The 57,369-nt window shown below is 65.8% G+C and carries 47 protein-coding genes (1 of these 47 only partly in view); 29 read left to right on the top strand and 18 right to left on the bottom strand.

Features of this window, described 5'->3' with window-relative positions:
- Positions 1-535 precede the first annotated feature (535 nt).
- Together ssb and GTZ97_RS06890 are read right to left on the bottom strand one after the other, a co-directional pair.
- Entirely contained in the window at positions 536-1,048 is a 513-nt protein-coding gene (ssb, locus tag GTZ97_RS06885; protein ID WP_161649856.1) for a single-stranded DNA-binding protein, read from the bottom strand.
- A 123-nt stretch (positions 1,049-1,171) separates the two neighbouring features.
- Positions 1,172-3,175: a methyl-accepting chemotaxis protein gene (locus tag GTZ97_RS06890; protein WP_161649857.1), complete on the bottom strand. Its 2,004-nt coding sequence runs from the start codon at positions 3,173-3,175 to the stop codon at positions 1,172-1,174.
- 215 nt (positions 3,176-3,390) lie between these two features.
- On the opposite strand from GTZ97_RS06890, the gene GTZ97_RS06895 reads away from it, so the two are divergent.
- The 12 genes from GTZ97_RS06895 to GTZ97_RS06950 are packed head-to-tail and all read left to right on the top strand — an operon-like array spanning position 3,391 to position 17,732.
- Complete coding sequence (locus GTZ97_RS06895; protein WP_161649858.1) at positions 3,391-4,521, top strand: methyl-accepting chemotaxis protein; 1,131 nt, start codon at positions 3,391-3,393, stop codon at positions 4,519-4,521.
- A 10-nt stretch (positions 4,522-4,531) separates the two neighbouring features.
- Positions 4,532-4,897, top strand: a complete 366-nt coding sequence (locus GTZ97_RS06900; protein WP_161649859.1) for a response regulator — start codon at positions 4,532-4,534, stop codon at positions 4,895-4,897.
- 32 nt (positions 4,898-4,929) lie between these two features.
- Positions 4,930-5,211 (top strand): STAS domain-containing protein, encoded by a 282-nt coding sequence (locus GTZ97_RS06905; protein ID WP_161649860.1) that lies wholly within the window; start codon positions 4,930-4,932, stop codon positions 5,209-5,211.
- 5 nt (positions 5,212-5,216) lie between these two features.
- Positions 5,217-7,364, top strand: coding sequence for a chemotaxis protein CheA (locus GTZ97_RS06910; RefSeq protein WP_330863568.1), 2,148 nt, complete (start codon positions 5,217-5,219; stop codon positions 7,362-7,364).
- A 24-nt stretch (positions 7,365-7,388) separates the two neighbouring features.
- Entirely contained in the window at positions 7,389-10,025 is a 2,637-nt protein-coding gene (locus tag GTZ97_RS17100) for a methyl-accepting chemotaxis protein (RefSeq protein ID WP_161649861.1), read from the top strand.
- A gap of 15 nt (positions 10,026-10,040) precedes the next feature.
- On the top strand, positions 10,041-10,589 hold the full coding sequence (locus GTZ97_RS06920; protein ID WP_236651069.1) for a chemotaxis protein CheW: 549 nt from the start codon (positions 10,041-10,043) through the stop codon (positions 10,587-10,589).
- A gap of 11 nt (positions 10,590-10,600) precedes the next feature.
- Positions 10,601-11,398, top strand: a complete 798-nt coding sequence (locus GTZ97_RS06925; protein WP_161649862.1) for a CheR family methyltransferase — start codon at positions 10,601-10,603, stop codon at positions 11,396-11,398.
- 43 nt (positions 11,399-11,441) lie between these two features.
- Entirely contained in the window at positions 11,442-11,915 is a 474-nt protein-coding gene (locus GTZ97_RS06930) for a chemotaxis protein CheD (RefSeq protein ID WP_330863569.1), read from the top strand.
- Entirely contained in the window at positions 11,912-12,994 is a 1,083-nt protein-coding gene (locus GTZ97_RS06935) for a protein-glutamate methylesterase/protein-glutamine glutaminase (protein WP_161649864.1), read from the top strand. The genes GTZ97_RS06930 and GTZ97_RS06935 overlap by 4 nt, the downstream gene beginning before the upstream one ends.
- Positions 12,991-15,408, top strand: coding sequence for a methyl-accepting chemotaxis protein (locus GTZ97_RS06940; protein ID WP_161649865.1), 2,418 nt, complete (start codon positions 12,991-12,993; stop codon positions 15,406-15,408). The genes GTZ97_RS06935 and GTZ97_RS06940 overlap by 4 nt, the downstream gene beginning before the upstream one ends.
- Positions 15,405-16,931: a methyl-accepting chemotaxis protein gene (locus GTZ97_RS06945; RefSeq protein WP_161649866.1), complete on the top strand. Its 1,527-nt coding sequence runs from the start codon at positions 15,405-15,407 to the stop codon at positions 16,929-16,931. Before GTZ97_RS06940 ends, GTZ97_RS06945 begins: the two co-directional genes overlap by 4 nt.
- Positions 16,932-16,976: 45 nt before the next feature.
- Positions 16,977-17,732, top strand: coding sequence for a class II glutamine amidotransferase (locus GTZ97_RS06950; RefSeq protein ID WP_161649867.1), 756 nt, complete (start codon positions 16,977-16,979; stop codon positions 17,730-17,732).
- On the opposite strand, the gene GTZ97_RS06955 is transcribed toward GTZ97_RS06950, so the two are convergent.
- Positions 17,693-18,364: a TetR/AcrR family transcriptional regulator gene (locus GTZ97_RS06955; protein WP_201748195.1), complete on the bottom strand. Its 672-nt coding sequence runs from the start codon at positions 18,362-18,364 to the stop codon at positions 17,693-17,695. The genes GTZ97_RS06950 and GTZ97_RS06955 overlap by 40 nt on opposite strands.
- Positions 18,365-18,443: 79 nt before the next feature.
- On the opposite strand from GTZ97_RS06955, the gene GTZ97_RS06960 reads away from it, so the two are divergent.
- Entirely contained in the window at positions 18,444-19,835 is a 1,392-nt protein-coding gene (locus tag GTZ97_RS06960) for a carotenoid oxygenase family protein (protein WP_161649869.1), read from the top strand.
- 50 nt (positions 19,836-19,885) lie between these two features.
- Here the strand turns inward: GTZ97_RS06960 and GTZ97_RS06965 are convergent, their stop codons facing one another.
- The 8 genes from GTZ97_RS06965 to GTZ97_RS07000 form a co-directional block, all read right to left on the bottom strand.
- Positions 19,886-20,767, bottom strand: coding sequence for a metal-dependent hydrolase (locus GTZ97_RS06965; protein ID WP_161649870.1), 882 nt, complete (start codon positions 20,765-20,767; stop codon positions 19,886-19,888).
- 114 nt (positions 20,768-20,881) lie between these two features.
- Complete coding sequence (locus tag GTZ97_RS06970; RefSeq protein WP_161649871.1) at positions 20,882-22,060, bottom strand: isovaleryl-CoA dehydrogenase; 1,179 nt, start codon at positions 22,058-22,060, stop codon at positions 20,882-20,884.
- A gap of 51 nt (positions 22,061-22,111) precedes the next feature.
- Entirely contained in the window at positions 22,112-23,029 is a 918-nt protein-coding gene (locus tag GTZ97_RS06975) for a hydroxymethylglutaryl-CoA lyase (RefSeq protein ID WP_161649872.1), read from the bottom strand.
- 10 nt (positions 23,030-23,039) lie between these two features.
- Positions 23,040-25,094 (bottom strand): acetyl/propionyl/methylcrotonyl-CoA carboxylase subunit alpha, encoded by a 2,055-nt coding sequence (locus tag GTZ97_RS06980; RefSeq protein ID WP_161649873.1) that lies wholly within the window; start codon positions 25,092-25,094, stop codon positions 23,040-23,042.
- A gap of 8 nt (positions 25,095-25,102) precedes the next feature.
- Positions 25,103-25,927, bottom strand: a complete 825-nt coding sequence (locus GTZ97_RS06985; protein WP_161649874.1) for an enoyl-CoA hydratase/isomerase family protein — start codon at positions 25,925-25,927, stop codon at positions 25,103-25,105.
- A gap of 10 nt (positions 25,928-25,937) precedes the next feature.
- Entirely contained in the window at positions 25,938-27,560 is a 1,623-nt protein-coding gene (locus GTZ97_RS06990; RefSeq protein ID WP_161649875.1) for a carboxyl transferase domain-containing protein, read from the bottom strand.
- A 27-nt stretch (positions 27,561-27,587) separates the two neighbouring features.
- Entirely contained in the window at positions 27,588-28,292 is a 705-nt protein-coding gene (locus GTZ97_RS06995; protein WP_161649876.1) for a TetR/AcrR family transcriptional regulator, read from the bottom strand.
- 160 nt (positions 28,293-28,452) lie between these two features.
- Positions 28,453-29,244, bottom strand: coding sequence for an SDR family NAD(P)-dependent oxidoreductase (locus tag GTZ97_RS07000; protein ID WP_161649877.1), 792 nt, complete (start codon positions 29,242-29,244; stop codon positions 28,453-28,455).
- Positions 29,245-29,342: 98 nt separating this feature from the next.
- Between GTZ97_RS07000 and GTZ97_RS07005 the strand changes: the two genes are divergently transcribed.
- The 5 genes from GTZ97_RS07005 (at position 29,343) to GTZ97_RS07025 (ending at position 35,632) form a co-directional block, all read left to right on the top strand.
- Positions 29,343-29,810: an acyl-CoA thioesterase gene (locus GTZ97_RS07005; RefSeq protein WP_161649878.1), complete on the top strand. Its 468-nt coding sequence runs from the start codon at positions 29,343-29,345 to the stop codon at positions 29,808-29,810.
- A 42-nt stretch (positions 29,811-29,852) separates the two neighbouring features.
- Positions 29,853-31,757: a DNA helicase RecQ gene (gene recQ / locus GTZ97_RS07010; protein WP_161649879.1), complete on the top strand. Its 1,905-nt coding sequence runs from the start codon at positions 29,853-29,855 to the stop codon at positions 31,755-31,757.
- A 207-nt stretch (positions 31,758-31,964) separates the two neighbouring features.
- A complete protein-coding gene (locus tag GTZ97_RS07015; protein ID WP_161649880.1) occupies positions 31,965-32,972 on the top strand; it encodes a porin in 1,008 nt (335 codons plus the stop codon).
- A 260-nt stretch (positions 32,973-33,232) separates the two neighbouring features.
- The gene (locus GTZ97_RS07020) at positions 33,233-34,315 is read left to right on the top strand and encodes a porin (protein WP_161649881.1); all 1,083 of its coding nucleotides are present in this window, start codon (positions 33,233-33,235) and stop codon (positions 34,313-34,315) included.
- 246 nt (positions 34,316-34,561) lie between these two features.
- Positions 34,562-35,632: a porin gene (locus tag GTZ97_RS07025; RefSeq protein WP_161649882.1), complete on the top strand. Its 1,071-nt coding sequence runs from the start codon at positions 34,562-34,564 to the stop codon at positions 35,630-35,632.
- A 16-nt stretch (positions 35,633-35,648) separates the two neighbouring features.
- Here GTZ97_RS07025 and metW read toward each other — a convergent pair whose 3' ends face one another.
- Both metW and metX read right to left on the bottom strand, forming a co-directional pair.
- Positions 35,649-36,233 (bottom strand): methionine biosynthesis protein MetW, encoded by a 585-nt coding sequence (gene metW / locus GTZ97_RS07030; RefSeq protein WP_161649883.1) that lies wholly within the window; start codon positions 36,231-36,233, stop codon positions 35,649-35,651.
- Positions 36,230-37,390, bottom strand: a complete 1,161-nt coding sequence (gene metX / locus GTZ97_RS07035) for a homoserine O-succinyltransferase MetX (RefSeq protein ID WP_161649884.1) — start codon at positions 37,388-37,390, stop codon at positions 36,230-36,232. Before metX ends, metW begins: the two co-directional genes overlap by 4 nt.
- 255 nt (positions 37,391-37,645) lie before the next feature.
- On the opposite strand from metX, the gene GTZ97_RS07040 reads away from it, so the two are divergent.
- Positions 37,646-39,301: an FMN-binding glutamate synthase family protein gene (locus tag GTZ97_RS07040; RefSeq protein ID WP_161649885.1), complete on the top strand. Its 1,656-nt coding sequence runs from the start codon at positions 37,646-37,648 to the stop codon at positions 39,299-39,301.
- Between the two features lie 19 nt (positions 39,302-39,320).
- Here GTZ97_RS07040 and GTZ97_RS07045 read toward each other — a convergent pair whose 3' ends face one another.
- The gene (locus tag GTZ97_RS07045) at positions 39,321-39,941 is read right to left on the bottom strand and encodes a glutathione S-transferase (RefSeq protein WP_161649886.1); all 621 of its coding nucleotides are present in this window, start codon (positions 39,939-39,941) and stop codon (positions 39,321-39,323) included.
- Between the two features lie 283 nt (positions 39,942-40,224).
- Here GTZ97_RS07045 and GTZ97_RS07050 point away from each other — a divergent pair, with 283 nt between their 5' ends.
- From GTZ97_RS07050 to GTZ97_RS07085, 8 genes are read left to right on the top strand one after another with little or no spacing between them, the layout of a single operon-like run.
- Positions 40,225-41,388 carry a DUF898 family protein gene (locus tag GTZ97_RS07050; RefSeq protein ID WP_161649887.1) on the top strand — a complete coding sequence of 388 codons (1,164 nt, stop codon included), beginning with the start codon at positions 40,225-40,227 and terminating at the stop codon, positions 41,386-41,388.
- 41 nt (positions 41,389-41,429) lie between these two features.
- Positions 41,430-42,803, top strand: coding sequence for an adenylosuccinate lyase (gene purB, locus GTZ97_RS07055; RefSeq protein WP_161649888.1), 1,374 nt, complete (start codon positions 41,430-41,432; stop codon positions 42,801-42,803).
- An 18-nt stretch (positions 42,804-42,821) separates the two neighbouring features.
- Complete coding sequence (gene pyrF / locus GTZ97_RS07060; RefSeq protein WP_161649889.1) at positions 42,822-43,661, top strand: orotidine-5'-phosphate decarboxylase; 840 nt, start codon at positions 42,822-42,824, stop codon at positions 43,659-43,661.
- Between the two features lie 46 nt (positions 43,662-43,707).
- Entirely contained in the window at positions 43,708-44,958 is a 1,251-nt protein-coding gene (locus tag GTZ97_RS07065; RefSeq protein WP_161649890.1) for an efflux RND transporter periplasmic adaptor subunit, read from the top strand.
- 23 nt (positions 44,959-44,981) lie between these two features.
- The gene (locus tag GTZ97_RS07070) at positions 44,982-45,683 is read left to right on the top strand and encodes an ABC transporter ATP-binding protein (protein ID WP_161649891.1); all 702 of its coding nucleotides are present in this window, start codon (positions 44,982-44,984) and stop codon (positions 45,681-45,683) included.
- Between the two features lie 9 nt (positions 45,684-45,692).
- Positions 45,693-46,853: an ABC transporter permease gene (locus tag GTZ97_RS07075; RefSeq protein ID WP_161649892.1), complete on the top strand. Its 1,161-nt coding sequence runs from the start codon at positions 45,693-45,695 to the stop codon at positions 46,851-46,853.
- A 21-nt stretch (positions 46,854-46,874) separates the two neighbouring features.
- The gene (locus tag GTZ97_RS07080; RefSeq protein ID WP_161649893.1) at positions 46,875-48,050 is read left to right on the top strand and encodes an ABC transporter permease; all 1,176 of its coding nucleotides are present in this window, start codon (positions 46,875-46,877) and stop codon (positions 48,048-48,050) included.
- 11 nt (positions 48,051-48,061) lie between these two features.
- The gene (locus GTZ97_RS07085) at positions 48,062-48,955 is read left to right on the top strand and encodes a fumarylacetoacetate hydrolase family protein (protein ID WP_161649894.1); all 894 of its coding nucleotides are present in this window, start codon (positions 48,062-48,064) and stop codon (positions 48,953-48,955) included.
- Positions 48,956-48,979: 24 nt separating this feature from the next.
- Here GTZ97_RS07085 and GTZ97_RS07090 read toward each other — a convergent pair whose 3' ends face one another.
- The gene (locus GTZ97_RS07090) at positions 48,980-49,591 is read right to left on the bottom strand and encodes a TetR/AcrR family transcriptional regulator (RefSeq protein ID WP_161649895.1); all 612 of its coding nucleotides are present in this window, start codon (positions 49,589-49,591) and stop codon (positions 48,980-48,982) included.
- A 143-nt stretch (positions 49,592-49,734) separates the two neighbouring features.
- Between GTZ97_RS07090 and GTZ97_RS07095 the strand changes: the two genes are divergently transcribed.
- Positions 49,735-50,742, top strand: a complete 1,008-nt coding sequence (locus tag GTZ97_RS07095; protein WP_161649896.1) for an alpha/beta hydrolase — start codon at positions 49,735-49,737, stop codon at positions 50,740-50,742.
- 62 nt (positions 50,743-50,804) lie between these two features.
- Positions 50,805-53,705, top strand: coding sequence for an excinuclease ABC subunit UvrA (gene uvrA, locus GTZ97_RS07100; RefSeq protein ID WP_161649897.1), 2,901 nt, complete (start codon positions 50,805-50,807; stop codon positions 53,703-53,705).
- A gap of 17 nt (positions 53,706-53,722) precedes the next feature.
- On the opposite strand, the gene GTZ97_RS07105 is transcribed toward uvrA, so the two are convergent.
- The 3 genes from GTZ97_RS07105 to metH all read right to left on the bottom strand — a co-directional run.
- The gene (locus GTZ97_RS07105) at positions 53,723-55,330 is read right to left on the bottom strand and encodes a DUF1501 domain-containing protein (protein WP_161649898.1); all 1,608 of its coding nucleotides are present in this window, start codon (positions 55,328-55,330) and stop codon (positions 53,723-53,725) included.
- 6 nt (positions 55,331-55,336) lie between these two features.
- Positions 55,337-57,127, bottom strand: coding sequence for a DUF1800 domain-containing protein (locus GTZ97_RS07110; protein ID WP_161649899.1), 1,791 nt, complete (start codon positions 57,125-57,127; stop codon positions 55,337-55,339).
- A gap of 165 nt (positions 57,128-57,292) precedes the next feature.
- A protein-coding gene (gene metH, locus GTZ97_RS07115; protein WP_161649900.1) for a methionine synthase crosses the window boundary here: on the bottom strand, positions 57,293-57,369 show its 3' portion. 2,719 nt of this gene lie beyond the right edge of the window; 77 of the gene's 2,796 nt are visible here — the last part of the coding sequence; its start codon lies beyond the right edge, outside the window; the stop codon is at positions 57,293-57,295.

The raw sequence follows: 57,369 nt of genomic DNA on the forward strand, positions 1-57,369 counted from the left end.
AACGCCGTGCGGCCTCACAGCAGCCTGGGCTACTTGACGCCTCACGAGTTCAAACTGCAGTATCTGTCCCTTCCACAACCCGCCGTCTTCCAGGAATGATTGGCGTGAAAAAGCCGAGCAGGTCAGCTTGGCTGAGTACGTTTTGTGATTGGGCTGATACAAAGGTTAACCCATCCGCTTAGCGGGGGGACCCGATGATTTGCCCAGTCCCGTGTTCGATGGGTGTTCGTTGGCTCAAGCCAGACGGGTGCGATTTGATGCCTGTGCACCCACTTCGAGCGGTCACGCTTCTATAGCTAGATCTTGGATTCGACACAGCGCATGAGCGTAGGAGCGAAAGCCCTTTCGTCCTGAACGCTGAGCCCCGTAGCTGGTTGTCCAGTTGACGCTGTGAGGGTCGGTTTGTTTACATGTCTTGAAAAGTAGCTTGTAGCCCGGAGATCACCCCAAACCCCAAGAACCACGTCAACAAGAAAAAAGCCCCAAGTGACAAGCACTTAGGGCCTCTTGTTTACCATCTAGGCAAAGGTAAATCCTAGAAGGGGATGTCGTCATCCATGTCGTCAAACCCGGTTGACGACTTCGGCGCGGGTGCCGGGGCCGGACGCGGCGCGGCAGCCGGGCGAGCGGCCTGGCGAGCGGGTGCGGCCGGGGCGTCAAAGTCGTCGCCGCCGGCGGGCGCGCCGCCGTAGCTGCCACCACCGCCGCCACCTTCACGGCCGCCCAGCAGTTGCATCTGCTCGGCGACGATCTCGGTGGTGTAGGTATCCTTGCCGTCCTTGTCCTGCCACTTGCGGGTCTTCAGGCGGCCCTCGACATAGACGGGACGGCCCTTCTTCAAGTACTCACCGGCGATTTCGGCCAGGCGGTCATAAAACACGACGCGGTGCCATTCCGTTTCCTCGACCTTGTCGCCCGAGGACTTGTCTTTCCAGTTGCGGGTGGTGGCCACGGACACATTGCAGACAGCCGCGCCGTTGGGCGTGTAGCGCACTTCGGGGTCGCGACCGAGGTTGCCGATGAGGATGACTTTGTTGACGGAGGCCATGGCCAGTTCCTGAAACGATGAGGTTGGTTGAAATGAGCGAACGTGTGTTAGCGCGGCTCATTATCGCTTCAAGTGGCCTGCCCGCCACCCCCTCCGAGGCGTGCACCGAGAGGGGGGAAGGGATCACCCCAGGCGGAACTTCGAGGCCTGTTCGGCCAGTTTCAGGCTCTGGTGGCGCAGTTCGTGCGCAGCTTCGCTGACCTGCTCCACCAGTCGGCCGGTGCGGTCGTCGTTGCGCACCACATCTTCCAGTGTGCGGTTCATGCGCTCTGCCGTCTCCTGGCCAGCCAGGGTAACGGCGGCAAGCTGGCTCATCAACTCGCCGAGGGCGTCGGCATGGCGCTGGGTGGCGTGCACGGCGTCCAGGGTGGCCTGGGCCGTGGCCAGACCTTCTCGAATCTCGTGGGTCGAGCGCCCCACGACCGCGTTGATCTGCTGGGCGGCGTCCCCCACCCGCAATGCCAGGTTGCGCACCTCGCTTGCCACCACGGCGAAGCCCTTGCCCGCTGTGCCGGCCTTGGCGGCCTCCACCGAGGCGTTGAGGGCCAGCAGGTTGGTCTGGAAGGCGATGCCATCGATGATGCTGACGATCTTGCCGATTTCATGGCCCCGGTGTTGGAGCTGGCTCATGACGTCGGCCAGGTGCCCCATGGCGCGTCGGCTGCGCTGGGCGTCGTGCGTGACGTCGCGAGCGCGCTCGACCGCCTGCACGACATGGTGCTGGTGGTGATCGAGATGGGCCACGGTGGCTTTGACGCCATCGTGCAGTTCGTGCATGGCCACACCGGCGCGTTGGATCTCGTCGGCCAGAGTCGCGCTTGCCTGAGAGATGTCGCCCGAGGCATGAGACACCGACGAGACGCCACGCCGCACCACGGTGAACAGCTCGGCGAGGCGGCGCAGCGAGTCGCGCAGGCCCAGCAGGGTGTGGGCGATCTCGTCATCGCCGTGTGGCATGGCCTTGCCGCTGAGGTCACCGCGGGCCATGCGCCCGACTTCGGATTGCAGCAGCTGCATGCCGCCTTGCATGACGCGCGAGAACGCCAGCGTCGCATACAGGCCAGCGCCCGCACCGAGCAGCACGATTACGCACAGGCCCAGAAAGGCGTGGCGCTGAGCTGCCTGAACCGACTCCAGCGCCGTCGTGAGGTCTGCGAGGCAGCTCGATTGCGTCTCGTTGAGCTGCGTCAGCAAGGTCCGGCTTCGGGCGCTCAGGGCCGGCGCGTCCCCGGGGGGGGGCCCTTGCAGTGCGCTTGCCCACACGGCCTCGTGAAGCGCGGCGGCGTTGTGATGGAAGGTGGTGGCCGCGCGCAGGCAAGCCAGCGTGGTGGTCGACGTGTCCTGCGCGTGCTGGATCTGAGCGGAGGCCGCTTTCAGTTGCGTGGCGGCCGCCACGAGCATGGCGTGTGACGCTGACGCGGTCGGGTGCGCTGGCTGATCCAGGGCGTGGACCAGCTGGCTGAGCGCCAGCTGGCTCAAGGGAAGTGCGTGGCTGGCGTTTTCGGCGATGCGATGCAGGTCGTCGGCTCCGACATGGTCGATCCGGGTGTGAATGGCCATGCGCTCACGCAGGGTCTGGAGCTGCGTCAGCGCCACCAGACTGGTGGTGTCGTGATCGGTACCGTGTGCGCCATGCAAACGAACCATGATGGCGTTGAAGGCCGGCCAGTCTTTACGGGTCCCAAGGTGCTCGCCCAGCCGGTCCTCCACTGCGGACAGGGCGGCAAAGCCCCGTTCGAGCTGGGTGTGTGCGGGGCTGCGTGGTTCCCCGGGCGGGTGGGTGGGGGTCAAGGCGGCGGCCAGCCTGTGGCTGGCCTGAAGGAAGACCGCAGCGTCCACATGGTGCTGGGTCGCGCGCCAGTCCTGCCATTGCTGCACCACCTGCAGCGTCACCACGTGGGCCGCCGGCACGCCGAACGCAGCCGCCACCAGCAGCACCTTGTACCGGAACCGCAACTGGCGCATCAGGCGGACGGCGGGTGCGAGCGCGCCGTGATAGCGAAAGTAATCCCGCAGGGCCTGCCAGATGCGGCCAGCGGGCCCGTCAGGGGTGTGGCGCGATGTGCGCATCCGGAGCCACGCGGGATAGGACATGAGATCGGTCGGGTCGAGGTCTTGTCGTCCCATATCGGTGCAGTCTCTTTTCACTTGAGCGCAGCTCGGGTTCCAGGCTTGAGGCGCATCAAGTACTCGCGGCAGACGTGAAAAGTGTCCGATTTTGCTTGCCTTATCGCACTTACCCCCGCCGCTGCCGGGGTCAATATCCGTTTCGATTCGGTCGAAATGGCAGTACCGATCTTTCGATCGATGTGCAGTTGTTCTTGCCCTTCACGTACTTGTCCATGTCGCCATCTGCCTCTTCAACTGCTGCGATCGAAAGGCCATCCGTGCGGACGGTGGTGGTCTTGGCCGCCGTGGCAGGTGCGGTGGCGGGGTGGTTGCTACACGATCTGGGCCTGCATGGATGGCTGGATGCGGCGCTGTGTGGCGGCCTGTGCGCCGCGCTGGTGCTGTGGGCGGCACGGCTGTCGCCGCAGGCTTGTGCCCCTTCTTCGGCGTCATCTGCCCCGCTGGTGCAGGAGGTGCTGCCCGTCTGGCAGCGACACATTGATAACGCGCGCCGCCACTCTGAAGACAGCATGGGCGGCTTGTTGGCGTCCTTTGGCAGCATTTCAGAGCGCCTGGACGAGGCCGTGCGTGTGACGCAGGGCCAGTCAGGCCTTTCGCGTAGTCAGTCCGTCGATGAGTTGCTGCGCAATCACGATGGTGCGGTCCAGGCCATGCTGGCGCCGATGCGTGAGACATTGCGCACGCGTGACGAGGTGCTTCAGCGCATGCACGAGATCGGCGCGGCCATGGGCGAGCTTCGCCAGGCCGCAATGCAGATCAAGCAGTTGGCGCGCCGCACCACGATGGTGGCGCTCAACGCGTCGGTCGAGGCCAGTCGCGCCGGCGAGCGGGGCAGCGGTTTCGCTGTGGTGGCCAGTGAGGTTCAACAACTGGCCACGCAGTCCGGGCAGGTGGCCCAGACCATGATGTCGCGTACCACCGCCGTGGAAGATGAGCTGGCCGCGCTGCGAGTGCGCCATGCGGCGATGGACAGTGGCGATGATGCGCTGCAGGCCGACGCCGAGGCCGCCGCGCGGGTGGTGGTCAGCGAGCTGCTGGGCGACTTGACGCAACTCAGCCGCACCTCGCGCGAGTTGCAGGCCGCTGGCGTCGCGGTACAGGACGAGGTAGAGCGGGTGCTGATGAACTTCCAGTCTCAGGACCGCTTGAGTCAGATGCTGAACTGCGTGACGGATGACATGTCACGCATGCATGACTGGATGGCACAACAAGGTGATCTGGGGCCGGCCCAGATCGACGGGTGGCTCGAGCGTCTGGACGCCAGCTACACGATGGAGGAGCAGCGCTCCGAACACCACGGCAACACCGCCATTCAGCGCGAAACCGCCGTCGAATTTTTCTGAGGTGAGACACATGGCCAAAACCATTCTGATCGTGGACGACTCGGGCAGCTTCCGCCAGGTTGTCAAGATGGCCTTGCAGAAAGCCAGCTATGAGGTTGTGGAAGCCGTGGACGGGCAGGATGCCTGCGCCAAGCTCGATGGCCGCAAGATCAACCTGATCGTCTGCGACGTGAACATGCCGCGCATGGACGGGCTGACGTTCGTGCGCCATCTGAAGACGACGAACTACAAGTTCACGCCGGTGATCATGCTGACCACCGAGTCGCAGGAAGCCAAGAAGGCCGAGGGCCGCGCCGCAGGCGTGCGTGCCTGGGTGACCAAGCCCTTCCAGCCGTCGCAGCTGGTGGATGCGGTGGCCAAGCTCTGCGCGGCCTGAGCCGGACACAACAAGGCAAGAGGGAGGCCGGCATGAGTGACACCATCGAGCACCTGTCAGGCGAGTGGACCATTCACCAGATCGTTGAGCACCACCGTGGGCTGTTGTCAGCCATCCAGGCTGGCGCCTCGACGCTGGATGCCAGTGGCATCACCGAGGTCGACAGTGCGGGTCTGCAACTGCTGGTGGCGGCACGCCAGTCACTGCTGCGGCAAGGCCGTGAACTCCATCTGATTGCGACATCGCCCTGCGTGCGGGATGCGTTGGCCGCTTACGGACTGGATGCCAACCTGCATCCGGTTCACCAGGAGTGACAGCCGTGAGCAACAGCCATCCCAGTGACGACGAAATCCTTGCGGCCGCCCGTGAGGGCTTTCTCGATGAGGCCCGCGACATGCTGCGGCAGTTCGAGGCGGCGCTGCTGACGCTCGACGACGCACCGGACGACGCCGAGGCGCTGAACTGTGCCTTCCGGGCGGCCCACACCATCAAAGGAACGGCAGGCCTGTTTGGCTGCGAGCGGGTCGTCGCGTTCACCCATAACGTGGAAACGCTGCTGGAAGAGCTGCGTTCTGGCGCGTTCGCGCTCAACGACGAAGCCATGGCGCTGCTGCTGCAGGGGCGCGACCAGATGGAGGCCTTGCTGGACGACGTGGCCTCACCGGAAGGGGACCCCGATCTGGCGGCCCAGAGCCAGGCGCTGTCGGCCAACATCGTGGCCTTGCTCGGTGGGGCGTCGGGCGGTGGTGTCGAACGGCATGCCGCCATGCCCGCAGTGGCCGAGGCGGCCAACGGTGGCGAGGGTGCGGGCGTGTGGCGGGTGCGTGCCCGCTTCGGGCAGGACGCTTTGCGCAGCGGTCTGGATCCCTTGTCTTTCCTGCGTTACATGAATGGGCAGGGGCGCATCGTTTGGGTGCGCCCGCTGACCGAGGCCATGCCGCTGCTGGAGGATCTGGACCCGGAGTCGTGCTTCATGGGCTTCGAGTTGGCCTACGAGACCGCGGGTGATCGCGCGAGCATCGAGGCGATCTTCGAGTTTGCGGTCGATGACTGCGAGCTGGAGATCGAGGCGCCATCAGCCGGCCTGCCGGCACAGGTGAGCGAGACCCGGTCGGATGAAGCGGGCGCGCTGGTGGCTGCTGTGACGGCCGAGGCGGCCGTGGCGCAGCCGGTGGAGCGGCGAGGGGCGCAAGGCGACCGGCGCAAGGGGCAGCCCGACCGCCGAGGCGAGGAGACCCGATTCGTGCGGGTTCAGGCCGACAAGCTTGATCACCTGATCGACTTGGTAGGGGAACTCGTCATCGCCAGCTCCGGTGCCTTGCTGGTCGCCCATCAGGAGGGCTCTGCGTCTTTTGCCGAGGCGGCCCAGCGCATTCAGTCGCTGGTCGAATCGGCGCGTGATGGCGCCCTGGCCTTGCGCATGGTCCCGATTGGTGAGACTTTCGCGCGTTTCCATCGGGTGGTGCGCGATGTCAGCAAAACGCTGGGCAAGCAGGTGGAGCTGCAGATCACCGGGGCCGACACGGAGCTCGACAAGTCGATGGTCGAGGTGATCGCCGATCCGCTGATGCACCTGGTGCGCAACAGTCTGGATCATGGGCTCGAATCGACCGAGGAGCGACGGGCTGCCGGCAAGGCCGAACGGGGTACGCTGGCGCTGCACGCCTACCATGAGGGCGGACAGGTGGTGATCGAGGTCAGCGATGATGGTCGCGGGCTGAACCGCGAACGCATCCTGCGCAAGGCACGTGAGCGTGGTCTGGTGACAGCGGATCAGGTGCTCAGCGACCACGAGGTCGACCAGCTCATCTGCGCGCCAGGCTTCTCGACCGCCGATCAGGTCACCGACATCTCGGGCCGGGGCGTAGGCATGGACGTGGTCAAGCGCAGCATCGAATCGCTGCGGGGGCAGATGCAGCTTGTCAGCGAATGGGGGCGCGGCACGACCACCCAGATCCGTCTGCCCTTGACACTGGCCATCATCGACGGCTTCCTCACAAGCGTGGGCGGAACCTACTATGTGCTGCCCATGGAGATCGTGGCCGAGTGCATCGATGTGCCGCCGGAGTGCAGGGCCAATCCGCAGGCTGGGGTGGGTTACTTCAATCTGCGTGGCGAGGTTTTGCCTTACTTCGACGTGGCCTTGCTGCACAAGGTCAAGCCGGCCGCTTGCGGGCGGCGCAGCCTGGTGGTGGTGCGCGACGCGCAGACCACCGTGGGCCTGATCGTGGACCGCCTGCATGGCGAGCACCAGACCGTCATCAAACCGCTGAGCAGCCTCTTTCGCCATCTGCGCGCCATTGCCGGGTCCACGATCCTGGGCTCGGGCGATGTCGCGCTGGTGGTCGATGTGCCCGCGCTGGTCAGTTACGCGGTCGAGGCCACGCGCCCCGGTCGTGCCGGGCACAACCCCAGGCCGCTGGCGGGCGCCGGCGACATCTCTCCTTCCCTTCCAACGGCCAGCTGAGCCTCTTCTCTCAGGGACACCACCATGCGCACCAACCTTCCCGTTACCCAGCAGGAATATGTGCTCCCCGACGGGGCGACCATTGTGTCGCGCACCGATCTCAAGGGGCGCATCACCTACGTCAACGACGACTTCATCGTGGCCAGTGGCTACACCGAGTCGGAGCTGATTGGCCAACCCCATAACATCCTGCGCCATCCCGACATGCCAGAGGAGGCCTTCGCCGACATGTGGCGTACGCTGCAGGCCGGACGCCCCTGGACGGGCATGGTCAAGAATCGGCGCAAGAGTGGTGACCATTACTGGGTGGTGGCCAACGCGACACCGCTTCGCGAAGGCAACTCGGTGGTGGGCTACATGTCCGTTCGCACACGTGCTTCGCGCGAGCAGGTCGAGGCGGCCGAGACGCTGTACCGCCGTTTCCGTGAAGGCCGGGCTGACGGCTGGCGCATCGTCGAAGGGCAGGGGGTTCGCCTCGGTTTGGCGGCGCGAGCCAACGTGCTGGGTCCGGTGTGGTCGCGCATGTCGATTCCTGCGAAGTTTGCCGGCTTGGGCGGGCTGGCCGCGCTGACGGCGGTGGGCAGTGCCGTGGCGGCACTCGAAGGCGGCGGCGCGTGGCTGGCCTGGCCGGCTGTGGCCGGCCTGCTGACGGTCACGGCCGGCATGCAGTTGGCGCGTCGCGTGGGCGGCAGCCTGCGGGCAGCCGAATCCCATCTGGAACGTTATGGCCAGGGCAGTTTCGACGGCGTTGTCGCGGCCAAGGGCCATGACGAACTGGCGGGCATGCTGTTGGCACTCAAGCGTGTGCAGACCCGGCTGGGCTTCGAGTTTGCTGACACCCGCAAGCGCGCCGATGCCGCCAGCCGCATCCGACAGGCGCTGGACGTGGCGGCCACCAACATGATGGTGGCTGATGCCGACTACAACATTGTCTACATGAATGACTCGCTGGCAGCCATGCTGCGCTCTGCCGAGTCCGATATCCGCAAGGACCTGCCGCAGTTCGAGGCGGCCAAGGTACTGGGCTCGAACATCGATGTCTTCCACAAGAGCCCGGCACACCAACGCGGTGTGCTCGATCGGCTGCATGGCGAGCACAAGACACGCCTGAACGTTGGCGGCCGCAAGTTCGACCTCATCCTCAACCCCATCCGCAACGACGATGGCAAACGCCTGGGCATTGTGGTGGAGTGGAAGGACATGACGGCCGAGTTGGCAGCGCAGGAGCGCGAAGCGAAGCTTGCCGCTGAGAACGCCCGCGTCAAGCAGGCGCTGGACAGTTGCTCGACCAATGTGATGATTGCTGACGCAGATGGCAACATCGTCTACGCCAATGAGTCGGTGGTGGCCATGCTGCGCCGCAACGAATACGAGTTGCGCAAGTCGCTGCCGCAGTTCGACGCCAGCCGCGTGGTGGGCGCCAACTTCGACATGTTCCACAAGAACCCCGCCCACCAGCGCAACCTGCTGGGGGCGCTGCAAGGCGAGCACAAGGCACAGATTCGAGTGGGCATCCTGCACTTCTCGCTGACGGCCAACCCGATCACCGATGAGCAGGGCCGCCGTCTGGGCACGGTGGTCGAGTGGAAGGATCGCACCGCCGAAGTGGCGGCCGAGGCGGAGATCTCGGCACTGGTGGATGGCGCCACACAGGGTGACTTCTCGCGCCGCATGGAACTGGAAGGCAAGGAGCCTTTCTTCCAGATGATGGGCGGCAAGTTCAACGACCTGATCGACACCGTCAGCAAGACGATTGTCGAAGTGCGTGTGGCGGCCGAGCAGTTGACCTCCGCCGCAGCCCAGGTGTCCGACACCTCGCAATCGTTGTCGCAGGCTGCGGCTTCGCAGGCAGCCAGCGTTGAGCAGACGACCGCATCGCTGCAGGAGATGGCCGCCTCGGTGCGCCAGAATGCCGACAACGCCAATGTGACGGATGGCATGGCGACCAAGGCAGCGCAAGAGGCCATGGAGGGCGGTGAGGCCGTCAACCGTACGGTCGAAGCCATGCAGTCGATCGCCCAGAAGATTTCGATCATCGATGACATCGCTTATCAGACCAACCTGTTGGCGCTGAATGCGGCCATTGAGGCGGCGCGTGCCGGCGAGCATGGCCGTGGCTTTGCCGTCGTGGCGGCCGAGGTGCGCAAGCTGGCCGAGCGCAGCCAGGTGGCGGCTCAGGAGATTGGACAGGTCGCCAGCTCGAGCGTGGTGCTGGCCGAGAAGGCCGGCCATGTGCTCAAGCAGATGGTGCCTTCTATCCACAAGACCAGCGAGCTGGTTCAGGAGATTGCAGCGGCCTCGGGCGAGCAATCTGATGGCGTCGTGCAGATCAACGGTGCGATGGAACACCTCAACAGCGTGACGCAGCAGAACGCATCGGCTGCCGAGGAGCTGTCCGCCACGTCGGAAGAACTGTCTGCTCAGGCGACCCAGTTGCAGGGGCTGATGGCGTACTTCCAGCTCAAGGATGACGACCGCAACCAGGCAGGATCGGCCATGAACGCATCGACTCGGCCTGCGGCACCGCGCACAGCGCCAGCCCGTGCTGCAGCCGCTGCGGCTCGCCCCACGCCGCGCGGCATGCCGCATCGGCAGACCACCGCCATGGCACAGCCGCTGCCCAACGGCGAAGTGGACGAGTCGCATTTCGCTCATTTTTGATCGGGGTGGCGCAGCATGAGCACCATGGTGGCCACATCCCCTGCACTGCAGGGGCACGTCAGCCCGGACGATGGCACATCGGGCATGGCCCCACGTCAGCACCTGTGCCTGACGGTGGCCCGTGACACCTACGCCGTGCCGATCGATGCGGTGCGCGAGATCCTGGAGGTGGGGCGTCTGACGCCTCTTCCGCTCACGCCGGACTTCGTGACGGGTGTCATGAACCTGCGCGGTGCAGTGGTGCCGGTGATCGACCTGCAGGCAAGGTGTTTCGGGCAAGTCGCCACGATCGCTCGCCGCAGCAGCATCGTCATCGTCGAGGTTGCCCGAGGTGACCCGGACGGCGCGCTGGTGGTCGGCGTGCTGGTCGACGGTGTGTCGGAGGTGCTGGAGATTGCCGACGACGACATCGATCCGCCGCCGTTGCTGGGTACCCGGATCGCACGCGAGTTCCTGGCTGGCATGGCCAAGGTACGCGACACACTGGTTCCGGTGCTCGATCTGGACCGTGTGCTCTCGCGCGAAGCGCTGGCCAGCCTGATGGCTGCCCATCTGACGCATTGACGGAGCGCTGCATGCGATTGTCCGAGCCTGCGTTCGATGCGGTGGTTGACATGTTCCACCGAGTTTCGGGCATTCGTCTGGCGCCCAGCAAGCGCCAGCTGGTGATCGGGCGGTTGCAGAAGCTGGCCACGGAGAAGGGCTATGCCAGCCTGGATGACTACGTGGCTGGGGTGGTGCGTGGCAGCGGCGATCGCGAAGAGCTCATCAAGGTGGTAGACCGCCTGACCACCAACGAAACCTACTTCTTCCGCGAGCCACAACATTTCGATTTCCTGTCGGAATGGTTGGGCAGCCGGCCTGCCGGTCGGAATCTTCGTATCTGGAGCGCTGCAAGTTCTTCCGGCGAGGAGGCCTACAGCATTGCGATGCTGCTGGCCGATCACCTGGGCTTGCAGGGATGGGAGGTGGTGGGTACGGATCTGTCGACCGCCATGGTGGATGCCGCGCGCCGAGCCCTCTATCCCTTGGAGCGGGCCCGCCAGATGCCCAAAGACTACCTTCGCCGGTTCTGTCTCAAGGGGCAGGGCCCTTATGAGGGCCAACTGCTGGTGTCGCGCGCGTTGCGCGAGCACGTGCGCTTTCTGTCTGGGAACCTGATGCAGCCTTTGCCAGAGATCGGGCAGTTCGATGTCGTGTTTCTGCGCAACGTGCTGATCTACTTTGATCCACCGGCCAAGCGCGAGATCGTGCAGCGCGTGAGCGCCCTCATCAAGCCGGGTGGTTACTTGTTCACTGGTCACTCCGAGTCGCTCAGCAACCTGCAGGTCGGCCTGACGGCTGTGCGCCCCGCCATCTATGCTCGAGCTTGACTCTCCCGCCCGCCAGATACCGCGTCCGCATGTGCGGGAGCGCGTGTTCCTGTTGCCCGGGCAGTGGTACTTCGGCCGGCAGAGCGCAGTCATCAAGACCTTGCTCGGCTCGTGTGTGGCCATTACCTTGTGGCACCCGACGCGCCGCATGGGCGGCATGTGTCATTTTCTTTTGCCGGCCAGGGCCAGGGGCGCGGCCCATGCCTTCGATGGTCGCTTTGGCGAAGAGGCTGTGCACCTCTTGCTTCGTGAGATCGACAAGACCGGCACAGTGCCCTCCGAGTACGAGGCCCAGCTCTATGGCGGGGCCGACACCATGCCCGACCAGGCGCGCATCAAGTTCAACATCGGTGAGCGCAATGTCGAGAAGGCCTGGGAACTGATCGACCGCAACGGCTTTCAGCTGCAGGCCGTGGACGTCGGGGGCAACGATCCCCGCAGCATCTCGCTGGATCTCTATTGCGGCAGCGTCGTGCTCAGGCGCGGCCCGCCCGTTGCGGGAAGGGGGGCGTCATGAGCGCCATCAAGGTCATGCTGGTCGATGACTCGGCCATTGTTCGCAAGCATCTCACCGAACTGCTGACAGCGGGGGGCATCGAGGTGATCGGGGCGGCCGCCGATCCTGTGTTCGCCATGCAGCGTATGAAGGTGCAATGGCCCGACGTGCTGGTGCTGGATGTGGAGATGCCCCGGATGGATGGCATCACCTTCCTCAAGCAGATCATGGCCGAGCGTCCGACGCCGGTTGTCATGTGCTCGACGCTGACCGAGAAGGGTGGGCAAACGACGATGCAGGCCCTCGCAGCCGGGGCAGTCGGCTTCATCACCAAGCCCAAGCTGGGGCTGCGCAGTTTTCTCGAGGATGGCAGCAATGGCATCGTGGCGGCGGTGAAGGCTGCCGCGCGGGCCAACCTGAACGCCTTGCGACGCACCCTGCCTGGTGGCGCGGCACCGCGTCCGCTGCAGGTTCAGGCAGCGCCTGTGGCTTCAGGCGCGATGACCGAGACGACTGACCGTGTCGTCGCGGTGGGCATCTCAACTGGAGGCGTGCAGACGATCGAGTCGGTGCTCACGCGACTGCCGCGTACAGCGCCAGGCATGGTGATCGTGCAGCACATGCCGCCCAACTTCACTGCGAGCCTGGCTGCGCGTCTCAACGGCCTGTGCGCGCTGGAAGTGCTGGAGGCAAAGGATGGCGACCGCGTGATCAACGGACGCGTTTTGTTTGCGCCAGGCGGGCGTCACATGCGGCTCAAGCGCAGCGGCGCCCAGTACGTGGTCGAGGTGTTCGACGGACCCTTGGTCAACCACCACCGGCCCTGTGTGGACGTGCTTTTCAAGTCGGTGGCAGCCTGCGCGGGGCGAAATGCCATCGGCGTGGTCATGACCGGCATGGGCGATGACGGTGCGCGTGGCTTGCGCGAGATGCGTGAGGCTGGCGGCCGCACGGCGGCGCAGGACGAGGCGAGCTGTGTGGTGTATGGCATGCCAAAGGAGGCCGTTCGGCAGGGCGGTGCGCAAGAGGTCGTGTCGCTGGACGATCTGCCCGGGTGGCTATTGGCTGCGGCAGGCGAACGTGTGAAGGAACAAGGATGACGTCGTCTCGTGCGCTACTTCGTCGCGTGCTGGCACCTGGCATGCGACTGATGCGGCATTGGCGCCTGTCAACAAAGTTCATGACGCTCAGCGTGCTCGCCTTCCTGACCACGCTCATCATCGCCATGCACGGTGCAGCAGTGCTGTTGGATCAGTGGCAGCGCACTGCGCAGGAGCGCGCCGGTGTGGACGCCGCCCGCGTGGTGTTGCACATGGCAAGGGAGGTGAAGATCCACCGTGATCTTTTGCTGGCCGCGAACGGCGATTCAAGCCAGGCATCGACGCTGGCCGATCACCGACGGGCGATGCGCGAGACGGCGCAACAGCTCTCGGTCGTTTTGTCTGCGTTGCCGGATCCGTATCGTGCACGTGCCTGGCCGAATCGGGAAGCGTCGCTGAATGCGATGGTCGGTGCACTTCCGGCCACGGCGGATCAGCTGCAGGTGCAGCGGTTGCACGCTGAGTCGCTTGCTGCGTTGCGACAAGCGGGGCTGCTTGTGGGGGAGTCCTCCACGCTCTTGCTGGATCCTGAGGCGTCGAGCTACTTTCTCATGAGCCTGGCGCTTGATCGACTGCCCATGTTGCTGGAGCTGGCATCGCAGTGGCGTGTTCAGGCCTGGCACGCAGTGGTGCGGGGCGACGAGGTGGATCCTGCGCTGGCGGCACGAGGAGAGGCGGTCATGCAGCAGGTCGCCGAGGTTCACTTTCAGTTTGAGGCGCTCTCTCGTGCGGGAGGGCGAGTGCCGTCCACGTGGGAGACCGTGCGTGCCACTGTGCGTGGGGACGTGCAGGAGGCTTTATTCCGCGCCGGATCCCAAGCGGCCTTGCTGGAGCAGGGCATGAGGCTGCACCACGTCAGCGCTGCGCTGCACGACAGCCTGCTGGATCAGCTCGACGAGCGTCTGCTTCATCGCAGCCGCGCGCTGTTGGGCGCCATCACGCTGTCCATGCTTGTTCTGGCGTTGAATCTGACCGTGCTGGGCTACTTCGTGACCGCGCTGCATTCCGCCTTGATGGGCACGATGAAGGTGATCACACGCACGATGGACGACATGGGGGAGGGCGATCTGACGCGGCGTCGCCCGGTGGCGGGTGACGACGAGCTGGCCGGTGTGGCGCGGGGCCTGCAGGCCGTGGGCGACCGTCTGTCTCGCATCGTGGCCAGCATTCGCAGCAATGCCGTGCTGCTTGCCATGTCCGGCAAAGACATGGGCGAAAGCACGATGGCGCTGGCGACGCGCACAGAACAGCAGTCCGGACGGCTCAAGGAGCTGGCCGAGCGCGTGCGTCAGGTGCATGTGGCGGCGGATGAAGGCGCCCGGCAGGCCCAGGTGCTGATGTCGCACGTCCAGACCGTGCGCAGCTCGGCACAATCTGGTCAGGCCTTGATGCCTGCGGCCACCGGCACCATGCACGCCATCGAACAGGGCGCCCGCCGCATGACGGAGATTGTCGGATTGATCGAGGACATCGCCTTCCAGACCAACATGCTGGCGTTGAACGCGGCCGTCGAAGCCGCGCGGGCTGGTGAAGCCGGCAGCGGCTTTGCGGTGGTCGCGGCTCAAGTACGGCAGCTGGCGACGCGCTGCGCGCAGGCTGTCGGTGAGATTTCCGAACTCATTGCTGCATCCACGTTGCAGGTGGGCGACGGCGTGCGACACATGGCCGCCATGCACACAGCTTTCGACGAGCTGGCAGCGGGTCTGGAGCAGATTGGCGCGGGGGTAGCCGATGTGGCGCAGACGGTTTCCCAGCAGAACGCCAGCCTCAGCGAGATGAGCGAGTCGTTGGACAGCCTCGACAACATCACGCGAGAGAACTCGGCGGCCGTGAGCCGCTCGTATGCGGCCAGCGAGCAGCTCATCGCCCGTGCCAGTAGCCTGGCGCAGGCCGTGCGCGGCATTCGCCTGGCTCAGGGCAGCCCTGACGAGGCGCAGGCGCTGGCCGAACGTGCTGCTGCCCTGATCCGAGAGCGGGGCCTCGAAGCGGCGCTGCCCGTGTTGCACGCGGAAGGCAACGCGTTCACCGACCGAGACCTGTGTGTGTTCGGTGTCGATCGCCAAGGCCACTTCCGCTTCATGACACTCGACCCGGGGCGCACGGGGGACCCCATCCCGATGTTGACGTCCACTGATGGCCATCTGCTGCAAGAGGCGCTGTGGCGCGCTGCGGAAACCGGCCAGCCCTGGGTGGAGTATGAATCCTGTGACCCGGAAACCCTCCAAATGTCCATCAAGATGGCTCATGTGATCCCGATTGACGACGATCTGATCGTTGTCTCACCTGTCTACAAGGATCCGATGGGATCGGCTGTGCCGCGAGCGCATGCGGACGCGTCGCCCTTGCCTTCGACGCGCCGCAGCATGGCCGCGAAGCAGCCTGCGGGTGATGTGGCGGTATGGGAGGCCGTATGAGTTTGTCACCCAGTGCACCCGACACGTTGCCGCCCTCGGCGCGCGCGCGCCAGATCGATCGCGTCTTATTGGCTGTGGTGGGTGTCAACGCCCTGTTGCTCGTCGGGCTGGAGCGCGCGTTGAGCCCCGGAGGCCTGTGGTGGACGGCCGCTGTGGCCGCCGTCGGGCTCTCCGCTGTGCTGTACAGCCAGTGTCGCGAGGCGGCGTGGGCGCGCTGGCTGACGACGTTGATGGTGGTGGGGCTGGTGGTCTTGCAGATGCGCGCGGCTCAAGGCCGCCCTGAAGTTGCCTTGAGTGCCCTTGTCAATCTGTCGCTGCTGCCGCAATGCCGCCAGTGGCGACTGGTGCTCACTGCAGGCGTCGTGCTTCTGGCGGCAGTCAGCGTCGAGTGGGCTGTGCAGGCCGACGACCGCATGCGCTGGGCGCTGTTGATTGCACTGATGGGGCAGACTGGCTACCTGACGTGGGTCACCCACCGGCAGCAGCGCCTGGACAACGAGCGATTCGAGGTCGACTTTCTGATTCGTGCCATGGGCATGGACGGTCCGATTCGCCTGAATCTCGATGTGTTGCGCGCCGATTCCGGCGTGGGCAGGCGCCTCAAGCTTGTGCAGCAGCGCATGGCCGATGTGCTCAACGAAATGGGCTCGTCTATTCATGGGGTGAAGGAGGCATCAGATGTGCTGCGCGCAGGCAGCGACGAGCTGCGCCAACGGACGGACTCGACCGCCGCGGGACTGCGTGACGCAGCCATGTGCCTGGAGCAGATCAACCTGATCGTTCAAACCAGCGCGCAGGCCTCCCAGGAGGCTCGCAGCCTCGCCGGGCAGGCCACCGAGCTGGCCAACCGGGGCGGTGAGCAGGTTCGCGAGGTGGTTCAGACCATGCACGGCATCAACCAGTCAGCGCGGCAGATCACCGACATCATCAGCGTGATCGATGGCATTGCATTCCAGACCAACATCCTGGCCCTGAACGCGGCCGTGGAGGCTGCGCGGGCGGGCGACCAGGGGCGCGGGTTCGCCGTGGTGGCCGCGGAGGTCCGGCAGCTCGCGCTGCGCTCGTCCGAGGCGGCGCGGGAGATCAAATCGCTCATCACCGCCTCGGTTCAGACGATCGAAGGCGGCGTGAACCAGGTGGAACAGACAGGCGCCACGATGGAACACATCGTGGTGGCCGTGCGCCGGGTCGGCGAGGTGTTCGAGCAGCTGTCGGCAGATTCGCACGAGCACGCGGGGGGCATCGGCGTGGTCACACAATCGGTCAAGGAACTCGACGCGGTGACGCAGCAGAACATCTGCGTGGCGCAGCGCTCCACCCACATTGCGGCCGAGCTGCAGGCGCACGCCGAGCGCATGGCGGAGGTGTTATCCGGATTCCGACTACAAGCGACGGCGCCCGCACAGACCCGTGCCGAGGCGGCTCTGGGCACCAAGGCGGCCCAGCCTGATCGTGCGGGCGAGGCTGCCATGGCTGCCAACGCCACCAGGGGGGCGCGGGCGATCGGAGTGGAGTTCTTCTGACGGAGAGCGGTGCCGTAATACGATGCGGTTTTCGGGAGTCTCACCATGTGCCAGCTGCTGGGCATGAACGGCCACACGCCGACCGACATCGTCTTCAGCTTTTCCGGTTTCGCCACGCGCGCCTGCGAGCATGCGGACGGCTTCGGCATCGCCTTCTTCGAGGGGCCGGGTGTGCGCCTGTTTGTCGACCATCAGGCCGCCAGCGCCTCGCCCGTGGCCGAGCTGGTCAAGCGTTACCCGATCAAGAGCCGTCACGTCATCGCCCACATCCGCAAGGCCACACAGGGCCGTGTGGCGCTCGAGAACTGCCACCCTTTCGTGCGCGAGCTATGGGGCCGCTACTGGGTGTTTGCCCATAACGGCAACCTGGTCGACTTTCATCCCAAGCTTCACGCCGGCTTTCGCCCAGTGGGCGACACCGACAGCGAGCGGGCCTTCTGCTGGCTGATGCAGGAGCTGGCCAAGTCCCATGCCTGCATGCCCGATCTCGACGAGCTCACGCTGACGCTCAAGGAGCTGGTGCCGCCGATTGCGGCGCACGGGACCTTCAACTTCATGCTCAGTCAGGGCGATGCCTTGTGGGCCCACTGCAGCACCAAGCTGCACTACCTGGTGCGTCAGCACCCGTTTGGCGAGGCGCGGCTGCAGGATCAGGACATGTCGGTGAACTTTGCCGAGCTGACCCAGCCCGATGACCGGGTGGCCGTGATTGCCACCGAACCATTGACGGTCAACGAAGCCTGGGTGCCGATGCAGCCGGGTCAGCTCTTGACCTTTCGCGGCGGCTTGCCTCGGGCCTGATCGTCTGCCTGCGGGCCTGACGCGACACCAGACGCCACACCGGACGCCATCAACACCGCCTGCACCAGCGCCTCGGGCCGGGCGCCGAACAGCCCTAACTGCCCCTCCAGCAGCAGGTGGCTCAGCCCGTGCACCAGACTCCACTTGGACAGCGCCCGCATCAGCGTGGCTTCATCAGGCGGGTCAGCCCGGCTGCCTGCCGGGCGACTCTGTGCCAACAACTGCTGAAACGCCCCCATCGCCGCGGCCTGCAACTCGGGGTCCTGGCTGGCATGCAGGAATCGGCCGAACATCAGCCGGAACAAGCCCGGGTGGCGTTGGGCGAACTGCACGTAGCGTAAGCCCGATGCCAGCTCGTTACCCGGTGCGTCGACACAGCCGGCAGCGTTCTGGGCCTGCTCCTGCTCGGCCGCGAAGCGTCGAAACCCCTCGGCAGCCAGCGCGCTGAGCAGCGCATCCTTGTCAGCGAAGTGCCGGTACACCGCGTTGGCCGAGACACCCAACGCACGAGCCAGCGAGCGCATGCTCAAGTCCGCCGCGTCTTGTGTCGCCAGGGCGGCCAGGCCGGCTTCGATGAGGGCATTGCGCAAATCGCCGTGGTGATAGCTGCGCTCGGTTCTGGGGATCGCCATGACGTTGACATTGTCCACATTCCGTGGTGTCATGCGCATGTTCACGCTGTCAACATGTCGACCGACCAAGGAGCCTGCCATGTCTCTGACCCTGCCCTGGGCGACCGCCCGCGCAGCAAGCCCTGCGATGCCCACGTTCCTGGATGACGTGTTTGCGCCGGTGGCCAGCGAAACCGAAACCACGGCGCTGCGGGTGGAGGGGGCATTGCCGCCTGACCTCAGCGGCCTGTATGCCCGCATCGGCCCCAATCCGCTCAAGCCTCAGCCGTCGCGCTACCACTGGTTCATCGGCGACGGCATGGTGCACGGCCTTCGCCTGCACGCAGGGCAGGCCCAGTGGTACCGCAGCCGCTACATCGGCAGCAACTCGGTTCACAAGGCGCTGGGGCGCCCTGTGTTGCCGGGGCCACGCCACGGCGTGGGCGACGTGGTGAACACCAATGTGTACGCGCACGCAGGGCGCGTGTGGGCCTCGGTCGAGGCCGGCATGCTGCCCGTGCAGCTCGACGCCCGGCTGGCGAGCGTGCGCCACGGCACGTTTGACAGTCCGCACAAGCAGCCTTTCAGCGCCCACCCGCATCGCGACCCGCACACGGGCGCGCTGCATGCCATCTGCTACAACGCGCTGGTGCGCCACAAGGTGCAGTATGTGCGGGTGTCGCCGCAAGGCCAGGTCGATCGCGTGGTCGACATCCCGGTGCAGCACGGCCCCATGATCCATGACTGCGCGATCACGCGCCGCTACGTGGTGGTCCTGGATCTGCCGGTGACCTTTTCCTTCCGTCGCCTGCTGGGTCGTGCGCCCTTCCCGTATGCGTGGAACCCGCGTCATCCGGCCCGCGTGGGCTTGTTGCCCAAGGAGGGCGATGCGCGCGACATCCGCTGGTTCGATGTCGATCCCTGTTTTGTCTTCCACCCATGCAACGCATTCGAGCGCGAGGATGGCAGCGTGGTGCTGGATGTGGTGGCCCACCGGCGCATGTTCGACCGTGCCCGTCACGGCCCGGAGCTGGATTCTGGCGCGCGCTTCGAGCGCTGGGTGCTGCCGGCCGACGGCGGTCGGGTGGTGCGCACCGTGCTGCACGATGCACCGCAAGAGTTTCCCCGCCTGGACGAGCGCCTGACGGGCGAGCCCTATCGCTACGCCTATGCGGTGGGCTTCCAGCCCGATCAACCGGGGGGCCAGCCGCTGTACCGGCATGACCTGCAGATGAGCAGCACCGTGGTCCACGGTTTCGGGCCGCACGCTGTGCCCGGCGAGTTCGTGTTCGTGCCGCGCCAGCCCACGGGTGCGGAAGATGACGGCTGGCTGGTCGGCCTGGTGCACAACCGTCAGAGCGGGTGTGCTGAGTTTCACGTGCTCAATGCGGACGACTTCACCGGCCCGCCGCAGGCCGTGGTCCACATCCCGGTGCGCATTCCGGCGGGCTTCCATGGCAACTGGATGGCCGAGGCCGACCTGCAGGCATGAAAAAAGCGCCCCGAGGGGCGCTTGCGCGTGGCGTCTGCCCGACGCCGTTTTCAATAAGCCGCGCGGTACAGCGCGTCGCCCGCGGCAATGGGGTCACCTGTGCGCTCATAGGTCTGCAGCCAGGCGTCGTAATTGTGGATGGCGGCCTGCTGCCAGGGGTGGAAGCCGGGCTTGAAGTAAGAAAACAGCGAGCCAAAGCGGCTGGAGATGATGCCCTTGGGGCCATACAGCCACCACTGGCACTTCACCGTCATCCACATGCGCTGGCCGAACGAGAAGCCGTCGCCCTTGAGCAGGGTGTTGGTAAAGCGCAGGCTCAGGTAGGTCAGGAACAGGATGACGTGCACCATGGCCGCGTTGCGCTTGAAGTAGCCGACCTTGGCCACTTTCTGCATCACGTCATAGGCCACGGCCTTGTGCTCCATCTCCTCGACCGCATGCCAGGCGAGCATGGCGCGGAAGTTGGGGTCGGCGCCGGCCATGGTTTCCTTCTTCTCGAAGAAGGTTTCGGCGAGCATGGCGGTGAAGTGCTCGAATGCACAGGTCAGCGCCAGGTTGTATTCCTTGGAGAAGTTCTTCGTGTGGAAGCTGTCGATCCACTTTATGAAGCCGGTGATGGCGTCCACATCCAACCCGCGGTCGCGCAGCAGCTGGTTGTAGCGGGAGTGCACGATGCCGTGCTGGCCCTCTTGGCGGATGAAGGTCTTGACCTCTTCCTTCAGCACCGGGTCGGTGATCTGGTCGCGGAAGGGGCGTACGCTGGAGATGAAGTAGCGCTCGCCATCCGGAAAGGCGGCCTGGATGGCGTCGATCAGGCGCGACTTGTAGGGATTGTTCTCGTACCACCAGCGCGGGGCGGTTTCGTCAATGCCGAACTCCAGCTTCTCGCGGGCCACCATCTCTTTGGCGTTGTGCAGGGCTTGTTGGCTCATGTCGTGTCTCCGTAACGGTCTCTGCCGGATGGGTCAGATTTGATCTGGATCGCATCGTAGGCAGTGAGGGCCCGGAATCAGGGCCGCCAACGCGACAAGAGGGCAGGCCGTGCGTCATGACGTCTCATTGAACAGCTCTCGGCCGATCAGCATGCGTCGGATTTCGCTGGTGCCGGCGCCAATCTCATACAGTTTGGCGTCACGCCAGAGGCGGCCCAGGGGGTAGTCGTTGATGTAGCCGTTGCCCCCGAAAATCTGGATGCCTTCGCCGGCCATCCAGGTGGCTTTTTCGGCCGTCCAGAGGATGAGGGCGGCACAGTCCTTGCGCACATGGCGGGCGTGCTGGCTGCCCAGCGCGTCGAGGTTCTTGGCCACGGTGTAGGCGAACGAGCGCGCCGCCTGTTGCACCGTGTACATGTCGGCGATCTTGCCTTGCAGCAGCTGGAACTCGCCGATGGCCTGGCCGAACTGCTTGCGCTCGTGGATGTAGGGGATCACGTGGTCCATCACGGATTGCATGATGCCCAGCGGGCCGCCCGAGAGCACAGCGCGCTCGTAGTCCAGCCCACTCATGAGCACCTTGGCGCCGTTGCCCTCGCCGCCCAGCACGTTCTCGGCCGGCACCTCGCAGTCCTCGAAGAACAGGGGGAAGGTGTTGGAGCCGCGCATGCCCAGCTTGTCGAGGTGCTGGCCCTTGCTGAAGCCCTTCATGCCCTTTTCGATGAGGAAGGCGGTCATGCCCTTGGCGCCAGCTTCGGGCTCGGTCTTGGCGTAGACGACAAGCACGTCGGCGTCGCCGCCGTTGGTGATCCACATCTTGCTGCCGTTGAGGATGTAGCGGTCCCCCTTTTTGTCAGCGCGCAGCTTCATGCTCACCACGTCGGAGCCGGCGTTGGGCTCGCTCATGGCGAGCGCCCCGACGAAGTCGCCGCTGATGAGCTTGGGCAGGTACTTGCGCTTTTGCGCCTCGGTGCCGTTGCGGTGGATCTGGTTGACGCACAGGTTGGAGTGCGCGCCGTAGCTCAGGCCTACCGAGGCGCTGCCGCGGCTGACTTCTTCCATGGCCACCATGTGGGCCAGGTAGCCCAGGTTGGTGCCGCCGTATTCCTCCGACACCGTGAGGCCATGCAAGCCCAGGTCGCCCAGCTTCTTCCACATGTCCGCGGGGAAGAGGTTGTCGCGGTCGATGTCGGCGGCGCGGGGTGCGAGCTCCTTGTCGACGAAGGCGCGCACGGCGTCGCGCAGGGCCTCGATGTCGTCGCCGAGCTGGTGGTTCAGGCCGGGCAGGGTCATGGTGGGTCTCCTCGGTGTCTTCGAACGGTGATCAGGCTGCGGTGGGTGGGGTCAGGCCGCGCGCGCGCGCTTGGCCAGGGTGGCGCGGGCCACGCGCGAGGCCGTGGGCCGGCCCAGCGTCTGCGAGATGAAGGCACCCGCGTCGACCAGCGCGTCCAGGTCGATGCCGGTGTGGATGCCCAGCCCGTGCAGCAGGTAGACCACGTCTTCGGTGGCCACGTTGCCGGTGGCGCCCTTGGCGTAAGGACAGCCGCCCAGGCCGGCCACGCTGGCGTCAAACGTGTGCACGCCCAGCTGAAGGCACGCATGGATGTTGGTCAGCGCCTGGCCGTAGGTGTCGTGGAAGTGGCCGCTGAGCTCGGCCAGGGGCACGCGTTTCATGGCGGCTTCCATCACGCGCTGCACCTGGCCGGCCGTGCCCACGCCGATGGTGTCGGCGATGCCGATGTGGTGGCTGCCAATGTCGAGCAGGCGCTGCACCACGTCGTCGACGGCCGCGATGCTCACGCCGCCTTGGTAGGGGCAGCCCAGTGCGCACGACACGGCAGCGCGCACCTTCATGCCGTGGGCGCGCGCGGCCTCGGCCACAGGGCGAAAGCGCTCGATGGATTCGGCAATCGTGCAGTTGATGTTGCGCTGGCTGAAGGCCTCGCTGGCGGCCGCGAAGATGACCACCTCATCGGCCTTGGCGGCCAGCGCGCCCTCAAAGCCCTTCATGTTGGGCGTGAGCACGCTGTAACGGACGCCCGCCTGACGTGTGAGGCCCGCCATGACCTCGGCGTTGTCGGCCATCTGCGGCACCCACTTGGGGCTGACAAAGCTGGTGACCTCGATCTCGCGCAGGCCGGCTGCTTGCAGGCGGTGCACCAGCTCGATCTTGGTGGCCGCGGGCACGGGCTGGGCCTCGTTTTGCAGGCCGTCGCGGGGGCCGACGTCGACGAGGGTGACGTGGGTGGGCAGGGTGCTCATGGTCTTGTCTTCACTCCGATTCGATGCGCAGCAGCTCGGCGCCTTCGGGCACCTGATCGCCGACGCGGCACAGCAACTCGGCCACGCGGCCGTCGCGCGGGGCGGTCAGGGTGTGTTCCATCTTCATGGCCTCGGTCACGACCACGGGCTGGCCGGCTTTGACGGCGTCGCCCGCGTTGACCAGCAGGGCCACCACCTTGCCGGGCATGGGCGCGCTGACCTGACCGGTGTACGCGGGGCCTTCATCGGCCTGCTGCAAGGGGTTGAGCCAGCGCAGGGCCAGGTGGCCGGCCGCGGTGAAGGCGTCGAAGGTGTCGGCGCCGTCGGTGTGGCGGTCGACGCGGGCGTCAAAGCCTGCGTCGGTGCGCACGCGATGGGGCAGGGTGGCATCGGGCTGAAGTCGGCCGAGTGGCACCTCGCCGAAGGGGCCCTGCAGCGTGAGCAGGCCGTCGCGGTCTTGCGCCAGCGTGACGGTGTGCACCTCGGGCGTCGCGCCCGCCGGAGCGTGGGCCCGCTGCCAGCGCAGCACGTGGCGCTGGGCGCCGTGCAGGGCCCAGCCATCGCGGCGTGACCACGGGTCATGGGCGTTGCCGCCACCCGCCTGGTCCTGCCACCAGCGCAGGCTGGCGGCGCTCAGCGCGGCCTCGGTGAGCGCCGGGTCGTCGGTGGCCGGGAACAGCGCAGCCTGCTCGCGCTCGATCAGCGCGGTGTCGAGCCGGGCCTGCGAGAACGAATCCGTGCGTACCAGCTTGCGCAGGAAGGCCACGTTGTGATGCAGCCCGGTGACCTGCAACTCGGCCAGGGCCGCGTCCATGCGAGCGAGGGCCTGAGCCCGATCGGCGCCGTGCACGATCAGCTTGGCGATCATCGAGTCGTAATGCGGCGAGATGGCGTCGCCCGCGGCCACGCCGCTGTCGACGCGCACCGGCGCGACGCAAAAGGTGCTGGCCTCGGGCGTGCGCAGCGAGCGCAGGGTGCCGATGGCGGGCAGGAAGCCGGCCTCGGGCTGCTCGGCGCAGATGCGGGCCTCGATGGCGTGGCCGCTGAAGCGCACCTGGTCTTGGGTGAGCGGCAGCGCCTCGCCCGCTGCCACGCGCAGCTGCCACTCGACCAGGTCCAGGCCGGTGATGGCTTCGGTCACCGGGTGCTCGACCTGCAGGCGGGTGTTCATCTCCATGAAGTAGAAGGCCGAGATGCCCGCGCCCCCCAACCCCGCACCGCCGGCTTGCTCGCAGATGAACTCCACCGTGCCCGCGCCCACGTAGCCCACGCTCCGGGCGGCGGCCACGGCGGCGGCGCCCATCTGCGCGCGCAGCTCGGCCGTCATGCCGGGGGCCGGGGCCTCTTCCAGCACCTTCTGGTGGCGGCGCTGCACCGAGCAGTCGCGCTCGCCCAGGTGGATCACGCGGCCGTGCGCGTCGGCAAACACCTGGATCTCGACGTGCCGGGGCTGGGTGACGTAGCGCTCGACCAGCACGTGCTGGTCGCCAAAGCTGGCTTGCGCCTCGCGCTGACAGGAGGCGAGCGCGGCGATGAATTCGTCGGCCTGCCGCACGATGCGCATGCCCTTGCCACCGCCGCCTGCGCTGGCCTTGATCAGCACCGGGAAGCCGATGGACTCGGCCTGCGCCAGCAGGAAGTCGCTCTCTTGCCGGTCGCCGTGATAGCCGGGCACCAGGGGCACGCCAGCCTGCGCCATCAGGGCCTTGGCGGCCGACTTGCTGCCCATGGCTGCGATGGCCGAAGGCGGCGGGCCAATGAAGGCGATGCCGGCATCGACGCAGGCTTGCGCGAAGCCCTCGTTCTCGGACAGGAAGCCATAGCCGGGGTGCACGGCCTGCGCCCCCGTGGCCTTCGCGACCTCCAGGATGCGCTCGGCGCGCAGGTAGCTCTCGCGCGGGCTGGCGGGGCCGATGCAGACGGCTTCGTCGCAGGCCTGCACGTGGCGCGCGTGGGCGTCGGCCTCGGAGTAGACCGCAACGGTGCGGATGCCGAGGCGCTTGGCCGTGGCTGCGACCCGGCAGGCGATCTCTCCGCGGTTCGCAATCAGGATCTTGGTGAACATGGTGGACCTCAGCTCCCGGTCACCCAGGGCGGTGTACTGCGGGTCAGGAAGGCGTTCAGGCCGGCCTTGCCCTCATCGCTGGCCCGCACGTCGGCGATGCGCCGTGCGGTCACGTCGCGCAGTTCGTGGGTGATCGGCCGACTGCCGATCTCGCGCACCAGGGTCTTGCATTCGCGCACGGCGTTCGGGCCGTTGCGCAGGATGGCGTCGACAATGCCTTGCGTGGTCGTGGCGAGCTGGTCAGCTGTCACCACCTCGTGCACCAGGCCCATCACCTGCGCGCGCTCGGCCGAGAAGCGTTCGGCCGTCACGAAGTAGCGCCGCGCGGCCCGCTCGCCGATGGCGTGGATCACATACGGGCTGATCGTGGCCGGGATCAGGCCGAGCCGGGCCTCCGACAGGCAGAACTGCGCCGCATCGGCTGCCACCACCACATCGCAGCACGACACCAGGCCCACCCCGCCGCCATAGCAGTCACCTTGTACCTCGGCGATCACGGGCACCGGGCAGCAGGTCAGCGTCCACAGCATGTTGGCCAGCCGCGAGGCGTCGCGGTGGTTGTCCACCCAGGTGTAGTCGGCCGTCTGGCGCATCCAGTTCAGATCGGCGCCAGAGCAGAACGCGGTGCCGGTGGAGCCCAGCACCACGGCGCGCAATGCCGCGTCATCCTGAAAGGATGCGAAGACACGCGTCAGCTCGGCCACCGTGTCGGCATGGAAGGCGTTGCGCACGTCGGGGCGGTTCAGGCGCACGGTGGCCACGGCGCCTTGACGTTGCACGTCCAGGTGCTGCAGCGTGGCGAGGTCCAGCACAGGATCAGAAGATTGGGTCATGCGCATCTCCTCACATGCGGAAGACGCCAAAGCGCGTCTCGGGGATAGGGGCGTTCAGGCTGGCGCTCAAGGCCAGGGCCAGCACGCGGCGGGTGTCGGTGGGGCGGATCAGGCCATCGTCCCACAGGCGGGCCGTGGCGTAATAGGGGTGACCTTGCGCCTCGTACTGCGCGCGGATGGGGGCCTTGAAGGCGGCTTCCTCATCGGCGCTCCACGCGGCCGCGCCCTTGAGCCCCGTCTTGGCCTCGATGCCATCGCGCTTGACGGTGGCCAGCACGCTGGCCGCCTGCTCGCCGCCCATCACGCTGATGCGGGCGTTCGGCCACATCCACATGAAGCGCGGATTGAAGGCGCGGCCACACATGCCATAGTTGCCCGCGCCAAAGCTGCCGCCGATGACGACGGTGAACTTGGGCACCTGCGCGCACGACACGGCCGTCACCATCTTGGCGCCCGCCCGTGCAATGCCTTCGTTCTCGACCTTGCGACCCACCATGAAGCCGGTGATGTTCTGCAAGAAAACGAGCGGCACCTTGCGCTGGCAGCACAGTTCGATGAAGTGCGCACCCTTGTTGGCCGATTCCGAGAACAGGATGCCATTGTTGGCCACGATGCCCACGGGCATGCCCTCGATGTGCGCGAAGCCACACACCAGGGTCGAGCCGTAGCGCGCCTTGAACTCGTCGAACTCGGAGCCGTCCACCAAGCGGCCGATCACCTCGCGCACGTCAAAGGGTTTGCGCGTGTCGGTCGGGATCACGCCCATCAACTCGGCCGGGTCGAGCAGCGGCGGGCGGGGTGCCAACAGGGCCAGATCGGGCAGCTTGCGCCAGTTGAGTCGTGCCACGCACTGCCGCGCAATGGCCAGTGCGTGCTCGTCGTTGCGCGCCAGGTGGTCGGCCACCCCCGACAGGCGCGTGTGCACGTCGCCGCCGCCCAACTCTTCGGCGCTTACCTCTTCGCCGGTCGCAGCTTTGACCAATGGCGGCCCGCCCAGAAAGATGGTGGCCTGGTTGGCCACGATGATGGTCTCGTCGCTCATGGCTGGCACATAGGCGCCACCGGCGGTGCATGAGCCCATCACCACGGCGATCTGCGGGATACCGGCGGCGCTCATGTTGGCCTGGTTGTAGAAGATGCGCCCGAAATGATCGCGGTCAGGAAAGACCTCGTCCTGATTGGGCAGGTTGGCACCGCCCGAGTCGACCAGGTAGATGCAAGGCAGACGGTTCTGCTGCGCGATTTCCTGCGCGCGCAGGTGTTTCTTGACGGTGAGCGGGTAGTAGGTGCCGCCTTTGACGGTGGCGTCGTTGCACACCACCATGCACTCCACGCCAGCGACCCGCCCGATGCCAGCCACCACACCTGCGCAAGGGGCAGCGTTGTCGTACACATTGAGGGCGGCGAGCGGGGCGATCTCCAGGAATGGAGAGCCGGCATCCAGCAATTGCGCCACGCGATCACGCGGCAGCAACTTGCCGCGGGCCAGGTGCTTGGCGCGTGCGGCTTCGCCACCGCCCAGGGCCACGGTGGCCAGCTTGTCGTCCAGGTCTGCCACCAGGGCCTGCATGGCGGCGGCATTGGCCTGATACGCCTCGCTGCGCGGGTTCAACTGGGTGCTCAGCACGGGCATGGGGTGGTCTCCGGAATCAGCATGGGATCAGCACGAGGTATGGGCACGCCGCAGGGCGGCCGCCACCTCGTCACGAAAGCGCTGCAGTTGCGCCTTGTCGGCATCGGGCGGCATCAGGGCGCTCCAGATCAGCGTGGTCAGTTGCTCGGCCGTGGTGTCGATGGCGGGGCGGCGAGCCTTGGTGATGGCGTCCCACAGCACATGCTCCATGGCGCCATAGATCAGGTCGCGCAGCAGGCCCAGCGGCATGTCCTGCCGGATCTCGCCAGCGGCCTGTGCCTCGGCCAAGCAGCGCATCAGCGGGGCGGTGTAGCGGCGCTTGCAGTCGGTCAGCACCCGGGCCAGCTCCGGCTCGGCCGGCGCGGCAGCACGGCCTTCGCTCAGCACCAGGGCGCACATGCCCGAGCCATCCGCCAGCAGGGTGACGAGGTGGGCGCGGATCACATGGGCCAGACGCGCATGGGTGCCTTGCAGGCGCGGCACGGCGTCTTCCACCTCACGCGTGATCTCGTCGTACCAGTCCTTCACCACCTGGATGCACAACTCGCGCTTGCCAGGAAAGTAGGTGAAGACGGTGGCCTCAGAGACGCCTGCCTCTTGCGCGATCATGGCCATCGTTGCCCGCTGGTAGCCGTGCGCAGAGAACACCCGACGCGCAGCGGCCAGCAGGTCTTGCTGCCGCAACTGGGATTTGGTGCGCCGGGGTGTGGTGCGGGTGAGGACGGATGACATGTTGAGTCACACTCAGAAAGTGGGGTCATCATGCCATTTCTGCCAATCGACCGCTCGCCTTGTGGTCTAGGGAAGACCCTATAAAAAGGTGAGTGTCTGCCAGAGAGAGAGAAATGAGCAAGGCTCAGAAAGCGCCAATCCTCGCCCTGCTTTTGCCCACTCAGCGCGGCGCCATTCGCAGTGCGCCGTCCAACCGGATCACCTCGCCATTGAGGTAATCGTTCTCGACGATGTGCCGAACCAGGGCCGCGTACTCGGCAGGCTGGCCCAGGCGCGCCGGATGGGGCACGCTGGCGCCCAAGGCATCCTGGACATCCTGGGGCAGGCTGGCCATCATCGGGGTGGCGAAGATGCCGGGAGCGATGGTCACGACGCGGATGCGGTCGCGGGCCAGATCTCGCGCAGCCGGCAGCGTCATGGCTACCACCCCGCCCTTGGAGGCCGCATAGGCCACCTGGCCGATCTGGCCGTCGAATGCCGCCACCGAGGCGGTGTTGATGATCACGCCGCGAGAGCCCTGGGCGCTGTCTTCGCCTGCGCGGGGTGGCGAGGTCAGCATGGCCGCCACCGCCAGGCGCATCATGTTGAAGCTGCCGACCAGGTTCACGCGGATCACCCGTTCGAAGCTCGCCAGGCCGTGCGGGCCCTGCTTGCCGTGCAACTTTTCGCCTGCGCCGATCCCGGCGGCGTTGACCAGCACATCCAGCCGGCCGAAGCGCGTCGTGGCCGCCTGCACGGCCGCCTGGGCTTGCCCCTCATCGGCCACGTCGGTGGCCACCCACAGCCAGCGTTGCTTCTGTGGGTCGAGCGTGGCGAGCGGGTGGGTGTCGGCCGGCGGCTGTCGGTCGGCCACCACCACCTTCGCGCCAGCTTCCCAGGCCATCTTGCAGGCGGCGGCCCCCAGGCCGGAACTGCCGCCTGTGATCAGGGCTACGGTGTCTTGCCATTGCATGTGCGTCTCCTTGTTGTGGTCTGTGGTTTTTAGCATTGGCTCGCGCGCTTGGAAGCGTCGCAGCGCGACAGCCGTGTCGCATGGCATGATCGACCGCCATGAGCCTTGAGACTTCCCTCCCGTCCTGGGACCGACCTGCGCCCTTCACCTTGGCGGTCGAGGTCCAGCCGCCCCACATCGACCTCATGCGCCACACCAACAACGTGGTCTACCTGCAGTGGATGGAAGACGTGGCCTGGGCCCACTCGGCGCATCTGGGGTTGGGGCCGGCGGAGTACGAAGCGCTGGGGCACGGCATGGTGGTGCGCGAGCATGCGCTCACTTACGTTCAGGCCACCCGGTTGGGTGAGCGCTTGCTGTTGGGCACCTGGCTGACGGCGATTGACCGGCTCAACCTGCATCGCCATTACCAGTTCATTCGCCTGGAAGACGGTGCAACCGTGTTCCGGGGGCACACGCACTTCGTCTGTGTCGACATTGCAGAGGGCCGGGTCCGGCGCATGCCGCAGGCTTTTCTTAATGTGTATGGTGCGGCCGTCGCGCCGGGAGGCGTGCCCGTACCCTGAGCGGCGACAATACGCGCTTTGGCCCTTAACCAGCGCCCGCCCGTGTCCCTTTCTGCCAGCCCAACCGCCGACAGCGCCTCGCCCCAAGCCATCCTCCAGGAAGTCTTTGGCTACGCCGCCTTCCGCGGTCAGCAACAGGCCATCGTCGAGCAGGTCGCCGGCGGCGGCGACGCCCTGGTGCTCATGCCCACCGGCGGCGGCAAGAGCCTGTGCTACCAGGTGCCGGCCATCGCGCGTCACCGTCAGGGCCACGGTGTGGCCATCGTCGTCTCGCCGCTGATTGCCCTGATGCACGACCAGGTGGGCGCGTTGGAAGAAGCCGGGGTGCACGCGGCTTATCTCAATAGCAGCCTCAGCTCCGACGAGGCCCAGCACGTCGAGCGCGAAATGATGTCGGGCCGGCTGGTGCTGCTGTACGCCGCGCCCGAGCGGGTCACCACCCTGCGCTTTCAGGCGCAACTGGCCAGCCTGCACGAGCGCGGTTTGCTTAGCCTGTTCGCCATCGACGAGGCGCATTGCGTCAGCCAGTGGGGTCACGATTTCCGTGAAGAGTACCTGCAGCTCAGCCTGCTGCACGAGCGCTTCCCGGATGTGCCCCGCATTGCACTGACCGCCACGGCCGACGACCACACCCGGGCCGACATGATCGAGCGGCTGAGCCTGCACGATGCCCGCGTCTTCATCAGCAGCTTCGACCGGCCCAACATTCGCTACACCCTCGTCGAGAAGGACAACCCCCGCCAGCAGTTGCTGCGCTTCATTCGCGACGAGCACGCGGGCGAGGCGGGGGTGGTGTACTGTCAGAGTCGCCGCAAGGTCGAGGAAACCGCCGAGTGGCTGGCTGGGCAGGGCATTCCTGCGCTGCCGTATCACGCCGGTCTGGACGCGGGCGTGCGCCAGCGCCACCAGGACCGCTTTCTGCGGGAAGACGGGCTGGTGATGGTGGCCACCATCGCGTTTGGCATGGGCATCGACAAGCCGGACGTGCGCTTTGTGGCCCACCTGGATTTGCCCAAGAACATCGAAAGCTATTACCAGGAGACGGGCCGCGCGGGCCGCGATGGCGAGCCGGCCGACGCCTGGTTGACCTATGGCCTGGCCGATGTGGTGAACCAGCGCCGCATGATTGACGAAAGCCCGGCCACCGACGAGTTCAAGCGCGTGCAGCGCGGCAAGCTCGACGCACTGCTGGCGCTGGCCGAGGCGCATGACTGCCGACGCGTGCGCCTGCTTGCCTATTTTGGCGAGGCCAGCGGCCCTTGTGGCAACTGCGACAACTGCCTGACCCCGCCGCGCACCTGGGACGGCACCGAGGCCGCCCGCAAGTTGCTCAGCGGCATCTACCGCTTCTGGCAGCACGGCCAACAGCGCTTTGGCGCGGGCCACCTGATCGACGTGCTGCGCGGCCGCCAGACGGACAAGGTGGCCCAGTATGGCCACCAGTCCCTCACCACGTTTGGCATCGGCGCTGACTTGAGCGAGACCCAGTGGCGGGCGGTGCTGCGCCAGTTGATCGCCCTGGGTCATGTTGTGGCCGAAGGGGAGTACGGCACGCTGGGGCTGACCGATTCGGCGCGCGCGGTGCTCAAGGGCGAGGTGCCCATCGTGCTCAAGGAGGCGAGCGAGCCTCCTGCAGCCAGGGGACGCACAGCGCGTGTTGGTCGTTCAGCCGCCAAAACCGGGGCGCACGAAGCCGACATGGATACCGCCAGCCTGGCGCGTTTCCAGGCCCTCAAGCGCTGGCGTGCCGAGGTGGCGCGCGAGCACAACCTGCCGGCTTATGTCGTGTTCCACGACGCCACCCTGGCCGAACTGGCGCGTCGGGCGCCTGCCAGCCCGGGCGACCTGGAAGGCATCAGCGGGGTGGGGATGAAGAAGCGGGATGCGTATGGCGAGGCGATTCTGAGTGTGCTCGCGGGCGCCGATGTGTCCGATAAGCCGAACTGATTTGGTGCACAAGTTGGGATTCTGTTGCCGGAAGAACACACAAATGGTGCAAAAACTCCCTCTGCAGAGGGGAGGTCGCCTGTTTCTGGTGCGTAAAGATTGAGGGCGGCCGCAAGTCGTGGTGAAAATAAACCTGTTTCGGGTTTTCACCTGACGCACTTTTCGGCGCCCTACCTCCCCCGGGCGCGCACCTAGCAAGGAGAACTCATGTTCAAGAAGAATCTGATCGCTGCCGCTGGCCTGACCATGCTGGCTGCTGCCGCTCACGCTCAAGTGACCCTGTACGGCAATCTGGACGTCGGCGTGGCTCATTCCCGCGTGAAGGTTGCTGGCGATAGCGAGTCGGTGAACTCGGTGGATTCGTCGCTGCTGACCGAAAGCTATTTCGGCCTGAAAGGCTCGGAAGACCTGGGCGGTGGCCTGAAGGCGCTGTTCGTGCTGGAAAGCCCCATTGATGTTGACACCGGCACCGCTTCTGGCAACACCTTCTGGGGCCGCAACGCCTACGTCGGTCTGGCCGGCGGCTTCGGCGCCGTGAAGCTGGGTAACCAGGAAAGCCTGTTCAAGACCGAAGGCGCCGCCTTCAACCCGTTCGGCTCGTCGCCCCTGTTCTCCACCACCAACCTGCTGACCGATGTGACCGGTCTGGGTGGCAGCTGGCAGCACGCTGTCGGCTACACATCGACCAACATGAGCGGCCTGACCGTGTCGGCTCAGTACAGCGCCAAGGAAGGCGCCAAGGGTGGTAACACTGCTGCTTACAGTGGCGGTGCTTACGCGTTGGCAGCCAACTATGCAGCTGGCCCGCTGGCCCTGTCTGCTGTGTATGGCAACGTGAAGTCGACCGACGCAACGGAAGCGAACGTGAAGCAACGCGCTTACCTGCTGGGCGCATCGTACGACTTCGGCGTGGCCAAGGCCTTTGCCCAGTACGGCCGCGACAAGTTCACCGACGTGGGCGGCAGCGACACCGCCAAGTTCTACCAGATCGGTGCGATCGTCCCCGTGTCGGCTGAAGGCGCCGTGCACACGTCGTATGCCCGTACCAAGTTCGACGGCGAGCGTGAGTACCAGTTCTCGCTGGCTTACAACCATGCTCTGAGCAAGCGCACGGGTGCGTATGTTGGTGTGACGCGTATCAAGGGTGAAATCGAAGAAGCGGAAGCCACTGGCCGCGCCACCGTGTTCGGTGTGGGCGTTCGTCACGCCTTCTGATCGACGGCTTGCTAGCTCGATTGCAAAAGCGCCCTTCGGGGCGCTTTTTTTATCGCCGTTGTCCGAATAGGTTGGTTTTTTTCTGCAAAGTGTTGTGTGGGCCCTACGCAAAACCTGTGTTTTGCAGGCTTTCTCTGGCTTGTTTCTTGCTTATTTCAGCCGCGGGGGGCGTTTCCGTCCCACAATCAAACCGAGGTCGATGCCCGCTCCCCGGCATCTCCCCAGTTCGAGTCTGTTCAACCGATTGCTAGGAGAACTCAATGTTTGCAAAGAAGAAGCTGGTTGCTGCTGCCGCCCTGCTGGCCCTGGCTGGCGCCGCCCAGGCTGAAGTGAAGCTGTACGGCATGGTCGATATGTCCGTGGGCTCGTTCGAGAACGCGCACGCGAAAGGCGCGTCCGATCGCGTGACGGCCATCGAAAGCGGCAAGATGATGACCAGCTACTTTGGCATCGCCGGGTCGGAAGATCTGGGTGGCGGCCTGAAGGCTGAGTTCGTGCTGGAGTCCTTTATTGGTGCTGACGCTGGCAAAACCTTGGGTAACAACGCTGGTGGTTTCTGGGGCCGCGGTTCGTTCGTCGCCCTGAGCGGTGGCTTTGGTAAGGTGGCCGTGGGTCAGTACGACAACGCCCTGTTCATCTCGGGGCTGTCTTACAACCCGTTCGGCAGCTCGATGACCTTCTCGCCCACGATGCGTCACTACTACGGTCTGGCCGGCAACTATGGCGCCGCACTGGGCATCGACACCGGCTGGGTTAACTCGGTGACGTATGAAACGCCGACCGTGGGTGGCTTCATGGCCAGCGCCCAGTACTCGCCCAAGGAGTCCAAGAACGTTGATGGTTCGTCGAACAGCTACACGCTCGCCGCCTCGTACAACGCTGGCCCGCTCAGCGCGATGCTGACCTATGCCAACATCGGCTACACCGATGCAGCTTACGCAGCGTATGTCGCCGACCAGAAAGTGTGGGCCCTTGGTGCCAGCTACGATTTTGGTGTAGCTAAGGCCTTCTTGCAGTACACCGACATCAAGTCCGATGCGTCCCTCTCCATCAGTGGCACGCCGCCTGTCGCCAGTGTTACCGACGAGGACGGCGCCAAGGCCAAGATCTACCAAGTTGGCGTCAGTGTCCCCCTGTCCGACAAAGCTTCTGTGATGGCTTCGTATGGTCGCCTGAAGGACAAGGAAGACAACTCTTCCGACAAGGTGCTTTCGATCGGCTACAACTACGTGCTGAGCAAGCGTACCGACGTCTACGGTGTCTTCACCAACAACAGCCAGTCGGGTACGGGCAACACCAAGTCCGGCCAGACCTTCGCTGTGGGTCTTCGCCACAACTTCTGATTGATACGGCTCTGGCCGTCATCTTCAGAAAGAGCGCCCTTCGGGGCGCTTTTTGTTTTGAAGTAAGCAACTGAGTGGCAGAACGACGGGAGGCGACGCACCAGAGTGGGGGCAGGAACCCACAGCGCATCGCTCTTCTCGGAGCTCGCACCGCATTCCTCCCCATTCCTGGGCGGCACGGTTTCTGCATTTTTGTATACCGTTCCCGCATTTGGGGAACGCATTCAACCGTGTCCAGGAGTGTTCATGTCCCTTCAGAAAATACTTGCCCCCGCTGCCTTCGCCGCTTTGGGCATCACGTCGGGCGCGCATGCCCAGTCTTCGTTGCAGCTCTACGGTGTCATCGACATCGCAGCGGGCTCATTTCAGAACAGCTATCTGAGCACCGATGACAACCCCCGTGCCACCAAGGTGGACGGCAACGCCATGATCACCAGCTACTTCGGTATGAGGGGCACGGAAGATCTGGGCGGCGGGCTGAAGGCCGGTTTTGTGCTCGAATCGTTTCTGCGTCCTGACGTGGGTGCATCCGGCCGCTCGGGAGCAGACGTGTTCTGGGGCCGCAACGCCCATGTCTGGCTGCAGAGCGATCTGGGCAAGCTGACGGTCGGCCGCCAGGGCACGCTGCTGTTCACCAACACGCTGAGCTATAACCCGCTGGGCAGCGCCTTCGGCCTGTCGCCGGCCATCCGTCTGACTTTTGGCGCGTTCGGCAACGACAAGACGGACTCCGGCTTCAGCAACACCATCAGCTACAACACGCCGAATCTCGGCGGTTTCACCGGCGCCGTGCAGGTGCAGTTCGGCGAGGATGCCACCAAAGCCGAGGGCACCACGTACGCACTGAGCGCGGCTTACACGGCCGGACCCTTCTCGATCGGCGGCGCTTGGCAGAGCGCCAAATCGGCCGAGGCGCCGAAGGCCAACTTCAACGAGGGCGAAAAGCAGACCTTCGGCATGCTGGGCGTGAGCTATGACGCTGGTTTTGCCAAGCTGTTCGCGCAGTATGGTGAGTTCGGAAACCGTGGTTTCTCGGGCGCCTCGCGCATTGACACCAAGCTGTACACGCTGGGCGCTTCGGTGCCGGTCACCAAATCGGGTTCGGTGCTCGTGGCCTATGGCGAAAGCCAGGAAGAGGCTGTCGAAGGCGGTGTGACGCCTGACACCGACCACAGCATCTTCACGCTGGCCTACACCCACAGCCTGTCCAAGCGCACCACGCTGTACGCCGCCTACATGATGGACAAGGAAGATCCGGACGGCGTGAAGTACAAGACGGGCCACACCTACATGGTGGGCGTGCGCCACGCGTTCTGATCGCGGCGACCGAGGCTCAGCTTCGGTCGAACTGGAAGACGGCGGTGCTGGCCAGCAGGTTGGGCCAGCGCCGCACCACCTGCCCCTGGTGGGTGCCGAACGACGAGCGGATGCGCAGCCCGTTGCGGCGGGCCAGCACCTCGAAGTCGGCAAAGGTGGCCACGCGGATGTTGGGCGTGTCATACCACTGGTAAGGCAGGCTGCGGCTCACGGGCATGCGTCCGCGCAGCACGCTCAGCCGATGCGGCCAGTGGGCAAAGTTGGGGAAGCTGACGATGCCCATGCGGCCAACGCGGGCCGTCTCGCGCAACATGGCTTCGGTGTTGCGCAGGTGCTGGAGCGTGTCGAGCTGCAGCACCACATCGAAGCTGTTGTCGTCGAAGATGCTCAGGCCTTCTTCAAGGTTGCGCTGGATGACGTTGACGCCGCGCTCGACGCAGGCGAGCACCTTGCTGTCGTCGATCTCGATGCCGTAGCCCGTGCAGCCCCGGTGGTCGCGTAGGTAGGCCAGCAGAGCACCGTTGCCGCAGCCGAGGTCGAGCACGTGCGAGCCGGTGGGCACCAGCTCGGCGATCACCTGATGCAAGTCGCGGTCGGTCATGCGCGCAGCTCCTGTGCGATCCGCTTGAAGTAGGCGCGCACCACGCCGTGGTAGCGGGCGTCATCAAGCAGGAAGGCGTCGTGCCCGTGGGGCGCGTCGATCTCGGCGTAGCTGACGTCGCGCCGGTTGTCGAGCAGGGCCTTGACGATCTCGCGCGAGCGCGCGGGCGAGAAGCGCCAGTCGGTGGTGAAGCTCACCACCAGGAAACGGGCCTTGGCCACCGCCAGCGCGGCAGTGAGGTCGCCCCCATGCTCACGTGCGGGGTCGAAGTAATCCAGCGCTCGGGTGATCAGCAGGTAGGTGTTGGCGTCGAAGTAGTCGCTGAACTTGTCGCCCTGATAGCGCAGGTAGCTCTCCACCTGAAACTCGATGTCTTGGGTGCTGAAGCCCGGCATGTCGGCCAGTTGCCGGCCCACGCGCTCGCGGCCGAACTTCTCGTCCATCACGTCGTCCGAGAGGTACGTGATGTGGCCGATCATGCGCGCCACGCGCAGGCCGCGACGGGGCACCACGCCGTGTTCGTAGAAGTGGCCGTGGTGGAAGTCGGGGTCGGTGACGATGGCGCGGCGGGCCACTTCGTTGAAGGCGATGTTCTGCGCCGAGAGGTTGGGCGCAGAGGCCGCCACGATGCAGTGGCGCACTCGCTCGGGGTAGAGCAGGGCCCAGGCCTGGGCCTGCATGCCGCCGAGGCTGCCACCCATGACGGCGGCCAGCGTGTCGATGCCCAGGCGATCGAGCACGCGCGCCTGGGCGTGCACCCAGTCTTCCACCGTCACCACGGGGAAATCTGCTCCGTAGATGCGGCCGGTGTCCGGGTTGGTGTGCATCGGGCCGGTCGAGCCAAAGCAGGAGCCGGGGTTGTTGATGCAGATGACGAAGAAGCGATCGGTGTCCAACGGCTTGCCGGGGCCGATCATGTTGTCCCACCAGCCCTGGCTGCGGGGCAGCGGCTCGCCGTCGTCGCCCGCGTGCAGGCCCGCGGCATGGTGCGAGGCGTTGAGCGCGTGGCACACCAGCACGGCATTGCTGCGGTCGGCATTGAGCCGGCCATAGGTCTCGTACATGAGGGTGTAGTCGCGCAGCACCGCACCGCTTTGCAGCGACAGCGGCGTGCCGAAGTGCATGGAGGCTGGGGTGACAACCCCGAGGGAGGACATGACGCGACTGATCAACCAAATAAAAACGCCGGCCACTGTGACAGGGGGCCGGCGTGCAGCGCCCTTTTAGCAGCATTTCTTGAGCGCCCGCAAGCCGGACAAATCGGCGCTATGGGCGAAGTGTAGCGCCAAACCGCAGGCTCAGCCACCTGTCTCGAATGTCACGATGTAGCGGATCTTTCCCGCCTTGCTGTCTTGACCGAGGCCCGCGCCCTGTCGCTACGATCGTCTGGCGCATAACAAGGAGGCGGTCGCATGCCCCGCTGGTTGATCCGACTCAATGAGCACGTGCCGATCCGGTACGGTATCTGGTTCTTTGCCTGGCTGGGCTTTGTGGGCTGCGCCGGGCTCGCATTGGTCTCGGGCGGGGGAGGGGCGAGCATTGCCGCTGTGTTGCTTGGCGGCCTGGTGTTGCTCGGCTACAGCGACATGCGACAGCGCAGCCGCTCGGTCTTGCGCAACTACCCGGTGATCGGCCACCTGCGTTACCTGCTGGAGTTCATCCGGCCGGAGTTGCGCCAGTACTTCATCGAAAGCGATTCCGAGGCGGCGCCGTTCTCGCGGCAACAGCGCTCGCTGGTCTACCAGCGCGCCAAGGGTGAGCCGGATAAGCGCCCCTTCGGCACGCACAAGGATGTCTCGGCTTCCGGCTATGAGTGGATCAGCCACTCGGTGGCGCCGACCGTGCTGCCCAGTCATGACTTCCGCATCCTGATCGGCGGCGGTGGCACCAGTTGCGCGCAGCCGTATGACGCGAGCCTGTTCAACATTTCGGCCATGAGCTTCGGTGCACTGAGCGCCCACGCCGTGCTGGCGCTCAATGGCGGCGCGCGCAAGGGCCGTTTTGCGCACGACACGGGTGAGGGCTCGATCAGCCGCTACCACCGCGAGCCTGGAGGCGATCTGATCTGGGAGATCGGCTCAGGCTACTTCGGCTGCCGCACGGCGGAGGGCGGGTTCGATCCGGATTGCTTTGCCGCGAACGCCCGTCTGCCTCAGGTGAAGATGATCGAGCTCAAGCTCAGTCAGGGTGCCAAGCCCGGGCACGGCGGGGTGCTGCCGGGGCCGAAGGTGACGCCCGAGATCGCCGAGGCGCGCGGCGTGATGGTGGGGCAGGATTGCGTGTCTCCGGCGACGCACAGCGCGTTTCAGACGCCGCTGGAGATGATGGCCTTCATCGAGCGGCTTCGCGCGCTGTCAGGTGGCAAGCCGGTGGGCTTCAAGTTTTGCGTGGGCCACGTGTGGGAGTGGTTCGCCATGGCCAAGGCCATGCGTGAAACCGGCATCTGGCCGGATTTCATCGTGGTCGACGGAGCGGAAGGCGGCACGGGCGCAGCACCGGTGGAGTTCATCGACCACGTAGGCGCACCGTTGCAGGAAGGGCTCCTGCTGGTGCACAACACGCTGGTGGGCCTGGGTGAGCGCCATCGCGTGAAACTGGGTTGCGCGGGCAAGGTGGTCAGTGCCTTCGACATCGCTCGCATGATGGCGTTGGGGGCCGACTGGTGCAATTCGGCGCGCGGTTTCATGTTTGCGCTGGGCTGCATCCAGGCGCAGAGTTGCCACACCGGACATTGCCCCACAGGCGTGGCCACGCAGGATCCGCTGCGCCAGCGGGCGCTGGTGGTGCCGGACAAGGCCGAGCGGGTGTACCGGTTCCACCAGAACACGCTGCATGCGCTCAAGGAGCTGGTTCAGGCGGCGGGGCTGACCCATCCCAACCAGATCACAGGGGATCACATCCTGCGGCGCGTGTCGGATTTCGAGGTGCGCCGGCTGTCGAACTTGCTGCCTTACCTGCAGCACGGCGAACTGTTGGCGGCCGAGCGCGGCGAGGTGCCGTGGCGGCAACTTGGTTTCGAGCAGTACTGGATGCGCGCTCGAGCCGACTCGTTCGCGCTGCGCGACTGAGCGTTGCGGTGGCCCAGGCTCAGGCCTGCGGCGGCGCCGTGTCGGCGAAGCTTGGGCGCTGTGCGAGCTTGTCGGCCAGCTTGACCAGGTTGGGGTGGTCGTTGCGCCAGGTGACCTGCGGGAAACGGAAATCCAGGTAGCCCAGTGCGCACCCGACGGCGATGTCGGCCAGACTGTAATGGTTGCCGGCGCACCAGGGGCGGTCGCCCAGGCCCTGGCTCATGGCCTTGACGCTCGCGTTCACCTTCTCCAACTGGCGGTCGATCCATGCCTGGCTGCGCTGGGCGTCGGTGCGCCCACTCCAGGTGGATTCCATGCGCGCGAGCACGGCGGCGTCCAGCAGACCGTCGGCCAGGGCTTCCCAGGTGCGCACCTCGACACGCTCGCGGCCGCTCAACGGGATGAGCTTGCCCACGGGCGAGAGGGTGTCCACGTATTCCACGATCACGCGTGAGTCGAAGATGGCCTCGCCGGCTTCCATCACGAGGCAGGGCACCTTGCCCAGCGGGTTGGACTGGGCGATCCGGGTATCGGTCGCCCACACGTCCTCGACCTCGAACTTGTAGTCGAGCTTTTTCTCGGCCAGCACGATACGGACCTTGCGCACGAAGGGGCTGGTGAGGGATCCGATCAGTTTCATTCTGTGTCGTGATGTGTGAATGCGCTGATTCTAGCGATCACGGCTTCGCCCCACCCATCAGGGGGGAGGTGTGCCGGCAACCGAGGTCATCGGCGTTACAGTTGTGTTTCCGATGAACACGTTTTTGGGTGTCCGTTCCGCTGTGCGAGTGATCAGGTTGCCCCACCCCGAAGACCCTGGTTCTTCGCACGCCGAGCCAGCCTCCTGGATGGGCTCGGAGGCGTCGTTTTCGTCGGCAACAGGTGGCGGGGCGCTGGCGTCCTGGCCTGAGCCGATCGGCTCCATGCGCGATTCCGCCGCGGGCGAACTGGACACCCAGCCGTGCGCGCCCGATCTCCCGCCACCGCATTCCGGCGCGCTTCCCAGAGGCGATGTCACGGAATGGCCCGTGACGTTTCGTGCCGATCCGCGCGATTACGCCAGCCTCTGGGCACGCCACCTGATCCTGACTGCGCTGACGCTGGGCGTGTATCTACCCTGGGCGCGACGACATGCTCAGCACTTTTTTTTGCAGCACACCTTCGTGGCAGGTCGGCGGTTCGATCAGGTTGAGTCGCCGCTGGCGCTGGCCCTGCGCCACGGTCTGGGTATGGCACTGGCCCTGGGCGTACTGGCCGCGGTGCGCGGTGCTCTGATGGCGGGCGCGCTGGCCGCCACGGTGGCACTGCTCGTCTGGCCGCTCTGGCTGGGCGCGCGCCAGCAACAGACCCTCTCGGCGCTGCGCTGGGGGCGCCGTCCTCTGACGTTCGTTGCGACGATCCTCGAGGTGTACGCCGCACTGTGGCCCTGGGTGGTGGCCGGTATCGCGCTGGTGTGGTTGGCCTGGTGGGGCGGCGAAGCACCCGCCGACGCGTCGCCGCTGCGCCTGGCGTTGCCCTGGGGCTGCGGTCTTGTTGCGCTGGTGCTGCTGCCAGGAGCGCTGTGGTCCTGGTGGCGGTGTCGGCAGCAGGGCCTTGGGATCGGCCCCTTGCGCTTGAGCTGGCGCGGCACGGTGGGCGATGTGTACCGATTGGCCGGGCGCGTGGCGGTCTGGGCGGTGTTGTGCGGCGCGCTGGTCTTGGCCAGCGTAAGTCTGATCATGGCCGCGTGGCTCGCTCTGGCCGGACGGGTGCCTCTGACCGGCCAGATGATCTTGGCTGCGGGCGGTGGCATGGCCTGGCTGGCCCTGGTCTGGCCATACGTGCAGGCAGCCTCCCAGAACCTGGTGTGGCAGCAAACGGGCTGTCGATATCTGCGTTTTCGTAGCCGTCTGTCAGTATCGGCTTACGTGACGCGACGTGCACGGCGCCTGATCACCTTGGTGTGCACCCTGGGCCTGGCCTGGCCCTGGGTGGCGGTGGAGGCGCGTCGCATGCGGCTCGAGGCCATGACGGTCGTGGCACGTGTCGACCCGGCCACCCTGCGTGCCGCCTGGCGGCCGGGGCGCGCGCAGACGCCTTCGCCGTAAAATGGCGGATTCGCCTGTCGGCTGTCTGTCTGTGTGCTGCCATGAACCTGTCTGCTCTCTCTGCCCTGTCGCCGCTGGACGGCCGTTATGCCGCCAAGGTGGCTGCCCTGCGCCCGCTGCTGTCCGAGTTCGGGCTGATGCACCGTCGTGTGCAGGTGGAGATCGAGTGGTTCATCGCGCTGTCGGATGCCGGTCTGCCTGAGCTGCCGCCGCTGTCGGATGCGGCCCGCAGCTACCTGCGGGGTCTGGTGTCGCGCTTCTCCGAAGTGGATGCGCAGGCCATCAAGGACATCGAGAAGACGACCAATCACGATGTGAAAGCGGTCGAGTACTGGATCAAGCAGCGTTTTACCGGCCACGCCGAGTTGGAGAAGGCCGGCGAGTTCGTGCATTTCGCCTGCACGTCTGAAGACATCAACAACACCAGCCACGGCCTGATGCTCAAGTGCGCGCGTGAGCAGGTCATCCTCCCGGCCATCGACGGCCTGATCGGTACGCTCAGCGGTATGGCCCACGCCATGGCCGAGATCCCGATGCTGAGCCGCACGCACGGCCAGACCGCATCCCCCACCACGGTGGGCAAGGAAGTGGCCAACGTGGTGGCTCGCCTGGCTGCGGCACGTGAGCGCATCGCCGAGATCAAGCTGTTGGCCAAGATGAATGGCGCCGTGGGCAACTACAACGCCCACCTGTCGGCCTACCCCGACACCGACTGGGAAGCCTTCAGCCGCAGCGTGATCGAGAACCAGCTGGGCCTGACCTTCAATCCCTACACGATCCAGATCGAGCCCCATGACTACATGGCCGAGCTGTTCGATGCCGTCACGCGCACCAACACCATCCTGATCGACTGGTCGCGCGACGTGTGGGGCTACATCAGCCTGGGCTACTTCAAGCAGAAGACCAAAGCGGGCGAGATCGGCTCGTCCACGATGCCGCACAAGGTCAACCCCATCGACTTCGAGAACGCCGAAGGCAACCTGGGTCTGGCCAATGCCGTGCTGACGCACCTGAGCCAGAAGCTGCCCATCAGCCGCTGGCAGCGCGATCTGACCGACTCCACCGTGCTGCGCAACATGGGCGTGGCGCTGGGCTACGCCTTGCTGGCCTACGACAGCCTGGCCCGCGGCCTTGGCAAGCTCGAAGTGAACCCCGAGGCACTGGCAGCCGATCTGGACAGCTCGTGGGAAGTGCTGGCCGAGCCCATCCAGACGGTGATGCGCCGCTATGCGCTGCCCAACCCGTACGAGCGCCTGAAAGAGCTGACCCGCGGCAAGGCGATCACGCGCGAGTCCATCCAGGCCTTCATCCAGACGCTGGAGCTGCCGGAAGAAGAAAAGGCGCGCCTGATGGAGATGACGCCGGGCAATTACATCGGCAAGGCCGTCGAGCTGGCTCAGCGCATCGGCAAGTAAACCGGGACAGGCGTCGACATGATCTTCACCGAACAGCTGCTGCGCGCGCAGCAACAGCACCAGTCGCTGCTGTGCGTGGGCCTGGACCCGGAGCCGTCGAAGTTCCCGGGCGCGTGGAAGGGCCAGCCGGACCGCATCTACGACTTCTGTGCCGCCATCGTCGACGCCACCAAAGACTTGGTGTGCGCGTTCAAGCCGCAGATCGCCTACTTTGCCGCCCACCGGGCCGAAGACCAGCTCGAGAAGCTGATGGCGCACATGCGCCGCGTGGCGCCCAGCGTGCCGGTCATCCTCGATGCCAAGCGCGGGGACATCGGTTCGACTGCCGAGCAGTATGCGCACGAGGCGTTCTCTCGCTACCAGGCCGATGCGGTCACGCTGTCGCCCTTCATGGGCTTCGACACCATGGAGCCCTTTCTGCGTTACCCGGGCAAGGGCGTGATCCTGCTGTGCCGCACCTCCAATCCCGGTGGCTCCGATCTGCAGAACCTGCGTCTGGCTGACATCGAAGGCCAGCCGCGCGTGTACGAGCACATCGCCAAGCAGGCGCAAGGCCCCTGGAACACCAACGGCCAGATGGGCTTGGTGGTGGGCGCGACCTTCCCCGAAGAGATCGCCCGCGTGCGCGAACTGGCGCCCACCTTGCCACTGCTGATTCCGGGGGTTGGTGCGCAAGGCGGCGATGCGGTGGCCACGGTCAAGGCCGGCCTGCGCACGGATGCCACCGGCGCCGTCACCGGGACCATCGTCGTCAACAGTTCGCGCGCGGTCTTGTATGCGAGCAGCGGCGATGATTTTGCGAGCGCAGCGCGCCGTGTCGCGCTGCAGACCCGCGACGCGCTCAACGCTGCCCGCTGACATGGCCCACAATCACCGGGCGCGTTGTGTCGCGAACCGGTGAGCCATGTCCGATACCCCTTCTTCGTCTTCGTTGAACACCCTGCGGATAGACCGCAGCGCGCCTGCGGCGCGTCGTCGTAGGCCCTGGGGCTGGCTGGCCCTGGGCGGCGCGGTCGCAGTGGGTGTGCTCGCCTGGCTGCTGTCGCCCAAGGTGACGCCGGTGCAGACCACAGCTGTGGTTACCGCCGCAGCCTCCCAGCAGCATGTGCTGCTGACCGCCTCGGGCTATGTGGTGGCGCAACGCCGGGCTGCGGTGGCGTCCAAGGCCACCGGGCGGCTGGTCGAGCTGCATGTGCGCGAAGGCTCGGCGGTGCGCCAGGGCGAGCTGATCGCCCGCATCGACGCCAGCGACGTGCAGGCGGCCATCGTGGCTGCCGAGGCAGCCGTGCGCCAAGCTGAGGCGGGCGTGCGTCAGGCCGAGGTGGAGCTGGCCAACGCGCAGGCCGAGGTGGTGCGCAGCAAAGGCTTGCAGGCACAGGGTTTCGTTTCGCCTCAGGCGGTCGATGCCGTGCAGACACGCGCCAACGCGGCCCAGGCCGCTGTGGCCTCGGCCCAGGCGGGGTTGGCGGCGGCCCGCGCGCAGGTCAAGGTGCAGCAGGTGGCGCGTGATTTCACCGAGATTCGCGCGCCGTTCGACGGGGTGGTGCTGGTCAAGAACGCCAATGTGGGCGATGTGATCACGCCGCTGTCGAGCGCAGCGGGCACCCAGGGCGCGGTGGTCACCATGGCCGACATGACCACGCTCGAAGTCGAAGCCGATGTGTCGGAAGGCAGCCTCTCGCAGGCGCGAATCGGCCAGCCGGTCGAGATCACGCTGGACGCGCTGCCGGGCGTGCGCTTCATTGGCCAGGTGGGCAGCATCGTGCCCACGGTCGACCGGGCCAAGGCCACCGTCACGACCAAGGTGCGTTTCAACCAGCTTGACCCCCGCGTGCTGCCAGAGATGAGCGCCAAGGTGGCCTTTCTCGCTCAGCCCATCACCGCGGCGGATCAGCAGCCGCTGCTGGCGGTGCCGCCCGGTGCGCTGGCGCAGCATGCCGGCCAGCCCGTGGTCTGGCGCATTGTCACAGAAGGCGCGGGCGACGCCGCGCGCATGACGGTGCAGCCCGTGCGCGTGAAGCCGGGGCGCAAGCTCGGCGAGGTACAGGAGGTGACGCCCGAGCCGGCTGACGCATTGAAGTCGGGCGACAAGGTCGTGCTGCAGCCCGGTGCCGCGCTTGAGCCGGGCAGCCGCGTGCGGCCTGCGCAGCCCTGACCGCGGCGAAGGGATGTGAGCGCATGAGCGAGCCCTTGATCCGCATCCGTGGCCTGAGCAAGGCCTACCAGCGTGGTGGGCAGACCCTGCCCGTGCTGGTCAACATCGACCTGGATGTCCAGGCCGGCGAGTTCGTGGCGCTGATGGGGCCCAGCGGCTCGGGCAAAAGCACGCTGCTCAACCTGATTGCCGGCATCGACCAACCCACTACCGGGCGCATCGAGATCGGCGGCATCGACATCGCCACGCTGAGTGAGACGCAGCTGGCAGACTGGCGAGCGGCCCACGTTGGCTTTATTTTTCAGTTCTACAACCTGATGCCCGTGCTGACGGCGTTCGAGAACGTCGAGCTGCCCCTGCTGCTGACGGGCCTGAGCCGTCGCCAGAGGCACGAACACGTGAGTGCGGCCCTGGCCATGGTGCAGCTCAGCGACCGGGCCGATCACCACCCCAACGAGCTTTCAGGCGGCCAGCAGCAGCGCGTGGCCATTGCCCGCGCCCTGGTGACCGACCCGCAACTGATCGTGGCCGACGAGCCCACAGGCGACCTCGACCGCGCCACCGGTGAAGAGGTGCTCAACCTGATGCAAACGCTGCAGCGCGAGCTGGGCAAGACCATCGTGATGGTGACGCACGACCCCAAGGCCGCTGCGCGGGCCGGGCGCTTGGTGCATCTGGAGAAGGGCGTGCTGGTGCCCGATGAGGACATGGCCGCAGGCCATTGAAGGCGCACGATGTTCGTCTTGCGCTTGCTGCTCAAAAACGCTTTTCGCCACCGCCTGCGCACGCTGTTGACCATGGTGGGCCTGGTAGTGGCCATTTCGGCGTTCGGGCTGCTGCGCACCATCGTGGACGCCTGGTATGCCGGCGTGGACGCCACCTCCAGCACCCGCCTGATCACCCGCAACGCGATCTCGCTGACCTTCCCGCTGCCGCTGCACTATGCGGAGCGCATCAAGGGGCTCGACGGTGTGAGTGGCATCTCGTGGGCCAACTGGTTTGGCGGGATCTACATCACCGAGCGCAACTTTTTCGCGCAGTTCGCGGTCGACCCGCCCAGCTATCTGGCGCTGTATCCCGAGTTTGTGCTCGATGAGGCCGAGAAACAGGCCTTCTTTCGGGATCAGCAGGGCGCGGTCGTGGGCCGCAAGCTGGCGCGCCAGTTCGGCTGGAAGGTCGGCGACACCATCGCCCTGCGCGGCACGCTCTACCCAGGCACGTGGACGTTTACCATCCGCGGCATTTACGAAGGCAAGGACGCCAAGACGGATGAACAGCAGATGTTCATCCACTGGAAGCGGGTGTCCGAGAACATCCGAACCCGGCACGCGGGCGGCAAGGCGGATTTCGTCGGTGTGTTCATCGTGGGTATCACGAACCCGGACGAGGCGCCGCAGCTCTCACAAGCCATCGATACCCTGTTCCGGAACTCGCTGGCCGAGACGCTGACCGAAACCGAGAAGGCGTTTCAGCTCGGTTTCGTGTCCATGAGCGAGACCATCCTGATCGCCGTGCAGGCCGTCAGCCTGATCATCATCCTCATCATCATGGCGGTGATGGCCAACACGATGACGATGACGGCGCGCGAGCGCCTGGCCGAGTACGCCACACTCAAGGCGCTGGGCTTTCCGCCGCGCTTTGTCGTGCAATTGCTGTTCGGCGAGAGCCTGATGATTGCACTCATCGGCGGGGCCATCGGCATCGCCATCACCTTTCCGCTGGCGCAGGCCTTTGTGTCCGCCGTGGGCACGCTGTTTCCGATCTTCAAGGTCTCGGCCCTGACGGTCGGCTTGCAGCTGCTGGCCTGTCTGACGGTGGGTGTGGTTGCGGCGGCCTGGCCGGCCTGGAAGATGTCGCGCATCGACATCGTGCAAGGGTTGCGCCATGTGGCGTGAACATCAGTGGGGCGAACCGATATGAGCCTGCGCACCGTCCCCCTGAGCTACATCGCCCGCAACCTCTGGGTGCGGCGCGTGACCACTGCACTGACGGCCGGCGGCATGGCCCTGGTGGTGTATGTCTTTGCCACCGTGCTGATGATGAGCGAGGGCATCCGCGCGACGCTGGTGGCCACCGGCCAGCCGGACAACGTCATCGTGCTGCGCAAGGGGGCGGGGGCCGAGATCAACTCCGGCATTGGGCGTGACCAGGCGGCGGTCATTGCCAGCCTGCCGCAGATCGCCACCGATGGGCAGGGCCGCAAGCTGGTCAGCCGCGAGCCGGTGGTGCTCAACACGCTGCCCAAGCGCGACACCGGCAAGCCCAGCAACGTCACGGTGCGCGGCACCTCCGAGCTGGGCCTGGCCTTGCGGCCGCAGGTGCGGTTGGTTCAGGGCAGGATATTTCGGCCTGGCACGAGTGAGATCGTGACCGGCCAGGCCGTGGCCCGTGGCTTCGCCGGTGCGGGGCTGGGCGAGACGTTGCGCTTTGCCGGTCGCGACTGGACGGTGGTCGGGGTGTTCGATGCGGGGCGCAGCGGTTTTGACTCCGAGATCTGGGGCGACAGCGAGCAGATGATGCAGGCCTTTCGGCGCCAGGCGTTTTCGACCGTGGTGCTGCGGCTGACCGAGCCGGCGCGCTTCGAGACGGTCAAGGCCCAGTTGGAGAGCGACCCACGCCTGACGCTGGAGGCGAAGCCAGAGGTGCAGTTCTATGCCGAGCAGTCCGAAGCGCTGGCCACCTTCATTCGCATCCTCGGACTTGCTCTGTCCATCATCTTTTCGATCGGCGCGGTGGTGGGTGCCATGATCACGATGTTTGCCGCCGTGGCCTCGCGCATCGGCGAGATCGGCACGCTGCGTGCGCTCGGCTTCAGGCGGTCGGCCGTGCTGTCGGCTTTTCTTGGCGAGTCGCTGTTGCTGTCGCTGGTGGGGGGGCTGGTTGGCCTTGGGGGCGCAGCCTTCATGCAGACGGTCAACATCTCGACCGTCAACTTCCAGACCTTCTCCGAACTGGCGTTTCGCTTCCAGCTGACGCCGGCCATTGCCGTGCAGTCGCTTGTGTTTGCCTTGATCATGGGTGTGCTGGGGGGCTTCATCCCCGCCTGGCGCGCCGCTCGGCTCAAAATTGTCGACTGTCTGCGCGAAGCGTAGAAAGGACTGTCATGCAACTGTGTACCTTCCGATACCTTGAGCGCACCGCCGTCGGCCTGGTGCAGGGCGATCAGGTGATCGATCTGAGTGCGGCGCTGGGCGGGGGCTTGTCGGCCCACCAGCCCATGATCGACCTGATCGCGCAGTGGTCGACGCTTGCCTCACGTGTGGCGGCCCTCGCCTCAGCGCCCGTTCAGCCGCGGCTGCCACTGGCGGCGGTGACGTTGCTGGCGCCCATCCCGCGGCCGGGCAAGACGCTGGCCATTGGCCTGAACTACCTGGAGCATGTGCAGGAGCGCATCGTCGGCGAAAGCCGCACCGTGCCCGAGCACCAGATCTGGTTTCCCAAGCTGGCTAATGCGATTCATGCGCCTTACGCGCCCATCGTGCTGCCCCGCATCTCGCAGATGACCGACTACGAAGCCGAGATGGTCGCCGTGATCGGCCGGCGCTGTCGCCATGTGCCGGCCGAGCGGGCGCACGAGGTGGTGTTCGGCTATGCCGTGGGCAACGATGTGTCGGTGCGCGACATCCAGAAGCGCACGTCGCAGTGGACGTTGGGCAAGAGCTTTGACACCCACGCACCTTTCGGCCCCTGGATCACCACGGCCGATGAGGTCGGCGATCCGCATGCGCTCGAGATGCGCGCCTGGGTCAATGGCGAACTACGTCAGCACAGCAACACCCGCTTGATGATCCACAACGTGTGGGCTCAGATCGCACAGCTCACGCAGGTGATGACGCTGGAGCCGGGCGACCTCGTCTTCACCGGTACCTGCAGCGGGGTGGGCGCGGCCTACGATCCGCCGAAGTACCTGCGTGCAGGCGATGTGGTGCGCATCGAGATCGAGCGCCTGGGCCGCATCGAAGCCACCTGTGTGGACGAAGCGGATACCGCGGCTTGAGGCCCCCGGCACGGGCCGGCCTGCTCACGCGGCAGCCGGCGGCTCCAGCGAGGTCAGCACCGCCTGCATGAACTCGCTGACGGTGGGCGCCAGCTCGCTCAGGCGGTCGGCGCGGCCTTCCTCGATGGCCTGGAGGATCAGTTCATTGACGCCCCCCACGACGGCGGTGGCCAGTGCCGGGCTCAGCGGGCGCTTGCCTGGCTCGCGCAGGCGTGACAGTTCGACCTGCATGATCAGGAACATTGCAAACCGCTGGCCGATGCGCCGGCGCATCGCCAGGCCGGGCGCCCCGAGTTGCATGAGCTCGATGTAGAGCGTGCGCACCAGTGCGGGCTGCGCCTGCAGCGCCTGCAGGTACAGGTCGGTGACCCGACTGAGCTGCGCCACCCAATCGGCCTCCGGGTCGTAGCCTGCAGCAATCAGGCCCAGGATGGTTTCGCTCAGGCGCTCGCACAGCGCCAACAAGCAGGCATCCTTGTTCTCGAACTGCTCGTAGAACGTCCGCCGTGAGACGTGTGCCCCCGCGACGATGTCGGCAATCGTCAGCTCGGCATACGGGCGCTCGATCAGTGCCAGCGTGAGCGCATCCAGCAGGCGAGTGCGGTGGTCGACAGGGGCGGTGGCGGAATCAGACATGGCGGGGTGGGGCGGGGAGCGCAGGGTGACACGACAAGGCCCCTGACTGCGGGGTCTGGTACTTGACAGTACCACTGTCGGGGCCTAAGGTGCGCGGCGTGGTACGTGATCGTACCGATTTTCGCCGTACACGAGGAGACCCCATGAACGCCCATTTTGCCCGTCCCTGGTTGAGCGCCCTGGCGCTGGTGGCTGCCACCGCATCGGCGCAGCCGGCGCAGCTCGCCGCACAGCCCGCCGCTGCGCACAAGGTGGTGGATGCCAGCTTCCCCTGCCAGCAGGTGACCTGCGATGCCGAGATGTGGCTGCCTGCTCAGACGCCAGCAGGACAGAAGCCGCCGGTCATCCTGATCGCCCATGGCTTTGGCGGCCTGAAAGACTGGGGGCTGCCGGCTTTTGCCGAGCGCTTCGTGCAGGCGGGCTTTGCCGTGGTGCGCTTCGACTACCGGGGCTTCGGCAAGAGCGGGGGACAGCCGCGCCGCGTGGTCGACGGCAAGGCCCACGTGCAGGACTGGTTGTCGGCCATTGACGCCATCAGCAAGCGCCCCGAGGTGGACGGCCAGCGCCTGGGCATCTGGGGCACCTCCTACAGCGGCGGTCAGGTGCTGGTGGCCGGGGCCGAGCGCCCGAACGTGGTCAAGGCGGTCAGCGCCCAGGTGCCGTTTGTCAGCGGCCTGTCCAGCGGGCTCAGGTACCCGATCAAGTACCAGCCGATGGCCACCTGGTACGCCCTGCGCGACCTGATGCGCGGTGAGGATGAAGAGCCGGTCTATGTGCCCGTGATCGACAAGGATGGCGGCTTCGCCGCGCTGATCTGCGACGAGTGCTACGAGGGCTACAAGAAGCTGGTGCCGGCGGCGGCTCAGCAAGACCCGATGCAGAACCGCGTGGCCGCCCGCGTGTTCCTGAGTCTGCCCTTCTGGTTCCCCGGCAACCGCGCCAAGGACGTGATTGCGCCTACGCTGATCGTGGCTGCAGAGAACGATGGCCTCATTCCGGTCGCCAAAGTGCGCGACGTGGCCAAGAGCCTGCCCAAGGGCGAGTACCTGGAGCTCAAGGGCGCGGATCACTTCTCGCCTTACACCGGCCCCTTCTTCGAGCAGACCGTGGCGCGCCAGACAACGTTCTTCAAGCAGCACCTGATGCGCTGAACAGATCGGCGGGGCATTCGCAGTCGGACGTATCATGTCCGGTTGACCTCTGATCGCCGCCGATGTCCCGCTCTGCTGCTCCTGCCGTTCCTACCGTTGCCGACGCCCTGCGCCCCCAGATGCACATTCGCGGGGCGCGCACGCACAACCTCAAGAACATCGACCTGGACCTGCCCCGCAACCAGCTGGTGGTGATCACCGGGCTGTCGGGCTCGGGCAAGTCCAGCCTGGCCTTCGACACGCTGTATGCAGAAGGGCAGCGCCGTTACGTCGAGAGCCTGAGCGCCTACGCGCGTCAGTTTCTGCAGTTGATGGACAAGCCCGATGTCGACGTGATCGAGGGCCTGTCGCCGGCCATCAGCATCGAACAGAAGGCCACCAGCCATAACCCGCGATCCACCGTGGGTACGGTCACCGAGATTCACGACTACCTGCGTCTGCTGTACGCGCGCGCCGGCACGCCCTTCTGCCCCGACCACGGTCTGGCGCTGCAGGCCCAGAGCGTCAGCCAGATGGTGGACGCGGTGCTGGCCCTGCCCGAGGACACCAAGCTCATGATCCTCGCGCCGGTGGTACGCGACCGCAAGGGTGAGTTCGCCGAGCTGTTTGCCGACATGCAGGCCCAGGGCTATGTGCGTTTTCGCGTCAATGGCCGGGTTGTCGAGGTGGCCGATCTTCAGCCTCTGGTCAAGAACGAGAAGCACGACATCGATGTCGTGGTCGACCGTCTCAAGGTGCGCGCCGACATGGCGCAGCGTCTCGCGGAGAGCTTCGAAACGGCACTGCGCCTGGCTGAGGGCCGCGCTCTGGCCATCGAAATGGACACCGGGGCCGAACACCTTTTCTCGGCCAAATTCGGCTGCCCGGTGTGCAGCTATTCGCTGGCCGAATTGGAGCCGCGCCTCTTCTCATTCAACTCGCCCGTGGGCGCCTGCCCTACCTGTGATGGCCTGGGCCACGTGATCGCCTTCGATCCCCACCGTGTGGTGGCCTTTCCGTCCCTGAGCCTGGGCAGCGGGGCAGTCAAGGGCTGGGATCGCCGCAACCCCTACACCTACAGCCTGATCGAATCGGTGGGCCAGCATTACGGCGTCGACATCGAGCAGCCGTTCGAAGACCTGCCGACGGCCGTGCAGCAGGTGCTGCTTTATGGCTCGGGCACAGAAGAGATCACCTTTGTTTACGAGGCCGATGGGCCGTCGGGCAAGAAGCGCAAGGTCAAGCGCTCCCACCCCTTCGAGGGCATCATCCCCAACTTCGAGCGCCGCTTCAAGGAGACCGATTCGGCCGCGGTGCGCGAAGAGCTCGGCCGCTATCAGCAGCCCAAAGCCTGCCCGGATTGCCACGGCACGCGCCTGCGCCGGGAAGCCCGCCATGTGAAGCTGTTGGATGCCGTCACCGGCGATACCCGCGCCATCTACGAGATCGGCCACGCCACCCTGGCCGAGGCCCACCGCTACTTTGAGGCCCTGCAGCTGCAGGGGGCCAAGGCGGAGATCGCCACCAAGGTGGTCAACGAGGTGCGCTCACGTCTGCGCTTTTTGAACGACGTGGGCTTGAATTACCTCAGCTTGGACCGCAGCGCCGACACGCTGTCTGGTGGCGAGGCGCAGCGCATCCGCCTGGCCTCGCAGATCGGGTCGGGCCTGACCGGTGTGATGTACGTGCTGGACGAGCCCAGCATCGGCCTGCACCAGCGCGACAACGACCGTCTGATCGGCACCTTGCAGCATTTGCGAGACCTGGGCAACAGTGTCATCGTCGTCGAACATGATGAGGACATGATCCGCGCCGCTGACCATGTGGTCGACATGGGGCCCGGCGCGGGCGTGCACGGCGGCCGCGTGCTCGCTCAGGGTACGCCCGAGCAAGTGGCGGCCCACCCGGACAGCCTGACGGGCCAGTATCTGGCCCGGCGACTGGGCATTCCACTGCCCTCCCAGCGGCGTGCCTTTTCAGCCGACACCCCGCGCCTGCGGGTGGTCAACGCGCGCGGCCACAACCTCAAGGGCGTGACCGCCGAGATCCCGGTGGGCCTGCTCACCTGTGTGACCGGGGTGTCTGGCTCGGGCAAGTCCACACTGGTCAACGACACACTGTATGCGGCGGTGGCCAAGAAGCTGTACCAGGCGCACACCGAGCCCGAGCCGCACGATGAGATCGAGGGCTTGGCGCAGTTCGACAAGGTGATCAACGTCGACCAGTCGCCGATTGGCCGCACGCCACGCTCCAACCCCGCCACTTACACCGGCCTGTTCACGCCCATCCGAGAGCTGTTTGCCGATGTGCCGGCTGCACGTGAGCGCGGCTATGGTGCGGGGCGCTTCAGCTTCAATGTGGCGGGTGGCCGCTGCGAGGCATGTCAGGGCGACGGCGTGCTCAAGGTCGAGATGCACTTCCTCCCGGATGTGTATGTGCCGTGCGATGTGTGTCAGGGCAAGCGCTACAACCGCGAGACGCTGGACATTGCTTACAAGGGCAAGAACATCCACGAGGTGCTCGAGCTGACGGTGGAGGATGCGCTGAAGTTCTTTGCCGCTGTGCCCACCATCGCCCGCAAGCTGCAGACGCTGATGGACGTGGGCCTGGGCTACATTCGGCTGGGCCAGAGCGCCACCACCCTGTCAGGTGGGGAGGCACAGCGCGTCAAGCTGGCGCTGGAGCTCAGCAAGCGCGACACCGGCCGCACGCTCTACATCCTGGATGAGCCGACCACCGGACTGCACTTCCACGACATCGCGTTGCTGCTCAAGGTGCTGCACCAGCTGCGCGACGCGGGCAACACCATTGTGATCATCGAGCACAACCTGGACGTCATCAAGACCGCCGACTGGCTGATCGACATGGGCCCCGAGGGCGGTTCGGGCGGCGGACAGGTGCTGGTGGCGGGCACGCCCGAGGACGTGGCAGCCGCACCCCAGAGTCACACGGGCCGCTACCTCAAGCCGCTGCTGCGGCGTTGACCGGGCTCGCACCGCGATCAGATGCGCATGAAGCCCAGATCGTGGGTGCTGCTGTTGAAGTTGCCAATGTTCGGCAGCAGGGCGTAGGTGCTCATGTCGCTGGCGGAGACGCCCATCCACCGGCCCAATGTGTAGGCCACTTGGTCGACCGAGGTCGTTGGTAACAGCGAGCCGTTGTCGATCTGGTCCGGGCTGCCAAACACCCGCTGGGCATTGGCCGTGCTGTATTGCGGGAAGGTGCCGTACACCTCGCCACCCTGTACAGCGCCACCCATGATCAGTTGATGCCCACCCCAGCCATGGTCGGTTCCATCGCCGTTGCTGGTGAACGTACGACCGAACTCGGATGCGGTGAAGGTCGTGACCGAACTGCGCATGTCGCCTCCGGGCATGGAGCCCAGTACGGTGTGAAAGTACTTCAGCGCATGGTCAAGCTGGGCCATGCGCTCGGCGTGATCGCGAACCTGCGAGTCATGCGTGTCGAAGCCGCCGAGCCCTACCATGAAGAACTGACGCTGCATCCCCAGGCCAGCCACCCGGTTGGTATCGATCAGCCTGGCCACCATCTGGAGTTGCACGGCCAGCGGATTGGTACGTCGCGTCTGGGTTGTGGGACTCAGGTAGCGCAACAGGTCGTCGGTATTGGGGTCGTAGTTGTTCGCCGTGGGGGTCCCCCATGGTCCGAGGCCGCCGCTCGGCAGGTTCGGTGCCAGCAGACCGCTGGCCCGCAAGGCGCGTTGCACGACTTGCTCATGGTCCTGCGCCATCATGTCCTGGCGCCCTGTGGCCGACAGGAAGGCTTCTGCGGCCGCATACACACCGCGATTGCCATAGATCTGCGAACCATTGCCCAGCGTCAGGACGCGGCTGCTGCCACTCTGATAAGGCATGACCATGTGCCCCGAAAGCCAGACGGCCGCATTGGTCGGCGTCATGCAGGTGAAGTAGCGCCGGATCAGGTGAACATCGTCACTGTTGCCCTGGCCGTTTCCGGCCATCAGCAGGTCGCCCATGCGACCGGCCCAACCGGCCTGCGTGCCCTCGGGGCCGAACGACTGCCACATCGACTGCTGGTCGTTGTGTGAGAAGAGCTTGCTCGGCTTGGCAATGCGCGCGTTGGCCCAGTCGGCCTTGGTCGTGGGGGCGAGCAGCGGGCCGACGTTGGCCAGCACGGCGGCGTGCCCGGTCTGGTACAGGTTCTGTGTTTCCTTGAGCGCCGGGTGGAGCGCAAAACTGCGGCCTGTGTGCACCGAGCGGCCGGCATGGCTGATGGGCAGGACGCCGCCCAAGCGATCGGGCGAGTCGGCGCTGGCCGCTGGATTGGGGTGGATTCCGGCCTCACGCAATGCGATGGGCGTGCTGCCATCGGCCGAGTTGCGGGCGCTGGGATCGCGGTGGTTCAGGTAGTGAGACCACGAATCCGAGTCTGTTGCCAGCACGGTGTTGAAGGCGTCGTTTCCGCCGTACAGGAAGATGCAGACCAGGGCCCGGTAGCCACTGTTGCCTGAGGACTGGGCCGCTGCCCGTGTCATGGTGCCCAAGGTCAGGCCAAGGGGCGCCGCGACGCCCAGCGAGGACAGCGCGGCGGCGTGGCGGAGAAAGGCGCGGCGTGCGTGTTGGGTCATGGTGCCTCAGCGCTGAATCAGGTACTCGGGCGACAGCGTGATCAACAGCACAGCCGAGCGCACACGGCTTAGCCGTTGGGCCTCGGTGAGGCTGCCGTCCTGGCCGATGGTGCCCAGTGCGGCCACAGCCTGATCGTGGCGCTCAGCAGGCAGCGGTTGGCCGAGCAGACGGTTGGCCAGCGTGTTGACCAGGGCATCGCGTTGCCCGGCCTGGGGCAGGAACTCGTTGAACTGGAACTGCACATCCAGGCGGTTGAGGCTGCTGTGCCATTGGCCCCAGCCGTTCTGCAGGGCCGACGCCATAAAGTTTGCGTAGCCCAGCGCCGAGGTCTCGCTGGTGATCTGCATTTCCGGTGCGACCAGACCCTTGCTCGCTGTCAGCGATTGGGGCGGCGTGTAGCCAGGGCGGAAAAAGTTGAACACGGAGGGTGATCGCAGTGGCGCCTGGCCCAGACCTGTCGCTGCGTTCTCAGTGTCGCCTGACAGGTAGTAGCCCATCTGCTGGTTGCCGCTTGTGGCAGACAGATTGACGCTCTGATGAGGCATGGCACGCAGAACATGGGTCAGCCGAAGCACGGGCTCGCGTAGTTTGCCGTAGGCGGTCTGATCCACATTGCGCTGCTCTGGTTGGCGTGCCTCCGCGTGAAGCAAAATGGCCTTGACGACGGCCCCAATGTTGCCGTTTGAACTGCGGAACACGCGCGTGATGTCAGCAACGTAAGCCGGGCTGGGATTGCTGCTTACCAGACGCTGGATCAGCTGACGGCTGATGAATGGCGCCGTGTTGGGGTGGCTGGCCAGGCGGTCCAGCGCAATGCGCAAGCTTTCGGCAGGGTTGGCTGTGGGCTGTGCGGGGATCACCACGCCAAGGAAGCGCTTTTCTGACACCGAATGCTCGTTGTCATAAAAGCTCATGCTGCGCCAGTACTGCTCCTCCCGTGCACACTCGGGAGCCCGCCAGAAACAGCGCCACCAGGCAATACCCATCTGATCCGGCGCGCGGTACCACCCCAGACCCGTGAATACCTTGGCCATGCCGGAGACGTCGCTGGCCGTGTAAGTTTCGACTGGCCTGCCGTTGACCAGTTTGGGTTGACCACTGTCGTCCAACTCGTGCAGACCGATCGAGAACAGCTGCATCACCTCTCGGGCGAAGTTCTCGTCGGGCACGCGACCGGTTTGCAGGTCTTCCTTGCGGTTGTAGAGGTGAGAAAGGTATGTGCCCATCGCCGGATGCAGCGCCACGGCTTCTAGTAGCTCTCTGTAGGAGCCCGTGCCACGTTGCGTCAGCGTGTCCATGTAGGTTGCAACGAGCCGTGTATCAACGGACAGGTTGGAGACCACGAAAATCTGTGAGAGAGCGAACGCCACGCGGTGGCGGAGCTGGGCGCTATCCTGCACCGCGAATGTCCACCAGGCGTGGTTGAAATCGAGCCAGTACGGATCCGAAGCGTTACGGCGTGCCATTTCGCGCTTGACGACCGCGTAGTAGCTGCCGCCAGCAGGCCTGGCCAGCTGCTCATCAATCCACGCGCTGTAGCCCAGCGCCTTGACGCGTTGAATGTCGGAGGGGGTTGGGCCGAACGTGGCTTGAACCAGGAAGCGGTGTGCTTCTGCGTCGTTCTGCGGCACCGACAGGGCAGACGAGCGTGCCGGGGTGCTGCCTGATTCCTTGTCGCCGCCACCCCCGCCACATCCCGCCATCACCACGGTGATTGCCAGGGCGGCCAGCGCAAGCCCGTTGCGACAAGCGCGCAACAAGGGACTGGGGTGGGCGAGGTGTGAGGCGGCGTTCATGGCGGCGAGGGCAAGATGCGGGCGAAGGTTGCCACGCACTTGCGCCGCCGGGTGCTGTCAATCCGCCACAGCTGTAAGTGGTTGCAACAAAAGGGCGAGGAAGCGACGGCGAACGTTCAATCGTTCACGTTTTCGTCCTGTCGTCCACGTGCGCCAGTGGCTTGCTCACAGCAGTGGCGCGAGCGCCCGCTCAGCATCCGTGACGCTCAGCCCGGTGCGGGCGGCCCAGTCTTCGACCTGGT

The organism is Aquabacterium fontiphilum, from assembly GCF_009909205.1.
GTDB lineage: Bacteria > Pseudomonadota > Gammaproteobacteria > Burkholderiales > Burkholderiaceae_C > Aquabacterium > Aquabacterium fontiphilum.

Excerpts from the sequence above, each read along its gene's own strand:
- purB (WP_161649888.1), top strand. The coding sequence starts at position 41,430 with ATGAACCTGTCTGCTCTCTCTGCCCTGTCGCCGCTGGACGGCCGTTAT.
- GTZ97_RS06935 (WP_161649864.1), top strand. The coding sequence starts at position 11,912 with ATGAGCGCCATCAAGGTCATGCTGGTCGATGACTCGGCCATTGTTCGC.
- GTZ97_RS07090 (WP_161649895.1), bottom strand. The coding sequence starts at position 49,591 with ATGTCTGATTCCGCCACCGCCCCTGTCGACCACCGCACTCGCCTGCTG.
- GTZ97_RS07020 (WP_161649881.1), top strand. The coding sequence starts at position 33,233 with ATGTTTGCAAAGAAGAAGCTGGTTGCTGCTGCCGCCCTGCTGGCCCTG.
- GTZ97_RS07095 (WP_161649896.1), top strand. The coding sequence starts at position 49,735 with ATGAACGCCCATTTTGCCCGTCCCTGGTTGAGCGCCCTGGCGCTGGTG.
- GTZ97_RS07075 (WP_161649892.1), top strand. The coding sequence starts at position 45,693 with ATGTTCGTCTTGCGCTTGCTGCTCAAAAACGCTTTTCGCCACCGCCTG.
- GTZ97_RS06980 (WP_161649873.1), bottom strand. The coding sequence starts at position 25,094 with ATGTTCACCAAGATCCTGATTGCGAACCGCGGAGAGATCGCCTGCCGG.
- ssb (WP_161649856.1), bottom strand. The coding sequence starts at position 1,048 with ATGGCCTCCGTCAACAAAGTCATCCTCATCGGCAACCTCGGTCGCGAC.
- GTZ97_RS07110 (WP_161649899.1), bottom strand. The coding sequence starts at position 57,127 with ATGAACGCCGCCTCACACCTCGCCCACCCCAGTCCCTTGTTGCGCGCT.
- uvrA (WP_161649897.1), top strand. The coding sequence starts at position 50,805 with ATGTCCCGCTCTGCTGCTCCTGCCGTTCCTACCGTTGCCGACGCCCTG.
- GTZ97_RS07105 (WP_161649898.1), bottom strand. The coding sequence starts at position 55,330 with ATGACCCAACACGCACGCCGCGCCTTTCTCCGCCACGCCGCCGCGCTG.
- GTZ97_RS06925 (WP_161649862.1), top strand. The coding sequence starts at position 10,601 with ATGCGATTGTCCGAGCCTGCGTTCGATGCGGTGGTTGACATGTTCCAC.
- GTZ97_RS06950 (WP_161649867.1), top strand. The coding sequence starts at position 16,977 with ATGTGCCAGCTGCTGGGCATGAACGGCCACACGCCGACCGACATCGTC.
- GTZ97_RS07045 (WP_161649886.1), bottom strand. The coding sequence starts at position 39,941 with ATGAAACTGATCGGATCCCTCACCAGCCCCTTCGTGCGCAAGGTCCGT.
- GTZ97_RS06955 (WP_201748195.1), bottom strand. The coding sequence starts at position 18,364 with ATGGCGATCCCCAGAACCGAGCGCAGCTATCACCACGGCGATTTGCGC.
- GTZ97_RS06920 (WP_236651069.1), top strand. The coding sequence starts at position 10,041 with ATGAGCACCATGGTGGCCACATCCCCTGCACTGCAGGGGCACGTCAGC.
- GTZ97_RS06890 (WP_161649857.1), bottom strand. The coding sequence starts at position 3,175 with ATGGGACGACAAGACCTCGACCCGACCGATCTCATGTCCTATCCCGCG.
- metW (WP_161649883.1), bottom strand. The coding sequence starts at position 36,233 with ATGACCGACCGCGACTTGCATCAGGTGATCGCCGAGCTGGTGCCCACC.
- GTZ97_RS06965 (WP_161649870.1), bottom strand. The coding sequence starts at position 20,767 with ATGAGCCAACAAGCCCTGCACAACGCCAAAGAGATGGTGGCCCGCGAG.
- GTZ97_RS17100 (WP_161649861.1), top strand. The coding sequence starts at position 7,389 with ATGCGCACCAACCTTCCCGTTACCCAGCAGGAATATGTGCTCCCCGAC.
- GTZ97_RS06960 (WP_161649869.1), top strand. The coding sequence starts at position 18,444 with ATGTCTCTGACCCTGCCCTGGGCGACCGCCCGCGCAGCAAGCCCTGCG.
- GTZ97_RS06895 (WP_161649858.1), top strand. The coding sequence starts at position 3,391 with ATGTCGCCATCTGCCTCTTCAACTGCTGCGATCGAAAGGCCATCCGTG.
- metX (WP_161649884.1), bottom strand. The coding sequence starts at position 37,390 with ATGTCCTCCCTCGGGGTTGTCACCCCAGCCTCCATGCACTTCGGCACG.
- GTZ97_RS06990 (WP_161649875.1), bottom strand. The coding sequence starts at position 27,560 with ATGCCCGTGCTGAGCACCCAGTTGAACCCGCGCAGCGAGGCGTATCAG.
- GTZ97_RS07025 (WP_161649882.1), top strand. The coding sequence starts at position 34,562 with ATGTCCCTTCAGAAAATACTTGCCCCCGCTGCCTTCGCCGCTTTGGGC.
- GTZ97_RS07005 (WP_161649878.1), top strand. The coding sequence starts at position 29,343 with ATGAGCCTTGAGACTTCCCTCCCGTCCTGGGACCGACCTGCGCCCTTC.
- GTZ97_RS07050 (WP_161649887.1), top strand. The coding sequence starts at position 40,225 with ATGCGCGATTCCGCCGCGGGCGAACTGGACACCCAGCCGTGCGCGCCC.
- GTZ97_RS06905 (WP_161649860.1), top strand. The coding sequence starts at position 4,930 with ATGAGTGACACCATCGAGCACCTGTCAGGCGAGTGGACCATTCACCAG.
- GTZ97_RS06995 (WP_161649876.1), bottom strand. The coding sequence starts at position 28,292 with ATGTCATCCGTCCTCACCCGCACCACACCCCGGCGCACCAAATCCCAG.
- GTZ97_RS06985 (WP_161649874.1), bottom strand. The coding sequence starts at position 25,927 with ATGACCCAATCTTCTGATCCTGTGCTGGACCTCGCCACGCTGCAGCAC.
- GTZ97_RS07000 (WP_161649877.1), bottom strand. The coding sequence starts at position 29,244 with ATGCAATGGCAAGACACCGTAGCCCTGATCACAGGCGGCAGTTCCGGC.
- GTZ97_RS06940 (WP_161649865.1), top strand. The coding sequence starts at position 12,991 with ATGACGTCGTCTCGTGCGCTACTTCGTCGCGTGCTGGCACCTGGCATG.
- GTZ97_RS06900 (WP_161649859.1), top strand. The coding sequence starts at position 4,532 with ATGGCCAAAACCATTCTGATCGTGGACGACTCGGGCAGCTTCCGCCAG.
- GTZ97_RS06945 (WP_161649866.1), top strand. The coding sequence starts at position 15,405 with ATGAGTTTGTCACCCAGTGCACCCGACACGTTGCCGCCCTCGGCGCGC.
- GTZ97_RS07070 (WP_161649891.1), top strand. The coding sequence starts at position 44,982 with ATGAGCGAGCCCTTGATCCGCATCCGTGGCCTGAGCAAGGCCTACCAG.
- GTZ97_RS06975 (WP_161649872.1), bottom strand. The coding sequence starts at position 23,029 with ATGAGCACCCTGCCCACCCACGTCACCCTCGTCGACGTCGGCCCCCGC.
- GTZ97_RS07080 (WP_161649893.1), top strand. The coding sequence starts at position 46,875 with ATGAGCCTGCGCACCGTCCCCCTGAGCTACATCGCCCGCAACCTCTGG.
- GTZ97_RS07085 (WP_161649894.1), top strand. The coding sequence starts at position 48,062 with ATGCAACTGTGTACCTTCCGATACCTTGAGCGCACCGCCGTCGGCCTG.
- GTZ97_RS06970 (WP_161649871.1), bottom strand. The coding sequence starts at position 22,060 with ATGACCCTGCCCGGCCTGAACCACCAGCTCGGCGACGACATCGAGGCC.
- pyrF (WP_161649889.1), top strand. The coding sequence starts at position 42,822 with ATGATCTTCACCGAACAGCTGCTGCGCGCGCAGCAACAGCACCAGTCG.
- GTZ97_RS07015 (WP_161649880.1), top strand. The coding sequence starts at position 31,965 with ATGTTCAAGAAGAATCTGATCGCTGCCGCTGGCCTGACCATGCTGGCT.
- GTZ97_RS07065 (WP_161649890.1), top strand. The coding sequence starts at position 43,708 with ATGTCCGATACCCCTTCTTCGTCTTCGTTGAACACCCTGCGGATAGAC.
- GTZ97_RS07040 (WP_161649885.1), top strand. The coding sequence starts at position 37,646 with ATGCCCCGCTGGTTGATCCGACTCAATGAGCACGTGCCGATCCGGTAC.